Raw genomic sequence first — 57,671 nt, 5'->3', positions numbered from 1 at the left:
TAATGCGGGGCTTTTTCATAACACCAGATAAGACACAGAACCAATAATGTGTATATTAATTGCATAAATAAAACATTCGAAAATGACGACATGCGACAGAAGTGAGACTAAGACAATGAAACATTATTTAGAACGTGATTTCGCAGGTTATGGCCGACACGGGCAGCCAAACGTTAAATGGCCAAACAACGCTCGTGTCGCGCTGCAGTTTGTCTTAAATTTTGAAGAAGGCGGTGAAAACTGTGTTGCTCATGGCGACGAACACGCCGAGACGTTTCTGTCAGAAATATTTGGTGCGCAGCCATTCAAAGACCGACATATGAGCATGGAATCGCTTTACGAGTACGGTTCTCGGTCTGGCGTTTGGCGCATACTCAACGAGTTTGAACGCCGAGGTTTACCGCTAACGGTTTTCGCCATTGCGACCGCATTGGAGCGCAATCCAGACGTGGCCAAAGCCTTTGTAGCAGGCAAACACGAAATTGTCTGCCACGGGCTAAAATGGATTCATTACCAAGACATGCCCATCGAGCAAGAACGAGAACACATGACCAAAGCCCTCGCTCTTATCGAAAAAGTGACTGGCGTAAAACCAACCGGTTGGTACACAGGACGTGATTCGCCAAACACACGCGCCTTGGTCGCAGAACACACGCAGCTAAAATACGATTCAGACAACTATGGCGATGACTTACCTTATTGGGTAAAAGTCCCGCATCACAAGGATACAAGTCAAACCAAACCGCACCTCATCGTGCCGTACACCCTTGACTGCAATGACATGAAGTTTTCCTCGCCTTATGGCTTTAATCATGGCGAAGAATTCTTCCAGTATTTGAAAGACAACTTTGATTGTTTGTACGAAGAAGGCGCCACCGCACCGAAAATGATGTCCATCGGCATGCATTGTCGAACCCTTGGCAAACCAAGCCGCTTTATGGCACTGAAGAAGTTTTTGGATTACGTTCAATCTCACGAGAAAGTCTGGATCGCCCGCCGCGAAGAGATTGCCGATCATTGGATAGAGAATCATCCGCCTGCTTAACCATAAAAAAATGGCGATTGACCTTTCAGGACAATCGCCATTTTCTTACGAAGAGTTCGTTAAAAAACCACGTCATCCGATACGGTCACAAAGATGGAATGCCTAACTTCATTAAATAAGGCTTTGCTGCAGTGCCCTTCGCCTTCTGTGTCTTCTAACAAGACAACGTCGCCAGCGCCGAATTGGCGAGTTTCACCGGACGACACTTTGAACTCGCAGCGACCTTTGATGATGAACAATAACTGACGCTGTGGCGCTGGGTGCCATTTGAAATCGTAGTCGCTTGGGGTTTCACGGAAGATCATCTCGCCTGCTGGAAAACGCTCTGACAAAAAGCCAATTGGACCACCATCGCGGACATCGATATTCAAATCACCGAAATGGCTCTTGCCCTGATCATCGTTAAAAATGCGCGTAAATTGCATATCTTAATCCTTTTTGAAATTGGTCTTATCAGCGTTGCTCAGCATAACGCCAGAGCGATTCTTCGAGCTTGCTCGGGGAGCGAGGCGTTATGCTGAGTGAAGCACAACAAGAGCTAGGCGTTATGCTGAGTAACCACAAAAAAATGTTAGCTCAAATTCTGTAATGTGTGACTCAACACAGCGAGACTAACCGCCACATCAGGCGTATCAATCGCTTCCGCTGGGTGATGACTAATGCCTTTGTCACAACGTATAAATAACATGGCCACAGGGCAAATATCCGCCATCGCCATGGCGTCATGTCCCGCACCAGAAAATAAGGTATGCACCGGAATATTTTGTGTTTCGATGGCCTTGCGTAGCACGCTTTGTAGCTTGGCGTCACAATGCACGGCGTTGGCAGCGTGGGTGGCTTTGCGCTCTATGCGCACATTACGCCGTGCGGCAATAGCATCTAATTCAAGCAATATTTCGTCGAGCGCGACGTCGCGTTTTTCGTCAAATTCGCTGCGAATATCGAGGGAAAATCCCGTATTACCAGAAATTACATTCACGCCATTCGGGCGATTTTGAATGCGCCCAACCGTGGCGACAATGCCATGATTTTGTGCGACTTTTTCTATCGCCAGAATCATCTCGCTGCTGGCGCAAAGGGCATCTTGACGGAGATTCATTGGCACTGTGCCAGCGTGTCCGGCCATGCCGATGACATTAAATTCAAAGCGTTTTGCACCCGCAATGGCGCTAACGACACCAACTGGCAAATCTAAGTCTTCTAAAACTGGCCCTTGTTCAATATGCAGCTCAAGGTAACCGAGCAAATTGTCTGTTGAAATAGCGGCATTCGGAATACTCGCAAAGTCCGAACCAAAGCCTTTTAGCGCTTGCGCCAAACTAATGCCATCGCTGTCTTTTACATCCGCCCAGTTTGCTGGCCATTGGCCTGTCAGAGCGCGACTGCCAAGCAATGTGGAGCTAAAACGCGTGCCCTCTTCGTCACCAAAACCGACTACATCGAGATGAAACGGGAGACGAATACCGGCCGCTTTCATTGCGGCAATCAAGGTTACGGGCGTGATAACCCCCAACATGCCGTCGTATTGACCGCCGTTTGGCACCGTATCCAAATGACTGCCCATGATAAAGCGCGGCGCGTCTGGATCTGCCGCTTGCCAGCGCCCCCAAAGATTGCCCGCTTCGTCTTGCCACGTTTGCATGCCTGCGTCTTGCATCCAACCGCTAACTAACTCATTGGCTTGTTTGTGTTCTTTGGTGAGATAACGACGATCTAAGCAATCATCGCTTTGACTGATTTTTCCAAGTTCGTCACAGCGATCCATGACCAACTGAGCGAGTTTATCGCAATCAGTCATTATGATTCTCCACTGTAAACGGCCATCGCCGCATCGACTGCCGCACCCGCTGGTAACGCAAATCCAGCACGTCTAAGCACGGTTTCCAGCGATTGTAAGGTGTGCAATACGGCGTCTTGGCGAGCGTTGTAACCCATGGTGCCGATGCGCCAAACCTTGCCTTTTAATGGACCAAAGCTAGTGCCTATTTCGATGTTAAAAATGTTCAATAAATCATGGCGAATTTTTTCGCCGTCTACGTTGGCAGGAATATGAATGCCAACGACGTTGCTCATCTTATGTTTTAAGTTACCAAATGGCGTCAAGCCCATAGCAAGAACGCCTTGTAGCATGGCATCACCAGCTACCTGATGACGTTTCATCACGGCGCCTTGGCCTTCGTTAAGTAACGCAATCGCACACTCACGGGAACCAAACAACATGGTCGCGGCTTCCGTGTGATGGTTCAAACGCTCGTCGCCCCAATAATCCATAATCATGGGCAAATCAAAATAGTTCGAGCGAATGCGCATACCAGATGAACCTTGATGATGCGCATCACGAATCCCCGCTTCCACATGAGCGCGTTTGCGTACACAAGACACAAAGCGATCGCTTAGCGTCATCGGTGCGCTGCCTGATGGGCCGCCGAGACACTTTTGCAAACCAACCGACACAGCGTCGATTTTCCACGCATCAACTTCCAACGGGTTACCGCCAATAGACGCCGTCGCATCGGTGTAAAACAACACATCGTGAGCGCGGCAAATATCACCTAACGCTTCCAAAGGCTGAAACATAGTCGTCGAGGTATCGCCCTGTACAATCGCCAATAATTTTGGCTGTACTTTTTTGATCGCGTCTTCAATTTGCTGTGGATCAAAGACTTCACCCCAAGGCACTTCGATAGTGTGAACCTCTGCATCGGCGCGTTCGGCAATCTCAGCGAGTAAATGACCGAAGCGACCAAAGATAGGAATCAGCACTTTATCGCCAGGCTCTAAACAAGACACCAAAGCCGCTTCAATTCCTGCGCGCGACGTGCCATCGATCAAAAAGGTTTGCTGGTTTTTGGTATTAAAAACGCGACGATACAACGCCATCACTTCGTTCATGTAGCTGGTCATGGTTGGATCATATTGCCCCACCAGCTGAGTCGACATGGCCGACAACACGCGTGGGTAGCAGTTAATCGGGCCGGGGCCCATGAGTAATCTTGGTGGCAATGAAAGTGGCTGCATAATAATTTCCTAAGCTAGAACCTGATAAAGCATCTTGATGCCAGTGAAAATCAACACCACAGCGAAGACTTTCTTCAACTTAGAAGCGTCCAAACGATGCGCCAATCCTGCACCAACAGGCGCAAATAAAACCGTCAATGGAATGATGCACGCCACGCCAATCAGATTAACCAAACCTATTGTGCCGTATGGCGCATCAACTGGGCTTTGGCCAAAAACCAGCATGGTTAATGCCGCAGGCAATGAAATGATCAAACCAACCGCAGCCGCTGTGCCTACCGCACGATGCGCTGGGTAATTACAGAAAGTCAGAATAGGGACCGTCAAGGTGCCGCCGCCGATACCCACCATTGAACTAAAGAAACCAACACAGGTAGCAATCACACCTTGGCCAGTACTACCCGGTAAGGATTTAAACATGCTGTCTTTTTTACCCAGCAACATATTCAAGGCAGATAAGGTCGCAATGATGCCGAACATCAAAGATAACCACTCACCATCCACACGAGTCACGACAAAACTGCCAACCATCACGCCTAAAAAAATATAAAATCCCCAGCGTTTCAGCAAGTCGAAATCCACATTGCCTTTGGCCTTATGAGCTCGAATCGAACTAATGGACGTCGGGATAATGGTCGCCAACGACGTCGCGGTTGCCACCAACATAGCCGTATCCGCACTGACACCCAATCCTTGATACAAGAAAAACAGTACCGGCACGATGACAATTCCACCACCAACACCCAGCAAACCGGCTAAAATCCCGCCCACCACACCAGTGGCCATCATGGCGAGAATCATGGAATAGTTTTCCATTATGAATGACATTTTTCTGTTCGCTCCTAAGTTGGATAATTACTAACTAAAAGTATTACTAATAAAATACGTCTTAAAAAAGTGTTACTAAATAAAAACACTAACGATGGCTGAGCCATCGCTTCGTGGATCCGTCGCCGCGTCGGCATGGCCGTCTTGATGAAGCACCACCGCGCCAGCGTGACCCATTAATTCATTGCACGAATCGACGATCACCAAATCATGTCCGCGTTTCACCAGCTCATCAGCGGCGATCTCGGCAAAGTCTCCCTCGACTTTCAAATTATGACTCACATCACCCCATGTACGTCCCAGCAACCAACGACCTTCGCTGATTGCCTGATCCAACGGCATACCATGATAAACATAACGACTAAACAGCGCCGCTTGAGTCTGCGGTTGACCTTCACCGCCCATGGTGCCGTAACTCATGCGACGACCATCGTTTAATTCGGAAAAAGCAGGATTCAGTGTATGAAATGGCTTCAAGTTCGGCGAAAGCGCTTGTAATGAGTCTTTATCTAACGAAAACGACGAACCGCGATTATTCCACACAATACCAGTGGAAGGACTCACCACACCGCTGCCGAATTCCCAATACAAGCTTTGAATGTAGCTGACCATTCGACCTTCACTGTCACACGCGCCCATCCAAATCGTGTCGCCATGTTTGGCTTGATGCGGCCAAGGTTGCGCTCGTTCTAAGGCGATGTCGTGACACATTTTCTCCAACCGTTCGTCTTCCAGCAAAGACGACAAATCCATTGCTAAACGTGATTCATCAGTAACGAATTGGTTACGGGCGATAAAGGCTTGTTTGGTGCATTCAATCAATAAATGCGCCATATCTGTGGCGGTTTTGCCTTGCTTATAGAGCTTGTCATATAAGGCCAAAATCAATAAAGACGCGATCCCTTGTGTCGGTGCTGGCAAGTTATAAAGAGAACCAACACTGGTTTTAACCTGTAAAGGCGCAACGCGCTTTGCTTGATAGGAATTAAAATCTGCCAAGCGAATCGGCGACTCTGCTGTCGCCAAATCTTTCGACAAACGTGCGGCGATGTCACCATGATAAAAATCGTCTAAGCCTTTTTCAGCAAGCTGTTCAAGCGTTTTCGCCAACACGGGCAAGGTCAGATTATCACCTTCTTTATAAAGGCCTCCCGCCGTCAAAAACGCCTCGTTAAAACCTTGAACATGAACCAAATCAGCAAAGGTTTTCTTACTGGCGTCGACGTAGGTTTTTGTCACCGCGCTGCCGTTTTTCGCTAATTGAATCGCGTCATCAAGCAAGGTCGATAAAGGCAAGTTTTGTGCGTTGGAGGCGGCTTGCCATTCTTGGCTCACAGCTAACGCTTCTTGCCAGCCTGCGACGGCGCCGGCCATGGTCAAGGCGGCTTTGCCTCCTCGTGTCGGAATGCTGTCATGGCCGCAATAAAAACCCAGTGTCGCCAGTTCTGCAGCCTTGCCAGAAGCATCAATACCGACGGGTGTTTTGCCCGGTTCGCTGACCAACCAAAAACCGTCGCCACCCAGGCCATTCATGTGCGGATACACCACCGCAATCGTGGCCGCCGCCGCAACCATGGCTTCTATCGCGGTGCCGCCTTGTTCTAGAATTTTCCGTCCTGTTTCTGTGGCTTTAAAATGCGGTGCCGTAAAAGCTATCTCGTTCTTTTTCATGACGCCGACTCCATTAAGGTTTTTGCGAATTCAATCAACGCCATATCCGTGCCTTTTGATCCCAACAAAGATAAGCCACATGACGCGCCATCTAAGGTACAAACCGGTAAATGTAACTGAGGAAGACCGGCCAACCCTGCAATGGCCGTCATGTCCATCAACTGATTGCGATACGCAGCTAGCTCGTCATCGGAGGCATCAAATAAAGGCGCTAAACCGGGCGTGGTCGGAATGATAAGAACCGACCCTTCGATTTCGCTTTCGAGCCAATCCGTAAACCGTTGTCGTTGTTGTTTCGCCGCAGCAACGTCTGCATCTGAAATGGTTTTACACCACTCAAAGCGCAATTGAATGTCTGGTGCAAAGACTGACGAGGCCTCAACATCATCAAGGCTCTTAAGGCTCTCGATCCACTTGCCATGTTCATGCCAGATTTCTGCGCCTTGCAAGGTGCGAAACGTCTCGCTGGTTTTCCATGTTTGCGTATCGATCTCCAAAGAGGATTCTTTCGGAAAACAGCCTTGCTCGCGCCATGTTTGCAGCTGCGCTTTTAGCGCTTTTTCGTGGGCGACTTGATCGATCAAATTGTTGGCAATCACGACGTTATTGATTCTTTTCGGGGTCTTTATTTTCAATGCACTTTTTTTCAATGCACTTTTTTTCAATGCACTTTTTTTCAAAAGAATGGCAGCGGTTTTTTCCAGCGTGGCTAAATCTTTGGTGAGCCAGCCAACCGTATCGAAAGACGGGGCAAGCGCCACCATGTTGTCGGATGGAATCACGCCATGGGTCGGACGCAATCCAAACAAGCCATTGTAGCTGGCTGGCACACGAATCGAGCCACCGGTGTCTGTGCCCAAGCCAATGTCGGCAAGGTCAGACGAAACAGCCACCGCCGAACCCGATGACGACCCGCCTGGGAGACGATCTGGTGTCACCGGATTTGAGGGTGTTCCGTAGTGAATATTTTGACCGTTGAGACTGTAAGCCAACTCATCAGTGATGGTTTTACCGCAAAAAATTGCCCCAGCATCAAGCAAAGCAGCGACGCTAGAAGCCGTTTTCGTCGGAATCGGATGAGTAGCAAGCCAAGTTGGATTGCCTGCAGAAGTTGGCAGCCCTGCCATATGAAACAAGTCTTTCACCGCCAAACGTAAACCGGTTAACGGTAAGGAATTATCGGCTGGTGTTGTGTCACTCCAAACCGTTTTGGAGAGTGTCAGAAAGGGATTGTCTACCATGAAATGTTTCATATGTCCTCCGCTTGATTAGCACATATGAAACAATCGTTTCACCACCCTGTCAACTGAAACAAAAAAAGAATTCTAATTTTTCTTCAAAAGTGTCGCAAACAGTGTGGATTTAAAATTAAAGCTCTACTCGTCTAAGTTTAAACTTGCAGAGCTCCACTACTTGGTTTCACTATCCTTTACATATTCATCAGTTAGATGTGTCTCTGCTGAACGCAGTTCTTCAAGTCTCTTCAAAACTTCTTTTGTCAGCTCTTCCTCTTGTAATTCTGGAAAGCTCTCAAAAACACCAGATAAGCCACCTAGGTTATCTGCCGACCACTCTGATATGTTCCACCCAGTTTGTTTGAGCAACCAACTTTTGACTTCTTGATAATTTTGATTCATAGCATTATCTAATAAGCTAATCACTTCCATTTCTACAACGTCACTTTCGATCTTCGGCATATCAATAAATGATCCAAAGTACTTTATCACTCTATTTCTTTGTTCTAAATCTGTATTATTTTTAAAGAAATTCGCTGTCAATGTTGCTCTGATTCCATGCTTTTTATACCCACTAATCAACCTTACAAACAAACTAACAAGCTCAACATCATAGGTATGTTGCTGAATCGGAATATCTTTAAGTGCTTGATGAAGAGAGTCCTGATAATTCAAAAGCTGACTTCCACTAGAAAAATAATTTGCAAATTTTTCAATGGTTGGATGGTGTTCTTTCATTCGTTGTAGCCACTGCTCTTTTGTGATATCAGGACTATCAAAACATTCTATGAGCTGCCCTAACAAGAACTCAGGTTTATATTCAAGAATGTCGTTTACTAATTCATCGCTCCATTTAAGCCAAGTTTGGGGAGCTTTAGTATACTTACGCCACCGCCCCATCCAATCTAGTATCTCTTTTGAATTAAGTTTCTCTGCGTTATCTCTTATGAACGCATAGTCACCAAGCAAAAGAGGTTCTATGTTCATTGAGTCGATTCTGCTCGTGGTAATCAGCTCCTCTAAACTGGAAACAAAGTATTTCCCAACTTTATTATCTTTACTCCACGTTAAAATTTTAGCGAACTTGCATGTACTTAAATAATCAACTATGAAACTTTGTGACTTTGGATGCGCCTCAAGTTGCGACGCAAGCCAATCAACAGATGACAGAGAATTACGCTGTCCATTTGTCTGCCTTAAAGTTATATTATCGGCAGGAATAAGTTCATTAACAAATGCTGCCGCACACAAAGCAATAAATGCAGTAACCGTATTCTCATCTGATTCATCAGATTTCGACATTTCTGCTATGCTATCAACTAGCATTTGGGAATAGTTTTTATTCTGCTCTTCATACCATTTACTTTCAAAAGGTAATAGATTAATTAAAGAAACCTTATCTTTAATATCAATAGAATTCAATAAATCTTCACTTTCTAAATCTTGCAACTGACCAACATGTATTTTTTTCAAAATCAAAGGAAAAATATTAATTTTATCATTAAGTAGCATCTGCCGTTTACAGGCAGAAACAGTAAGAGACTTAGCACTTAATTCATTTATTATTTCACGAACATTCCATTCTTTAATATCATCTATAATAGGAAAAAGTGCATTTACAACAAAGTCTGACTTTGGATTTTTTATAAAATCAGGCAAATTAGCTGTAACGCAATAATATTCGTAACACTCTTCGACTTTTTTCTCTAATGATTTTACCTGAGAATTAATTGAATCAATAACTTCTTTCGAATTCTCATTACTTTTAATTAATTTCAATTTTCTGAAAATTTTATTGATATCATTAGTAGCCTGATTTTGTAAGTAATTAGGAATCTTTAAGTCTATATTAATTCCATTTTCTTTTAACTTTTTATAGTCATCAACTAAGTCTTCATCAAAATCCGTATTTTCATATAAAGAGTCTTTAAGCTCATGATTTATATCAACAAGGTAGTCATGAATAATTTCAATACCTCTATCATCTTCAGATAAAAGTGCAGATATCCTCACTAAATCAGCAACATTTGTACTAGCCAATTGCTTCTTAAAAAACACTTCAAAACCAAATAAAGAACTAATTTTTATTAAATTATCAATATCAAAACTATTAAATGCGGTTCTAATAGGATCTATAATCAATTCGCTCTGAGCAATATCAAATGATGTTTGAAAATGAAGGGCTGCAATTTGCTTCGACCAATTATCTTTGTCTCCATCGTACTTACGCAGTATTCTATGTGTATTAATGACTTTACGTTCAATATCGACTAATTCACTATCATCAGAATTTGTGCTTTTGGGCTCAGCAAGGAAACTGTTAATGGTTACCTGACCATCTTTGACAGCCATTAAATAAGCAGCACATGATGCCCCACTCAGATCATCATTAGACTCTGGGCAACTATCAATTTTTGCACCAATCCGATTTACTATATTTTTCAGATATCTAGGTGTGATTTTTCCAGCCCAAATTTCAATCAAGTCTTTGACACCTTCTTTTCCTGAAATATCAGGAAGCGTATAAGACCAGTATGTATCAAACTGATCACGCCATCCGGTAGTAACAATTGGTGGTGCTGAAAAAGAAACCGGAAGGCGTTTACTAATGAATTCCTTACCAGACTGAGTCTCGTCTATAGAGCTTTTTTCTAAAGCTTTAGCCAAATGTTCTTCTGAATATGGGAGGAGTATTCGAAACCTTTCATTGCTTAAAGATATTAAAATTTCAATATCACTCCAAATTTCTCTAGCAATACTAGGTGAGACTCGATCAATATTATCAATAACAAGTAGAAGTGTATTTTCTTTGGGGATAAGAGCTGAGAATATTTCAAATGCCTCTTTTAACTCAACAGCACCAACCTCTCGATTAACATCAATAACTTCACTTATTTTGTCAAGGGTATTTCTTTTTAACAAATCTCCCAATCTGGTTTCCACCCCAAAAAACTTCATTATAAAGAAAGCTAGAATGGGAGAAATAAGAAGTATCAAAGATAAAAAACCACTTGAAAAGTTGATATCTTGAAGTTCTTTCACAAGATCAAAAAGAAAACTCAAAGATGGTTTTAATTGCAAAACAGCTACAGCAAAAAAGAAAACAAATATTATTGTGGAGAACGATATATGACTATTAGTATCTTTCGTATATTCAAGGCGCTTTCCAAGTGCAGTCTCTACTGCTTTTTTCAGTCTAGAAAGGCCAACTTTATCTTTTTTATCTAAAAGACCTCTTATTTTTGACTCAATTATTTTTATTAAAGCAGTTTTTAATGTTTTCTGATACTGGTCAGTATCAAATGTAACAACATGAAAACCTGATTCTATAATTTTTTTCTCCAAAATCTTAATAACCGAACTTTTACCTGCACCTAAATCACCTTCAACACCTATAATATATTGACTGCTATCAAAAATTAAAATATTAGATATCGCTTCAGCCACCTTCATATGCCCTTGCCCACTAAATTGATCAGAGTCAGCAGGCTTCTCACTTTGATAATTTCTTATATCCATAGAATTATATTCCTTATTATGCAATCAATATTTTCTACTCTAAATGTAGGTGAATTTTCTTTCGATTACTAAGATTATTTTCTGTAAAACTAAGGCTCTAATTCATCTAAATCTTCATACAATGACGAAATCGCCTGCGTCTGGCGACTGGCCGCATCGCCCAGAAAACCGAATACTCGATTACACAACATAGAAATTAGGCTCATCGGTGCGGCATAGCTGTCGAATGGGCTTTCATTTCCGAGGTGGCAAAGCAGCACATGGGACACTTGTTGGTTATACACCTGACCCGTTGGGTCTGTGATCAAGACTGTAGTTCGACCTTGCAAAGCTTCAACGATTTGCTTGAACTGACGTGTTCGACGCCTAAAGCCCAGCAAGACAATCACTTCATCGTCGAGAATGTCGTGTAGGTCTTCCCCCAAGGTTTGACCCGGTTGCGGTAACAAGCGAACGGAATGACGCACTTGTTGCAACTGCTGACGAAAATGCAACGCCAACGGATAAGCATTACGAAAACCTATCAAGGTCACTCGGCTTGCTTTGGCTAGGCGCTCACTGATCTCGTTAAGGGTCTCTGGTCGCAAGCCTTCAAAGGTAAGCGATAGGTTTTTTAGCTCCTGCGCAGTTTGATCCAAAGACGAACCTTGGGTGAAAATAGGAACGCCGCTTTCGCGCAATGCTAATTGAGCTTGTTTGGCACCTTGTTGCGAATCATAACCAAGCTGGCGAAAAAAACGACTCACGGTGGCTTTTGACGTATTGGTGTTGTCCGCAATTTCGGCCGACGTTTGACTCACAATCGCCAAGGGGTTTTGTTGTAAATAATTCGCTATTGATCGCGCCGAAGGAGAGAGCGTTGGATAAGTCTTCTCGATCAGGGATAGCACATCCTGCTTTGTCGCCACGTATAAACCTCAATTCGGGGATATTTTGCTCTACGGTAATTGATTATCGTTGAGCTGCCAACTTAGATTATGGCTTTTGCCGAGACAGTGCTAGGTATTTACTAGTTAAGAAATTGGTAACCATAGTGTATGGCGTAACCGAACAAAAGCAGCCAGATGAGGATAAATACAGCGGCAGTGTAGTAGTTCACTGGTTTTTCGGCGGCGCTCTCTGCTTTCAACTTTGCGGCGCGGATCACATGTTGTGGTGTGAGTCGTATAACCAGTGCCAACCCAATCGGAACAATGATTAAATCATCCAAGTAACCGATAACGGGAATAAAGTCAGGAATCAAGTCAATCGGGCTAAGTGCATAAGCCACTACCAGCATGGCCAGCAGTTTTGCGAACCACGGCATGTCAGGATTTTGGATGGAAAAATACACCGTCAATGTATGGCGCTTCATCTCTTTGGCTTGTTTTTTGAGCTTATTGAACATCATTTTCATCACTCAACCTCATGACACACAACACAAACCTTATTGCCGTCGACATCTCTGAAATACGTCCCGTAATAACTTTGGTGATATTCATTGCGCAGCCCCGGTTGGCCTTCGCAGGTCGCGCCGTTTGCTATGGCTAAATCATAAGCGGCGTTGACGGTGGCTCGATTTTTTGCGGTGAAAGCGATCATTTGGCCGTTGCCCGCGTGATGCAGTTGGCCATTGAATGGTTTGCTGATAACGAATAAAGGGCGACCATCGGCGCTATCGCTGTTCCAACCCGCCCACGGTTTGTCTCGGTCATAAAATCGCTCTTGGATGTCTAAGCAAGCCATTAGCTTGCTATAAAAATTATAAGCGAGTTCAAAGTTACTAACGCCGTAATAGATGTGTGAAAACATAGTTCTTCCTGTCATGTATCCTAATAAAAAGATGCTTCGATTAGCATAACCCAGTTCATAGGGAATGTGATGACAGTGCGTATCAATGAGGCAATAAGAAAAAAATGAATAGCGGAAAACCAGCTGATGACTCGTGCTGATGAAGCGCTCTACCGTTCAAAGGAAAATGGCCGTAATTGCATCACCACGGTGACATAAACGACGGCTCACAATCCACATTTTTTTGATCCAGCCCAAATACCGACGACCAAGACCATTCGCCAGGGTTGAGTACAAAACCGTAGCTCAGCGTTAAACCAGATTCGATTTTAATATCACCCAATCTGGCGTCGCTTTGATCGGTAATATCGTAGTCTTCACTCACGATTTCTTCCCCTGCGATGAGTTTGTTCGCTACTTTGTCGGAGTAAATCAATAACCGAATGCTGTTGATTGACTGAATGCCAATGGCCGAGCCGCCAAAGTCACCCGCAGCAAACCGAATCGGTGCAGAAATACAATGTGTATTGCCTTGCTGCTGGACGATTGCTCGTCTAACAGACTCCTCTCTAAAAACAAGCACGCCTTTTCCAGCGATGCCACGCAGTTGCAATAGTGTTCCGACTTTTGGTGACGCGATATACACCACGGCTTTGATTTCAGAAGGAGCGCTTATGTCTAAAGCCATTGTTTCAGCAGAAAAGAGCGACAAAAATAGCCAAAATGAGCATAACTTGGTGGATAAGTGGGGGTAGTTATTAACAGCCTTTATCTTATTGATGATTTTCATGATGTTCCGCCAACTTGTGGATAATCGAATGTTTGATCTCCACTGTCGCTCGGTAATGCCAATATAATAAGCAGAATCACCATACCGATTGCAGGAACCAAGACTACCCACAACCACCAAGCAGAGCGGTTGGTATCGTGCAATCTGCGAACAGTTAAAGACAGCATCGGCAAAAAAACCAGCAGACTATAAAGCGCATCCATTTTCCATGTCGCTTGAAAAAACACCTCCAACACGACAAACAGCATTGAGATCAAAACATTCACCAAGGAAAACACCCAAAACGCTTCCCGTGAGGCGGTTCCTGAAAATTGCGCATATCGCTTCCACCCGTCAAAATACCAGTTCATACTTTTCTCCTAATAAGAGATATTTGAAGACTTAAAAGTACGTTTCCACCAAGAAACTTGCGTCCTCAATCAGGTTCGAGGACGTCCTTGATGGCTTTCTAGGACATAATGTCGACTAGGATGATCTGTAGAAACAAACATTAATAATCTAAGCTGAGCCAAAATGATCGCCATTCCATTGCCTTTTGTGGTTGCCCTACTGTTGTCTATATTGGCGGCTTTGTTGTTTATTCGTCGTGAAGAAAACACTCAGTCAGCGTTTGCTTTTGTCGCTTTGTGTGCACTAACAACAACGGTAGTAGGACTACGCTGGACGTTTGATTACTCGTTATTTCGTTTACTGCAACCTATCTTGGCAGCCTGTATTCCTGCGACGGCTTGGTACTGTTTTTCAAGTGCTCACAAACGCCATGCGTTTCGTTTTTGGCATTTATTGCCACCTATTTTTGTCATTTTATGCTCTTTTACTTATCCCTTCTGGCGACCACCTCTAGACCCTGTCTTGACGCTGCTATATGTGGGTTACGGTAGCGCGCTGATTCATGCGTCGTTCAAAGCCTCACGCATCCCCGAGCAAGTCCGCTTATCAGATATAGACAAAGCACTCAAAGCGGAACGGCTCGCGGGTGCCATGCTATTAATGTCTGCGATGATTGATGGTGCATTAGCGGTCGATTTTTCACTTTTTTCTGGCGAACACGTGCTGATTATCCTAGCCATTGGTCATGCCGTGCTGTTACCCGTGCTCGCCATCGCGGTGATTATGATCAGCTCGAGCATTGCGCCAAGTATTAATGAAACGTCCTATCAAGATGGCAATGAATCTTTTGTCACCGCACCAAAAGACAAGCCTAACCACCAGCTTACGGACGATGAAGTGAAAGACATCGTCCATAAAATAGACGTATTGCTGACGACGAAAGAAGTTTTTCTTGATCCAGATTTGACCTTAGACAGACTCGCTCGAAAAGCCTGCATTCCGGCTCGTCAGATATCCGCCGCCATTAACCAAGTCTATGGGAGAAATGTCTCGCAAGTGGTGAATGAATACCGCATTGAACGAGCGAAAACACTGCTGACCAGCAGCGATAAGAACATCACGCAAATCTACCTAGATTCAGGGTTTCAGACTAAGTCCAACTTCAACCGTGAATTCAACCGAGTCACACAACAAACCCCGAGCGCATTTCGACGCTCTAATGCATAAAGCACGCTATGCCAACGATGACGTTAAGGCGTTTGGATAAATCGTGTGATGTCTTGGTACATGGCCTGATGCAGCGCTTCCCGCGAACGACCGTCGCCGTCTTGGCAAACAACGCCATCGCCAGGCTCTTCCTCTTCGATCATCGCGATCGCACCCGGTTTACAAAGTTGCATAAAGCTGAAATGCGCAGCGTCTGAATAAATTATGTAATCTCGTTTTTCCTGAGGAATGTATTGAGCAAGAAAACCGGATTCTTCGGCTTGAGGTAAATCACCAATGTCCACTCCCGCTGCGAGGATTAACGTTGGCGTGGTCAGGTTTTGCAAACTCTGTCGAGAAAAGCTACGCGCCAAACCCAAGTCCAATGATACAACGCGTTTGATTCGCTCATCTTTTACACTGCTTGTTGGCTCGCCTTTCTGTTCTTGATCCAAACCCAACTCTGGCATCAAACCACACACACGAGGATTGTTTTTGAGAATGCATTCTTGCTTTAACTGGTCTCGGTCAAACTCTGCACCCGCCAATGCCATTACAGTCCAACCGCCCAATGAATGACCAACACCAGTAATGTTCGTTTCATTAATCAGTGGCGCCATGTTCGACTCTTTTAACAACCAATCGATGAGGCGAGTTATATCCATTGGTCGTTGCCACCATTGAGCGGCAATGGCAGGAGTATGATCAAAGCTCGTCGTACCGGGGTGATCCAGCGACGCGACAATATAGCCATCTTGAGCCAATCGAGTGGCCAACCAGTTTTGATTGCGCCAGTTACCTCGATAACCATGAGAAATAACCACCAGTGGAAACGTTCCCGCTAACGGTGTACCGATTCGCACCACATCGGTTCCTAAAAAAGCAGGATTATCCGCCACTCGCTCTGTTGGAAACGAGGTTTGAGACGGGTACCAAATGCTGGTTTTTAACGGTCGGTCGCTGTCGGTGTATAAGATAGTTTGGTCAAAACCCACAGAATAAGCCGAAGCATTCGAAGCCCAGCAAGCGAATAATAAGATGAAATAAGTAAATTGTTTCATGACGTCGTTTCTCTCTAAAGGTGAATCAAAAGAAACGACTATGAGTAGATAAGGTCCATAAAGCGTCCTACAACAGGATTGAGGACGCTATTTTGAGTAGATAACAGGAGCCAACGCTTGCCAAAACGCTTCCGGTATATCTTCTTCGTACCAAGCTACATTTTGTGCGACACGAACGTCATTTGTCATGCCTATTAGAATGGACTTAACGCAATCATAACGCAGTGCATATTGGATGGCGGCGGCTTGAAGTGATACGTCAAATTCTTCACAAACACTTTCTATAGCAATCACTTTTTCCACAATATCTTGTGGCGCTTCACCATAAAAATAATGCCCTAACCCTTTAGAGCCTTTTGCTAGAATACCGGAGTTAAAAGGGGCTGCCGCAATGAGAGATACCTGATTCTTACGGCACTTATCGGTGAACGTCTGCGTAATATCGTTGTTTAATAGGGTGAAGCAATTCGCCACCATAAAGCAGTCAAACTGCGCGTGTTCCATCGCTTGGTCGCATATTTTCCACTCGTTCACACCTAAACCAATATTGCGTACTACACCTTGTTCACGTAGCTCTGTCATGGCTTTGAAACCACCTTCAACCGCTTGCTGAAAGTAAACTCGGTTCTTTTCTTTGTGGGTTAACTCGCCAATATCATGCATCAAAAGCATGTCTATTTGGCTCACACCTAAACGTTGTAACGAATCTTCAAATGAACGCATGATGCCGTCATAAGTGTAATCGTATTCACGGTCAAAAGGACTGGCTTGCACATAGCAGTCAGCGTCCTTTTTTACGCTGTTTTTGTCGGCGTGTAACACTCGCCCTACTTTCGTTGATAAAAATATATACGCGCGTGGTAGATCATGTAAGGCGACGCCTAACCGACGTTCAGCAAGGCCAGCACCATAGTGAGGAGCGGTATCGAAATACTGAATACCAAGAGAGTGAGCTTTATTGATGGCTTTAGTAATGTCTTCATAAGGTACAGGACGAAATAAATTGCCTGCTCCGGCACTACCAAAACCAAGTTCCGTTATTCTAGAACCACTGCTGTCTATTATTCTTGTTTTCATTGTCCACTCTCTGAGTCACAACTTCTTAAGTACAAACGTTCAAAAAAAGTTGGGTTAATCACACCTAAATTCAGATATAAATATGGCTCGTTATTGAATCAAGCCTTAACGACCTTTTGACATTGCACACCTAGCTTATCTATGCCGAGTTTCATTTCTTCGCCACCTTTTAAATAAATGGGTGGCTTAAAGCCTAATCCAACACCAGGAGGCGTACCGGTTGAAATAATGTCACCTGGTTGCAAGCTCATGTAGCGACTGCAATAAGCAATCAGGAAAGGAACGGTAAACACCATGGTAGACGTTGAACCATTTTGATAACGTTTCCCGTCGACTTCCAACCAAATACCCAAGTCATTAAAATCACCCACTTCGTCAGGTGTGACTAACCAAGGACCTGTTGGGCCAAACGTATCGCAGCCTTTGCCTTTATCCCATGTCCCTGTGCCTTCAAGTTGAAAAGCGCGTTCCGATACATCGTTAATGACACAAAACCCAGCCACGTGTTTCATCGCATCGGTTTCAGCAATGTCACTTCCGCCTTCACCAATAACCACACCTAATTCAACTTCCCAATCGGTTTTTTCTGAACCTTTTGGAATTTTCACATCATCATTAGGCCCAACAATCGCCGATGTCCATTTACTGAAAATAACGGGTTCTGCCGGTACAGGCATACCAGATTCTGCCGCGTGATCGGCATAGTTCAAACCAATGCAGATAAACTTACCAACTTTGGTAACACAGGCTCCCAGACGTAGCGTTTCTTGAGGAATGCCATCTACAATCGGCAAGCTACTCACATCCAATGAATGTAATTTCGCCATTGTTTTTGCGCTCAAGTGCTCATCTGAAAGGTCTGGAATAACCGATGATAAGTCTCGAACTTGGCCTTTTTCATCAATAACACCAGGCTTTTCTTTTCCTGCTGGTCCAAAACGTACTAATTTCATTATTCACTCCTACCGATAAAAAAATACCATGGCGATTGAATACCCCCATGGTATGAAAACGTTATTTATAAAGAACAGCGGCTATTTTTGGATCGTCTATATTTTTAGCTGTGTAATAGTAAAAGCCTGTATCGATTACTTTTGGTAATGATTGACCTTTAATCGCCATTACCGCTGCTTTAACCGTTTCATAACCAATCCCTACAGGATTCTGAGTAATGGCGCCTGCCATCAAACCGTTACGAATCGCATCAATTTGCGCTTGACCAGAATCAAAACCAATCACCACTAGATCTTTCACTTTGGATTCACGTACCGCATTAACCACACCAATTGCTGAACCTTCATTGGTACCAAACATACCCACTAATTTTGGGTGCGACGTTAAGATGGCACGAGCCACTTCGGTAGATTTCAGTTGATCACCATCACCGTATTGAACGGTCACAACCTCTATATTCGGATAGGCTTGTTTCATGCGATTAAGAAAACCATCGCGTCGATCAATACCAGTGGTACCCGTTTGGCTATGAGCTACTACAGCAACTTGGCCTTTCTTACCAATAAGTTCAGCCATTTTATCTGCGGCTAAAGCAGAGGCGGCGACGTTATCCGTAGTGGCTGTTGTGAGTGGAATATCACTAGCAACACCACTGTCAAAAGCGACAATAGGGATGCCTGCTTTGTGTGCTTTACGCAATAAAGGAATAGCGGCTTGGCTGTCTAGCGCCGCAAAGCCAATGGCATCCGGTTTATTGGCTAATGCAGCCGCTAACATGTCGATCTGACGATCCACCTGCGCTTCTGTATCTGGCCCTTCGAATGTGACTCGAACATCAAACTCTTTTGCAGCTTGGTCAGCACCTTGCTTAACAGCCTGCCAAAATTGATGCTGGAAACCCTTTGAAACTAATGGGATATATAACTGATCATCCGCTTTTACCATTGATGATGTCGCTATAATGGATACAGCACTGACAAGGCCTATTAATGTACGACGTGAAAACATATTAGTTACTCCGTTTATTTTTATTTTCAAAGTTTACTTTTGTTGTGGTGACTTAACGTCACCGATTAACACTCAATTTTTCACATTCATTCTTTTATTACTTTTATTACTTTGATTACTTTTATTACTTTGATTACTTTGATTTTTGACGGCGCATCATATCGGCATATACCGCAAGAATAATGATGACCCCAGTAATAACCGTTTGCCATTCTTGTGCAACCGATAAGACCCGCAATCCATTCGTTAACACGGCCACAATTAAAGCACCGATTAACGTACCAATAATGGAGCCTCTACCACCGGATAATGAGGTTCCACCAATGACAACCGCGGCAATGGCTTCTAGTTCATAACCTAGTCCCAATGCAGGTTGCGCAGAATTCAATCGAGAAGAAATCAAAATACCCGCTATGCCACAAATACCACCAGCCACCGCATAAATGGCAATTTTCCAGCGGTCTGTATTCACACCAGACAAACGCACCGCTTCTTCATTAGAACCAATCCCGAAGCAATAACGGCCTAAAACGGTTTTACTCAGAACATAACTGGCAACACCCGCAACAACAAACAGAATTAAGACGCCGTTTGGAATCGGTAAAAAAGGCAATACCTCGCCAATTAAAGAGCCACGAGAGATAGCGTCATAGCCTTCTGTGTTATTGAAATAAATAGGGCGTGCGCCACTTAACACGAGAGACAAGCCTTTTAAAATCAACATCATGCCAAGGGTGGCAATGAAAGGAGGGATTTTCATTTTGGCAACAAAGGAGCCCGAGCAAAATCCACAAAATGCACCTGCTAAGATAGCCCCAAGCACGCCAACAGGCAGCGGTAAGTTCATATTTGTTAATAATATGCCTGCGACGACGGCCGTAAACGTCATCAAGGTACCGACAGATAGATCGATACCCCCAGAGATAATCACTAAGGTAGCAGCAACCGCTAATACGCCATTAACAGATGTGGCTTGCAAAATAGCCAGCATATTAGACATTTGCATAAAGTTAGGGGAAGTAACGGAAAAGAACACCAATAATATGACTAAACTCGCAAAGGCGAGTACTCGCTGATGTGCGCTCATTTTTATCAGTTTACTAATCAGACTTGGTGATGCTGTTTGGCTTTCGGTTGTCATTATTTTTGTTCTCCTGCGAGCCGTTTACTGTGTGGCTAATGCCATGATTTGTTCTTGCGTTGTTGCTTTTCCACCGGGTAATATTCCGGTCAATTTACCCTGACACATTACTGCTATCCGATGACTTAAGCGCATCACTTCAGGTAATTCTGAAGAAATAACAATGATGGCTTTACCTTGCTTTGCCAACGCCTCAAGCAACTTATAAATTTCTGCTTTCGCTCCAACATCGATACCGCGAGTAGGCTCATCAAAAATGAGAATATCGCAATCTCTTAGCAACCATTTTGCAATGACGACTTTTTGCTGATTACCACCGGAAAGAAAACCCACTTCTTGAGTATCTGACGGCGTACGAATCGCTAATTTTTCAATATAATCATTCGCGACCTTTTCCATATCCGCTTCTTGTAACACACCACAGGTGTTGATAAATCGACCCAGTGTTGCCATGGATATATTTGCCCTTACATCCATACCTAGTGCCAAACCGAAATGTTTACGATCTTCTGATAAATAACCAATACCCGCTGCAACAGCATCACTTGGCGTGGAAATGTTGCAATGTTTTCCATTCACCCAAATTTCACCAGAATCAAACGCGTCAGCACCAAAAATGGCTCTAGCCACTTCTGTTCGCCCTGCTCCCATCAAGCCAGCAAACCCTAATATTTCGCCTTTTTTAAGAGAGAAGCTCACATCTTGAATCTCTTTCCCCCGACTCAAGCTTTTAACGCTAAGCACCTCTGGGGAATCCGATAAATCAGGTATATCAACGTTTTCGTCTTTCACTTCTCGACCCACCATCATGGAGATGATTTTCGATAAAGGCGTGTCTTTAGCTTCCACTGTGTCTATGTATTCACCATCACGCATCACAGTGACACGATCTGCAATTTGCTTGATCTCATCCATCTTATGACTGATGTAAATAATCCCTACACCTTCTGCTTTCAAAGATTGAATAATGGTAAAGAGTTCTGCAATTTCAGCGTCATTGAGTGCTGCCGTTGGCTCATCCATTATTAGGATGCGAGATTTATACGACAAGGCTTTGGCAATCTCGATCATTTGCTGTTTCGCCACCGTTAACTGGCTTACTTCAGTAATCGGATCAAGATCAAAATTCATTTTTTGAAAAATTGTTTGCGCCTGTTGATTCAATTTCTTTTCATTAATAATGCCAAATAAAGAACGTGGCTCACGACCAATAAAGACATTCTGAGCAACTGTTAAGTCGTTCATCAGACTCAGTTCTTGGTGAATAATGCCAACACCGGCATCTTGTGCCTCTTTAGGCCCATCAAATTCCACCAATGAACCATTCACTTTGACCGTACCGCCATCGCGCTGATACACGCCAGACAGTATTTTCATTAATGTCGATTTGCCTGCTCCGTTTTCTCCCATAAGAGCATGCACTTCACCCGAGCGCAGTTCAAAACCTACGCCTTTAAGGCAATAAACACCGGGGAATCGCTTTTCAATTCCATGCATTTCAACCAATAGAGACATCATCTTCACTCCATAGTGGTGAGTTGATTCAAACATTCAGCGTCAAACATCGCTAAATTGTCACTCCGCCATCAACAGATAAAGACTGCCCAGTAATACACAGGCTCTCATCAGATAATAAAAATACAACCATCGGAGTAATGTCATCCACTTCAGCAAGACGCCCCATTGGCTGGCGGGCGATAAAATCTTTTTCTGCTTGTACTGGATCTGGTGCAGAAGAAATTCGACCTTGCAGAGAAGGGGTATTAACGGTTCCAGGATTAACCGAATTACAGCGAATGCCTTTTTTCACAAAATCCGCTGCAATACCTTTGGTCAACCCAATCACCGCGGCCTTACTCGCACCGTAGGCAGTACGCATAGGAAAGCCTTTAATAGACGATGCCATAGAAGCCATATTGACAATCGAAGACGAGCCTGTGATTTTTGCTTGTTCCAACATGCCCGGTAAAAAAGTACGACACATACGCATCATTGAAGTGACATTGAGATTCATACTGAAATCCCAATCTTCATCAGAGATATCCAATACGGTGCCATTGTGAACAAAACCCGCACAATTGAACAAGCCATCTAGATTAGGCAGCGTCTTAGCAAAGGCTTTTATCGCATTGCTATCCGTTACATCTAATAAATGCGTCTGAATCTGTGGGCAGTCAGACTGCAGTTTTTGCAAAGCCTCTTTATTAATGTCTGTGGCGATAACGTTCGCCCCTTCTCTTAAACAGGCTTCAGCACTTGCTCTACCAATTCCTTGACCAGCGGCTGTTATTAATATTGTTTTGCCTTTAAGTCTCACAATCGTTTCTCCGTTTCTCATTTGAGTAATAACCTCAGCGACATAATTTCCATTACATAGCCCCAGTTACATAATTTCAGTTGCATAATCTCAGTTACATCACAGCGCCAATTTGCCAAGGCACAAACTCTGCCCCACCAAAGCCAAGCGCTTCACTTTTTGTTTCTTCACCAGAGGCTATTCGAATAATTAACTCAAACAACTCAGCACCTTTTTCTTCTATAGAAACACCGCCGGTGACTATGTCACCACAGTTCAGGTCCATGTCTTCCTGAAGACGACTGTACATTTCAGTATTGGTCGCCAATTTAATACAGGGAGTCGGTTTATAGCCTGAAACAGAGCCTCGTCCTGTGGTAAAAATGATCATATTGGCGCCAGATGCCACTTGCCCAGTCACCGAACAAGGATCAAAACCTGGACTGTCCATAAACACGAAACCTTTTTTATCAATGGTTTCTCCGAACAAATAAACATCGGTAAGTGGCGCACTGCCACCTTTTGCCACAGCACCCAATGATTTTTCAAGAATCGTAGTCAAGCCGCCACTTTTATTACCGGGACTTGGGTTGTTATCCATCTCTCCACCATTGCGAGCGCAATAGTCTTCCCACCAATGAATTCGGTCGATGAGTTTTTGAGCAACGTCTTTAGTGACAGCACGGCGGGTCAATAAATGTTCGGCGCCATACACTTCAGAGGTTTCAGAGAGAATGGTTGTGCCACCATGTCGAACCAGTAAATCAGAGGCATATCCTAGCGCTGGGTTAGCAGTAATACCGGAATAGCCATCTGAGCCGCCACATTGCATCCCCACCATAATTTCTGAAACAGACGCTGGTGTTCGCATTGCTTTATTGGCTTCTTTGGCGAGTATATGCAGTTCTTGCAACCCTTTTTCTATGGTTTTACGCGTCCCCCCTTCTGACTGAATCGTCATGTAGCGAAACGCAGCACCTGGTTCTTGGTTGCCCACTAAACTGGACACTTGTAGCACTTCACAACCAAGACCGACCAAGAGTATGCCGCCAAAGTTAGGGTTTTTAGCATAACCGGTGAGCGTACGATGCAGTGTTTGATAACCTTCACCTTGACCAGACATACCGCAGCCCGTGCTATGAACAATGGGAACAATGCCATCAATGTTTGGGTAGTTTTTTAAGAAATCGACTTTATTGGCGGCTTCCTCAATAAAACGCGCCACAGAACCCGCGCAATTTACAGACGTTAGAATACCAAGATAATTACGTGTACCTACCTTGCCATTATCGCGGTGATAACCGTTAAAGGTACGAGGGGTTAAAATCGGAAGAAGTGGGTCGCTATTTTGAGAAAAAGCGTAGTCTTGAAGGTGTTCACCCATGCCCATGTTTTGTACGTGAACATGTTCACCTAGAGCGATAGATTGAGTGGCTTGGCCAATAATTTGGCCGTAACGAATCACATTGTCACCTTTTGCTATTTCCTTAACGGCGACCTTATGGCCCCTAGGAACATAGCTAAGCAGTGTGACGTCAAATTCATTTAGTTTACTGCCTTGAGAAAGATCACTTAAAGCGATAATGACGTTATCATTAGCATGTAAACGAATGGCTTGTTTGGATCCAATGATCACGGGCAATCCCCTGTTCTAAATTCACATTTAATTATTGTTGTTGTATATTAAACTAGCACCAAGTATTTCAATCGTCAACTAACATGTTAGTACAAAGGAATAAAATTATGACGGAGTCATCGCTTAATAAAATTCAGAACTTGAGCGGTTCACTGTCTCAGCGGGTCTATCTATCTTTGCGAGAAGCCATACTTTCAATGCAATACCCACCCGGCACAGTGATTCGAAAAGGCGCAATATGTGAACAGTTAGGTGTTTCTCGATCACCGGTTGCAGAGGCCTTGGCTAGACTTTCAGCAGAAGGATTAGTCGATGTTATTCCGCAATCTGCAACGAAAGTGTCTTGTTTTTCAATGGATGAAATCCGCGAAGCAAGCTTTTTACGACAAGCACTCGAGATCGCCGCCGTAGAAAAAGTGACGCAAGAACGCACAGATGAGCAACTCGCGGCACTCACTCGAAACGTTCGCATGCAAGCGTTATTGGTGGAAGACAAAGACTTCGTTGGGTTTTACCAAGCGGATGAAGAATTTCATACATTGCTAATGAACTTCACTGGTTTCAATGGTGTTTCACAAGTTCTCGACAGCGTTTCCCTACACTTAATTAGGGCGCGCATGTTGGTTTTGCCAGAAGAAGGAAGACCCGCAGAAGCCGTAAAAGAGCATCAGGCCATTTTAACAGCGATCAAAAATCAAGATGTGGATGCTGCTCGACAAGCGATGAAATACCACATTGGTCAGTTGATACCCAGACTTTTACCGTTAGAAGAATCTCATCAAGAGTATTTTAAAACGTAATTAAAAAAACCGTGAAACACGCCAATACCAACAATAAAAATAAAGAGGTAAAACAATGCTTTACCATATCCCAAGCTTAATAACGCCTGAACTGCTTTATGCAATGAGAGCAATGGGCCACGGTGATGAATTGCTCATTACTGATGCAAATTTCCCGGCCACCAGCCATGGTCGAGAATGTATTAGACTAAGCGGAGTGGACAGTTCCGAGGCCTTATCTGCGATATTAACCCTCCTCCCAATCGATGCTTTTGTAGACAACCCCTTTACCACGATGGAAACGGTCGATCATCCCGATATCATCCCCCTAACAGTGGAGAATTTTACTCAAATTATTCGAAACAAAACCCAGTTCACCTCTTCTCCAAAAGGGCTTGAGCGTTTCGAATTTTACGAACGGGCAAAAAAATCCTTTGTCATCATTCAAACATCTGACATTCGCCCCTATGCCAATATCATCGTCAAAAAGGGGGTCATTAATCATGCGAATTGACTCTCATCAACATTTTTGGCGGTTACAACGCAATGATTACGGTTGGCTGACACCTGAATTAACCGCACTTTATAAAGATTTTGAACCAGATGATTTAGCGCCGTTACTACACGCACATCACATCGATGGAACCGTTCTAGTACAGGCGGCTCCAACTGACGCTGAAACAGATTTTTTATTGCAACTGAGCAATCAGCACGAAAGCATCAAAGGGGTTATTGGCTGGGTGGATTTTGATCGTGCAGATGCTTCTTCACGTATCACTGAGTTAGCAAAACATCCGAAACTCGTAGGGCTTCGTCCCATGATTCAAGACATCGACGATGTAAATTGGATGCTGAGCCCGTCTGTTGCCACCGCGTTAACTAGCCTAAGCCAACATCAACTTGTATTCGACGCCTTAATAAAACCCCAACACCTAAACAATTTAAAGACACTGGTTGATCGGCACCCCGACCTAAAAATTGTCATCAATCATGGGGCTAAGCCGAACATTAAAAATGATGAATTAAGCCAATGGCGCACAGACATTAATGCTTTTCGTAACACCCACAACATCAGCTGTAAACTTTCTGGTCTGGTGACAGAGGCAAAAGACAATTGGCAAACAGAAGATTTATCTCCCTATCTAGACACGCTCTTTGATGTATTTGGCGATAATAGAATACTGTGGGGAAGCGATTGGCCAGTGTGCCTACTCGCCAGCTCTTATGGCAAATGGCTAGACACTATTGATCTGTATTTATCACAAAGCCACCGATCTAAAGAAAAGGTATTTGGTGCGAATGCGATTCGTGTCTACGGCCTATAACAATAGGATTAAGAGCCTTAAATAAAGCAATATATGTCATGTTTTAAACTTGGGAACCGTGTTTACTGTGTATTCTCATGTCTTTTGGGTTAAGTGGCTTTACCCCTATATTCGGCCAATACAGCCTTTTCCATGTGTTGTCTGTCAGGATATTAATATGCATCGTGGCGACTATTTATTTTGCTCGAAAAGGAAACATAAAGCGCCATAAAATCTTTACTACAGGGGCTTTTTTCGGACTGATCGGAGCAGGTCTTGGTACATTAGCACCTGGGCGTTTAATCCATGAATGGCTGTTTGGTTTGTTTTAGACTATAAATATTAGCTAATGATTCTATTGTTACTTATCTGTCATATTAACTCTGTACTCTGCTTCCATACGCACTTTTAAAGCTACTGGAGATGATCAGCATGAAAATGAAAGGCCAATTAGACAGCGCTCAACCGATGAAAAAGCACAAGGCGAAGTCGAAGAAAAACGAGCTTAAAAAGAAAAAACAAGCCAAGTTAGAAGCGAAGAAAAGCGCCAAAGAAAAAAAGGACGTTCAGCCCACAGAACAGCCATCAGCGGAAGTAGTGACATCGCCAAAAACAGTTAAACGTACACCCAAAGCGCCGGTAGAAAGTAAACAGAAAGCGCCACTTGAGAGCTCCCCACAAAACACACCAATCAACACGACGATCGTCATTGAAGCCGAGCCGGCGGCATCGCTCACTCAAACTAATCGGCAACGGGCGTCAAAAAGCCTCGCGCCGATGACAAAAGAAGAACAGCTAGTGACGGTGAATCAGATCATCAAACGCCTGTTATTAAATAAAGTTTCGCAAGGCGCTGCGCTTCGTGAGTTGCGAGTGAAAGTCTTAGGACTAAGACAAGAAGCCTTTACCGAGTTAACGGGGGTTTCTCGTAAGACGCTGTCTGAGATTGAAAACAACAAAGGCAACTACACACCAGAAGTCATTAATAAGGTGTTTAAACCGTTCGACCTAAAAGTGGGTCTAGTGCCAACTTCCAGTCCGCTATTAATTGCGATACTCGCCAATTAGTCCGACTCAAATAACCAGAAGCCTACGCATCATTATGGACTAAACGCACGATGCAAAGGTTTCCATTTGCTTGGCAAGATCAAAGTCTTTATGGGAAATACCCGACACATCGTGGGTGGTCAGTTGGATTTTGACCGTACTGTACACATTAAACCATTCTGGATGATGACCTTGCTTTTCAGCATAGATGGCACACATGGTCATAAAACCAAAAGCGTGTTGGAAGTTTTTGAATTTAAAGCTTTTACTGAGCTTTTCGTCCTCTATCGTCCAGTCTTGTGACGTTTCTGTATTTAACTGGTTAAGTGCTTTCTCTATCTCATGCTGTTCGAGCTTTCGATGTGTCATGCTTTTCCACCTTTATTTAAATAAGAAAATGTATCGTACCAAGCACCAGTGTAGTCGCTTAAGATCACGATTAAAACGCAACAAAAAAATCCCTTCCGCAATCTAATGCAAAAGGGAGTTTTAGGGCTAACATAATACGTTTTATATTGGACTTACTTGATAGTGAAGTTCACGTCGATATTGCCACGAGTTGCGTTTGAGTATGGGCAAACCTGGTGAGCGGCTTCAACTAACTGCTCTACCACGCTGGCTTCAACACCAGGAATGTTGACTTCCAAATCCGCACTGATGGTAAATCCTTCGCCTTTGGTGTTTGGGCCAATACCGATTGTCGCCGTGACGTTTACGTCAGCAGGCATTTTGATTTTCTGCTGTGACGCCACTAATTTCAACGCGCCAATGAAACAAGCCGAGTAACCTGCGGCAAAAAGTTGCTCTGGATTTGTACCTTCACCGCCCGCGCCGCCTAATTCTTTTGGCGTACTGAGGGAAAGGTCCAATTTGTTATCAGATGAAACGGAACGACCATCGCGGCCGCCAGTAGAAGTTGCTGTTGCGCTATAAATTGCTTGCATGATTGATTCCTTAATTAAGTGATGGTTAGTACGAAATAATGATCGGAAATAGTCTTCCAAAACAGTTATCGCGATAACTATAAAGTCAAATAAAAGCTCAGTTGTCCTGAGCTGTTGAATTTATGTTATTGCAATAACTATTACTACGCAACCATTATTTTATTAATTTTGATCTCAATTTCACCAATTGCTCACGCAATGCCACCACTTCGTCCATATCAATCCCGCAGGCTTCAGCAACGCAGCGGTTTACTTCCAACCCTTGCATACGAAGCTGCTTTCCTTTTTCTGTTAACGCAATGCTTAAGCTTCTATCGTCTTCTACACCACGTAAACGCTGAACTAAGCCATCTGCTTCCATGCGTTTAATAACCGGCGTAAGAGCGCCCGACTTTTGTCCAAGGGCATCGCCGATGTGTTTCAAACTGACGCCGTCTTGCTCCCATAGAATCAGCATTACCGTGTATTGCGGATACGTCAGGCCAATCTGCGACAGCGGCTCTTTATAAAATTGCGTCATCGCCAGCGAAGTGGAATACAAAGCAAAACAAAGCTGACTGTCGAGTCGTAAAGGGTTATGTGATTTCATAGGTTCTCATAAATGGTTGCGCGAACAGTTATAGCGATAATAGTTAAGCATTTTACACATTACTGCGCGTCATTACAGAAAATCAACAGCCGACACGCCATTGGCGCAGATATCACAATCGCTATATTGGTAGTGATTTCCCGACTTAAGTCTCTATAATGCACCCTAACAAATGCAAAACACTTCATCGAAAGGTACTCCCATGGATCAAGACACTCTTACCGTTTTACAAAAGCTGACCCATAGCGACGACTTCCTAAAGGCGACTGCCCTTCCTATTGATGAAGAACATTTTATTCAGTCCGAACAAGCCAAAAAAGAGTGGGAGGAAAGCAATAAATCTCGTGGGCTAGGGAAATTTTTTCTGATTATTCTATTAGCTTGCACGGTCATCCGCTTACTTATGTTTAATCCAAAACCCCTGTTCGACATGGTTCCAATATCCATTTATCTTGCTGCGGTCGTTGCTATGATATTGGTGTATGTCGGTATTTTATTTGTCGGCTTGGTCTTCGGGTTTAAAGTACGAAAAGCCGCTCGGGTAAAAGCGTTAAAAAAACACTTCGAAGAGCAAGATCTTATTTTTCTCGACAACCTTGATCATTTTTCAGTGACCGTCATCAGAAAAACCAAAGACGACATTCAACAGGCAAAAGAAGGTAACGCTGAGTCTCTTTTCAGTTTGTCTGAGTCCTTATTGAATGGAAAAATATTGAAAACCAATTACAAAGTGGCCATTGCAATCGCTTCTGTCGCTGCGGAATTAGGCAATAGTCGTGCCGCCCTTACTGTCGCAAAAGCCTTCAATAAGGAACGCCATTCTGACTTTAATGACAAAGACGATATTGATAACTACCTTGATTTCAAAGAAGATCAAAACAACTATATATTATGGCTTCAGAAAGCCGCCAGTCTGGGCTCATACGAAGCAACAAGCAAATTGCAAACGCTCGGAAAAGAAGGGTCAAATTCGGTTGGAGAATGCTCCGCTGCCAGTGTGATCAAGAACGCATTAGGGCCGATTGTTTAACAGCCGCTTAAACTAACAACCGGCGCTTCACTGGGGTGGATTTCACAATCGCCGTATTGGTGTCCGCCAGTTCAGATATACTGTCTAAGATTGGGTCAAGTTCGCTGATGTCCTTTAGATAAAGGCGTGCAATATAGCAGTCGTCTCCCGTGACTTTGTCGCATTCCACTATTTCAGCAATCGAATTGATTTGCGCTTCCAGTTCTTTCATTTTACCCGGTAATTGGCGCATACGAACAATCGCCATCAAGCCGTAACCTAATGCAGCTGGGTTCACTTCGACACGATAATTCGCAATCACACCACTTTCTTCGAGTCTCCTTAGTCGTTCATTCACACTCGGTGCCGTCATTCCAACCGCACGAGCGAGTTCGGTAACAGGGGTTCTGGCGTTATCGTAAAGTAGCTCGATTAAGCGCGTATCTATGCCATCCAAATGGGCATCTTCTTTTTTAAGGTCATTTCTCATTTTTACCTCCAATAAATACAGTATCTAGCGTTATTTGTCTTTTTATTGGTCTGCCAAAAGGCCTTGTTTCGCTTTATTCTATAAACCATAGAATACTCACCTTACAAAGAAAACATCTTTGATTAATAAGGTAAGTTAGTAAACAACCTTACAAGGAGCGCATTTATGAAACAGTCGAATAGTACGATAGGCAGCATTGAGTTAACTTTCGCAATGATATTGTCTGGCACCATTGGTTACTTTGTTATCAGTTCTGAGCAATCTGTGTGGAATGTCATTTTCTTTCGCTGTGTTATTGGTGCTGTTTTTCTAGGTGGTTATGCTTATTATGCAGGATTAATCCGTCGTGAGTTTTTTCAACGAAACGCGATCTTGCTGATCCTCTTAGGTGGCATTACCTTAGTTGCAAACTGGATTTTTTTGTTTGCCTCGTTTGAATACATTCCGTTTTCTATCGCCACAGTGGCGTATCACATGCAGCCATTATTTTTGGTATTGGCTGGCGCGTTACTCACCAAGGACAAGCTGTCTGGAAGCTTACTGTTTTGGTTAGCGCTTGCGTTTACAGGACTTTTCTTGATCGTCGAATTAGACTTAAGCGAAATTCGGACGCTCTTCTCTAAGGATTCCAACCTTGTTTCCCAAGACAATGAACCTTCCGCACTTATTGGTTTATTACTCGCATTAGGCGCCGCCCTGCTTTATACGGTCACCACCTTAATCACAAAAAAAGTCAGCCAAATACCTTCTACTTTTGTGGCCTTGATTCAGGTCATTGTGGGTATTTTTATGCTGCTACCCTTTGTCGATTTTACAAGCTTACCGACACAAACCAGCCAATGGATAGATCTCTTAATTCTTGGTGCCGTGTTAACCAGTTTTATGTATATCATTATGTATGACAGCTTCCAAAAACTACCTACTAACCTTATTGCCTTATTGTCATTTATCTATCCTGTTACCGCCCTTTTTGTCGACTATTTCGCTTTTTCGAATACTATTAGCGGTTTACAAGGCATCGGGGTATTGTTGATATTGCTCGCTGTTTGCGCGGTGAAATTCAACTGGTCGCTGTCATCTAAAAAAGTAGTAATCGAAAAAGCGTGAGGGGGAAAATGTCTAAAGTCACCCTAAGTGGATACATAACCGTACCCGCGGAAGATCTAGAAGCCGTATTACGTGAGCTGCCAAATCACATCATCCTGACTCATCAAGAGCCAGGATGTTTGGTCTTCACAGTAACAAGAGATGCCAATAACCTGCATAGATTTGATGTGTTCGAGGAATTTACCGACAAAGCCGCCTTTGAGAAACATCAAGCGAGAGTTCAGGCATCTCGGTGGGGACAAATAACGCAAAATGTGGAGCGGTTTTATACGGTTACAGGTGGCTAAACTACGATTTAGTCCAATCAAAATCCATTTGGCGAGCCGCTTTTTCTGCGAGATCTAGGCTATGAAGCTTACTAACAATATGTAAGCTCATATCAATTCCTGCAGAAATACCAGCAGAAGTAATGATGTCACCTTCATCGACCCAGCGTACATTTTCTATTACCTCTAGTGTTGTAAACATTGCTTTCAGATCGGCGATATCCTCCCAGTGCGTCGTCACTTTTTGTGATTGTAGTACTTCCGCTTTTGCCAATAGAAAAGCGCCTGTGCAGACAGAAGCAACCAAGCTCGCTTTTTTAGCCTGCTGATGGATCCAATCAATCACATGCGCTTTATTTATCTCTTCAGTGTGATCACCACCTACAACGATCAACACATCAATATTCGGATGATTTTCGAAACTGTAGTTAGGAACCACTTTATAGCCAGCTCTAGCGATTACCGTTTCACCTGATTCACCAATCAAAAACACATTAAAAGGTTCATCGTTTTGGCAAACACGAGACGCCGTAGAAAACACCTCAAATGGACCAGAAAAGTCCAGCACCTCTGCTTTATGGTAAAGATAAATTCCAACATTCATGAGTTTCATTCTCTCGAAAAAAAGTAATTATCAGTAAAGCACATAAAGTATCAGATGCTCCTAAAATTTAGCAGCGAAAATATCTATACATTTTGTCCAGCTAGAGGAGCCGCCAGAGTCAGTTCATGGCGACAGTCGATATTGATTTTTTTCGGCGATGAACTGCCCTGCAATCATCGTTTTAATAGCTCTGTATACTTTTTCATTTTTCTATCCATCAGGAAACCTTGTGTGTGCCATCAATTAATTTGGCTTTTTTATCAGTGCGGATTGCGGGAAGATCATCAAGCACGTTTATTCCATAAGATCACAAGGAGCTGATGATGATTTTGCACGATTTTTTACCTTCCGGTAACGGTTATAAAATTCGTTTGTTATGTGCTTTTTTAGGCTTAAAGGTCACATTAAAAGAATACGACATCACGAAGGGCGAAACACACTCCGACGCTTTTTTGGCGATGAATCCAAACGGTAAAATTCCTGTTTTAGAACTGGATGATGGGCAATGTTTGAGCGAAAGCAACGCGGTGCTTTTGTACTTAGCAGAAGCGCATCAATCCCCGTTATTGCCAAGTGATCTAATCCAAAAAGCCAAGGTGCATCAATGGTTATTTTGGGAACAATACAGCCATGAACCAAATATTGCGTCGCCACGTTTTTGGCTGACACACAACGCCATGACAGATCTAAAAGCACAAATGCTGCCAGACCGAATTCAGCAAGGTAATGCCGCGCTGCAACTCATGGATGACACCTTGTCTACACAGGATTTTTTGACTGGTAACACCCTCACTCTGGCGGACATTTGTTTGTTTCCTTACACCCATGTAGCGGAAGAAGGCGGTGTTTATGATTTATTAAATTACCCTCATGTTCAACGCTGGATTAACACCATCAAAGCACTAAATTGGTACCTTCCTATAACGCACACTACGCTTTAGTTTTTTCATGTAAAAACAATCACATACTGTTTATTACTTCGTATATCGACTTTATCCCTATCGACTACTTTAAAAGGTGGATTTGAAGCCACCTCGTATTCTTTATTAAAACGATTTAACTGACTTAAACAATTAACCACTTGATCAATTAACCTTTATAGGCTTACTTGCGGATTAGTAAGTCTGGTGCCATTTTATATAAGGTCGCTATTGCCTTATCCATATTTTTCGGACGAAAGGCGGTTTTATAGCAAAGGAAGGCAAGTTATTTCAATATACAAGAACCGTTTAAATCAGGATTATATTATGGGTATATTTCATACAATAAGAGGACGCTACACCATCGCATTTGGTAGTTTAGCGTTTATTTTTTTGGTCGTTGTGATCGCTGCAGAAGCACTAGTGGGTTACCTCCAAAGCAGCATAGGTAAATACGCTCACGGCACAGCCTTGGTACAAAACGCAGACAGAGACCTTTATCAATCACGCTTGGCGTTGGCCTCGCTGGTCTTTGCAAAAGAAGTATTGTCAGACTCGTCGCTTGAAAAAAACGTGCTATCCAATGCTCAACAAGCCCATGACAGAATGCAGGAATTTCGTAAACTGACGTCTGACATTCCTGAAATCAAAGATTTTTTAGTCGATTTTGATGTCAACTTTGAAAGTTGGCATACGCGCAGCCTAGAAATAGTTGAAGAAGTTAGGCGAGGAAATCACAACGCCGCTATGGTTCGATTCATCGGCGCAAACCAAACGCATTTCATTAATTTACGCACCCTGTACGATCATTCAGAAGAGCTCATTGCTCTCCATGCTGCACATGAAAAAGAAAGAATTGATCTTTTTGCCAACGAATTTAAAATTATCGTCGCCATTTTGGCGGTCATTGTACTCATCGCCAGCATCTCTCTGGCGTGGTTTGCGCCTCGTAACATATCCAGAGCCATCAAACGTGTCACCTATGGCGTGCATGAGATCAGCGCGGGCGATGGTGACCTTACACGCCGAATCAATAGCACAAAAAGAGATGAAACCGGCGAACTAAGCCGAGAGCTAGATGGCTTTGTTGCCAAACTTGGGCGTTTAATAGGCGAAGTGAGAGTAGGTTGTGAGCACATCCGACAAGAAATGCATGGCTTAGGAGAATCTGCAACAACATCTGCTAAGTTAAGTGAGCGCCAACACCAATCTCTCGACTTTATTGTGACCGCCGTTGAAGAAATGGGAGGAGCAACTCGAGAAGTCGCACACAATGCAGCCAGCACGGTGGAAGAAGTCGAATCCCTTAACCGCTGCGCAGACGAGGGCGTCGAACAGCTTAACAATTCAATTCAACAACTGGACAGCCTTGCAAATCAGATCAACAATGCAGCCTCTGTCATCAGTCAGCTATCAGAGCGGTCTGATAAAATCGCCTCAGTATTGGATGTGATTCTTGGCATTTCTGAACAAACCAACTTGCTCGCGCTAAACGCAGCCATTGAGGCAGCAAGAGCGGGCGAACAAGGCCGAGGTTTTGCCGTTGTTGCTGACGAAGTTCGCGAATTAGCCAGTAAAACTCAGGCGTCTACCGAAGACATTCAAAAGATGATCAACGACCTTCAATCCGGTGTGAGTAATGCGGTGTCTGCCATCACAGATAGTGTCAATATGGCGGGTTCCAGTGTTTCTTTGTCGCAAAAAACCAAGGAATCCATTACTTTTGTTAAGCAATCGGCTGGTCGTATTTACGACTTCACCGCGCAAACAGCCAGTGCGACAGAAGAACAGAGTAAGGTTACCGATGAGATTAATGAGAATCTGTCTAGTTTGTCTTCGATGTCAAAAGAAGTGCTAGAGATTTCTAGACGTATCAGTCATTCAGTTCAAGAAACACTAACCAATTCGGATGAGCTGGCCGATCAAGTAAAACGCTTTACGGTGTAAACGGATTTCAAGACAGAACAAAGATAAAATAACAAAAGCCAATACCTAAGCGGCATTGGCTTTTTATTTTTCTAGGCACACTCTGTATCTGCTTAGCGCATCTCAAGATGAAAATTCCCCCGCTAACATACCTTGTTCATACCCACCCTGTTCCGTATAGTTTGCGGCGTATTTAAGTGCTTTTGTCATGCCATTCTAGTCAATAGAACAAAGAAGGATGGTACTTAATAATTAAAATGTTATATTATAACAATTATTAATCAACGGAATCTGTTTTACCTTGAAGAGCAAAGTACTCTCTCCATCAAATAGCCATCCACACGACGACGCTTGCTACTTTTCCAGTTGCCAGCCCGCCAGCATGCAACTGAATAACGTGGCGTGGTCGCCTTACCGTGACAAGCCTTTACTGGAACCTGTTAATGTCACCATTACGGCGGGAGAGTTTGTCGCAGTTGTCGGGCCAAATGGCTCAGGAAAAACCAGTTTACTGCGTTGCCTCTATCGAGTGAATAGGCCCTCATCAGGGCAAGTTTTACTTGATAGACAGGATATTTGGTCGCTTTCGGCGCGCCAGTGCGCACAGCGTATTGCCACTGTATTGCAAGACACTGGCGCAGAATTCGGCTTAAGCGTGTTTGAAATGGCTGAAATTGGCCTAACGCCAATGTCGACCAGCTGGAAACGCTCAGAAAATGATAGTCGAATCATAGAAAATGCCTTAGCGCTTTTAGACGTAGGTCATCTTGCTGACCGTGCTTTTGACTCGCTATCAGGTGGTGAACGCCAGCGCGTTATGATAGCGCGCGCTTTAGTGCAATGTCCGGACGTGTTGATTTTAGACGAGCCAACTAACCACCTCGATATTCGTCATCAACTCGAAGTCTTAGAACTGCTGGCCAGCTTGCCTTGTACCGTGATTGTTTCTCTGCATGATTTGTCCCTAGCTTCTGCATATGCCGATCGAGTGCTGGTAATGAAAGCAGGAAAAATGCAGGATTTCGCGCCGCCAAGCCATGTTTTTACCGAGCAACAAATCAAACAAGTTTTTGACGTAGAAACCGTTATTGACGAACACCCAATTACCCAACGCCCACGTTTTTCTTTTTACCTTCATAAGAAGCAGGATTGATTCATGCCGACTCTCGCTCATCAACAAATTCACCCACACCCACACAACAAAAGCGCCTTCGCAAAACACGTTATCTTGTTACTGAGCACCATGATGGCTGGCGTACTTCAAGCCAGCTCAGCGACGGATCAGCATTATCCGATTGACGTGCAAAGCTGTGATCGTATTGTCACCTTTGACCATGCGCCAAAAGCTACGGTCTCGAACGATGTAAACCTCACTGAAATGATGTTGGCGCTTAAGTTACAGGACAGCATGGTAGGGTTCACTGGTGTGTCTGGCTGGAAAACGTTAGACCCGACGCTGCGTAATGGCATTGGTGAACTGCCTGAGCTGTCGCCGAAATACCCAAGCAAAGAAGTCTTATTAGGCGCAGACGCGGATTTCTATTTTGCAGGCTGGAATTACGGCATGCGGGTTGGCGGTGGCGTTACACCTGACACACTTGATCCTTTGGGAATCAAAGTCTACGAGCTTACCGAAAGCTGTATTCACATTATGGATAAACCGAAAGTGTCGATGAACGACCTCTATAATGATCTGCTGAATCTCGGTCGTATTTTTAATGTTGAGTCTCGTGCAAACACCTTGGTGACGGGTTATAAAAAAGAACTGGCGGATTTCCAAGCGCATCTAACACCATTGCCATCACCGACCAAGGTATTTGTCTACGATTCGGGCGAAGAACAGCCGTTTACGTCAGGCCGTTACGGCATGCCAACAGCACTGATTGAAGCGGCTGGCGGCAAGAACATTACCGATGACGTGAAAAAGAGCTGGACTCAAATTGGCTGGGAATCGGTGATCGACCGCGCCCCTGACGTGATTATCATCGTTAATTACGGCGATGTAACCGCGCAACAAAAAATCAATTTTTTACGCAGTAATCCAGCGTTTAGCGACATTCCTGCGGTGAAGAACAATCAATTCACCGTATTGGAATACGTCGAAGCAACGCCTGGACCACGTAACATCGAGGCGATCAAACACCTAGCTAAGGCATTTAGAGCCGCGCTATGAAACCAGTCAAAAAAGTCTCTCTGATCGCCCATGTGCCTTTACGTATTTTATTACCGACTTTAGCGATCTTACTGATCCTGCTAATGGGCGTTGCGATTGGTGTTGGGTCTGTTTCTATTAGTCAGTCAACGGTCTGGGGCGTTATCGCGCATAAATTGTCATTGAGCAATGGATTGCCGAACTGGTCGATGGGCCGTGAAAATATTATCTGGGCCGTTCGCATGCCCAGAGTCATTCTTGCGGCGATTGTTGGCGCTGCACTGGCGATAGTCGGTGCCGCGTTGCAATCGGTGACTCGTAATCCGTTGGCCGATCCACATTTATTGGGCATCTCTTCGGGTGCCGCGCTGGGTGCCATCATCGCGTTATTGCATACCGGCATGGTGCTGGGTGTGGTTACCGTGCCTGTGTTTGCGTTTCTCGGTGCACTGTTGGCGATGTTTTTGGTATTGGCGGTGGCAAACTTCTCCATGGCACACAATGCCGGACGTTTAATATTGGCTGGTGTTGCGGTGGCGTTTATTCTGACAGCGTTAGGTAATTTATTTATTTTTATGGGCGATCATCGCGCATCGCACACCGTTATTTTCTGGATGCTCGGCGGATTGGGGCTCGCACAATGGGGACAGCTTTGGTTTCCTTTTTTCACCTTGTTATTTGGCGCAAGTTATCTAATCCACAAAGCCCGCTATTTGAACGCCATGACATTAGGCGATGAAACGGCCAGCACGTTAGGCGTGCCGGTACGGCGCTTTCGTCTCATCGTCATTGTGGTGTGTGCATTGCTCACGGGGGCAGCGGTGGCGTTTTCGGGGGTGATTGGTTTTGTCGGTTTAATGGTGCCGCACATTGTGCGTTTGTTGGTTGGCGGCGATTATCGTAAAGTTTTACCCTTATCCGCGTTACTCGGTGCGTTATTTTTAGTCACGGCTGATATTATCGCTCGAATTATCATGCCACCAGAAGACATGCCAATTGGTATTTTAACAGGACTGGCTGGCGGCATCGCTTTCGTCTTCCTAATGAGACAGCGCCGTAACGTATCGTTGTGATGGATCAATAATTCGATATTTTTAACTCAACTGCTTTATACATTTTCTATAAAAACGTATAAAGCATTACATATTAATTTTAAAAAATAAATCGCCGAAGCCCCATATAAAAGTACCTGTCATTAACAAAGATACTTCTAGCATCCCTAGCTGGAACCTTACATTAACAGTAAGCTCATCCATTTTATCTTCGAATTTTTCTTTTATCGAATCGATTTCTTTTTCTATATATTCTTTTGGAGCATTGAATTTTCTAAGTTTTATTTTTGCACGAGATAATTCAATTCTATGTTGAATATTCAACCTATCAATCAATACTCTTTCTTGTATGATGCCACTAATACTTGACCAAACACCGATTAAAACAATCAAACAACCGCTTCGAGTTAACCATTCAAGTTGTAAAAAACCCTCTTCGGTCAAATAATACCCTGCATAAATTAAAACAAAGGAAACTGACCAAGAAAATAAAATCTGTCTTATTCTGATTTTACTGATGTCTTTTTTGTATGGGGTTTGCTCTTCTTCCATAATAATATTCTTTATAACAACACATTAATAAATAATCACTTCAAATCATTAAAAACGAAGTAATAAACCTGATAGTAAAAAATACAGAACCAAAAGTATAAATAAAATGCTAAGTACCATAGGTTTTGCCACAAACAGAGAAAGGTCGGAAACAGCCTAATAACGGCCATTGAGGCGTGTTTTTTTCATCCCCTAAAAAATTCCCTTCATCATGAGACCTTGTGTAAAGAGAGAGTAACGTAAACAGTGTCAAAGTAAACTGGTTTGTTGTAAAGATATCTGGGAAGATAATCTTCAGGTTAATATTCAACAACAAACGTTCAAAGACGGCTTAAAAGCCAGATTATTAGGCAATAACATGACAACAGAAATTATTACTTGGTGTGCCATCGCGCTTTGCATTTCACAGTCTGCTATTTTTTCAGGACTGAATCTTGCGTTTTTTTCCATCAGTAGACTGCACCTGGATGTTGAAGCGAAGAAGGGAAATAAAGCAGCAAAAATAGTATTAAAACTAAGGAACGATTCTAATTTTTTATTGGCCACCATTTTATGGGGCAATGTGGGCATCAATGTATTATTAACCATGCTATCAGACTCAGTACTGACAGGATTAGGTGCTTTCTTATTTTCAACTATTGCGATTACGGTTATCGGTGAGATTACACCGCAAGCCTATTTTTCGCGTAATGCATTAAAGATGGGAAGTCTTTTATCTCCTGTTATTCGTTTTTATCAAATTCTATTTTATCCTGTTGCAAAACCAACCGCATTAATCCTTGACGCTTGGTTAGGAAAGGAAGGTATTACCTACCTTGAAGAAAGTGAACTTCGCAATATCATTCGCCAACATATTACGGCGGAAGAAGCAGACTTGAATCAAGTAGAAGGCATTGGGGCATTGAATTTTTTCGCGCTTGATGAAATTCATGTCATACAAGAAGGTGAAATAATCGACCCAGATTCCATTATTGCTTTACCGACGAAATTAGATTTACCTATTATTCCAGAGTTAACACAAGGCCCTGATGATCCTTTTCTTAGATTAATCAATAAAACCGATCATCGCTGGATTATATTAACGAACATTGAAGGTGATCCTTTACTGGCATTAGACGCAGATGGTTTTTCTAGGGCTGCTGTATACCAACAAGATAGCTTTGATCCGTACAATTTTTGCCATCGCCCTGTGGTTATTACCGATGAATCCACACCATTAAATGATGCGATGCTTAAAATGAAATTGAATGCGTCAACCGATAAAAATTTTGATGGCGACATTGAACACGATATTTTATTAATTTGGGGAAGTGAAAAACGTATCATTACCGGGGCCGATATCTTTGGCTTATTACTGAAAGGCATGTCATCTGTAGAGAAATGATAGGCCGCGAATCAGATTAGTTAATTCGACTATGGCACACAAAAACGAAAAATAGCGTATTAAACAGCAGAATAATGACTCTAAGCCAGTCCAAAAAAGTCTCTTCCGGCTTCGAGTCATTCTAAAAAGTAATTCATTTTTTATGGGGATATTTAAGATTCAAATCTTTGTATCACTATAACTCCCCCTTCGTTTACTCTTGTAAAAATGACGAAAGCTCATCGACGTGTGATTGTGTTTCGTTAATTAGTAAACCTATTTGTACCGCAGCTTCGTTTGAGGTTTTGGCTAGATTACGCACTTCATCCGCCACTACGGCGAAGCCTCTACCTGCTTCACCCGCTCTTGCTGCTTCAATTGCGGCATTTAGAGCCAGTAAGTTAGTTTGATCGGCCACTGCGTTAATAGTAGTCACCGTTGTTTGAATTTTGCCAAGTACCGTTGACATAGAACGATGTGTTTCACTAACCAACTTATTACGAGCAGAAACGTTACTACCAAAGACTATGTACTTAGCAATGTTGCCATTTAAGTCAGTGATTGAAGAAATAATGCAATCTAGTATCACTTCAGCATTGTTATGATTAAGTTTCATCATCACAGCTGTTGCTTCACCCTGCTCGATCTTATTCACCCGAGGTTGATCTAAATAATCTTTTAAGTTGCCCACTGCCATCTGTATTTGAGCGTCATTATGAATATTAAGCTGTTCTTTGGTGTAATCATTCGCTGAAATAAACTGACCATTTTGATTGAATTCTAATACCGCCGAATGGCTGCTGATGGCATCTCTTTGATTAATTTGTTCCAACACTTGGCGTTTAATATCACGCACGTCAGAGCTAACGCCAACAAATCCAGTATGTTCTCCATGTTTATTAAAAATGGGGTTTACTGACAAAACGATCCAGTAGGGAACCCCGCTTTTGTCAAAATTCAGTATTTCTTCATAAAAAGGCTGACGCGCTTTCAGATTTTTCGAAATGCGTTTAATCGTTTCTTTATCGGTTTGCTCACGTTGCAGTAAGAAACTTGGTTTCTTACCTTTGACTTCTTGTAATGAGTAACCTGAGAGTACTTCAAAACCTGGGTTGACGTATTCGACCAAACCATTTTTATCCGTTATCAATACGCTCGTACTAGTGTTACTGACTACTTGAGAGAGCATTTCGAACTGTTTAAGATTCGCGCTTTCAGATCGTTTAGATAATACGAAAGCGGTGAATTTTTCATTATTTGAATCAAGAAGGCGACAATTTACATGAAAATAAACATCGTCTTTCTCAGATAAACACAGCAGATTGTCTTTATTTTTAGAAGCACTTTGTAAAATGTCGAGTAAATTCAAATCGTTTTGATTTAAATACTGAGCACCTGAATTAACTGAATCCAATTTAGCCATCACCAGTGTGCCGTGACGGTTAAAAACAGCATACGAATCTTGACCTAAGTCGATTAATTGCTGCCAAGCTTGTTCAACTAACACGTGTACTAGGACTGGCTGAAATACATAAAGAGAACAAGAATCAAGCGGCTTAAGCTTCAATGAAATAATCTGCTGCTTTAGGTGTAGCTCACCATCAAAAATAATTTTTTGGCTATCCTTATCGTAACGCTTGAGCAAGGAAGTTAGGGTTTGATTGTGGTCTGACTGCTCCAACTTCAGACCTAATTTACTATAGGCATCGTTAGCAGCAATCACTTTCTGCTCTGCGTCTACTATGACGGCTGCAGATTGATGGGTGATAACTATCTGTTCTGCCTGCACTTTTGCATTTGATTTTGAACTAAACCACATAAAATCTCACTATTAATAAAGCCAAATATTCAAATCATACGATTGGCCTTAAGAAGTGGATCACAAAAAAATACATTTAACTTACACTTTGGTTACATTTTAGTTGAGCGAATACCAAGGCATACACTCATTCCGATGAGCAAGGGATTTTTTGACTGACTTCACAGCATTCTCTGTTAAATGTACTAACGGTAAACATTTCATGATGTGGAGAGGAAGACTTTGCTTTTTTACGTCTAAGGCACTAGCAACATTCACCCTTTTTAACCAATCAAAAAACGGCACAATAAAACCCAACATGCATGTTCAAACCGTTTCCAATGGTCTACATATCATTTTTTGACAAGATGGAGGCATAGAAAATTTTGCTATTTACGTAACCAAATAAAAAGTCATTTCTGCAAGAAGCTCACAGCAAAATTCATAATTGGGACAATCACCAGCGCCATAATAAACAAGCGAAGTGATGTATTTAAATGCCTAATATAAGGGCTTAATAACGTGAAAAACATATTCAGTAGTGGGTAAATAGTGACCTAAACCAATGACATCATTTTCCATTTTTTATGGTGGTACTTTGCTTAAACCCTGAAAGGGGCCTTTTTTTACAGTCATTTTCTGTCATGAATTTCTCACTTCTTATGTCGATATGCTCAGCCGTTGAGTCCAAGAATAGGTTATAAGGCTAGTAATTTCGACCTTAAGTAAAATCAACACAACGACTAAACCAGAACCATGACAGCCGAGATCTCACACAGATAAATACCCTAGCAGCATTGCCCAAAAAATAATCAAAAAAAACATTATGTAAATCAGACAAATCGGTTTATAACCACAACTTGTCTCTTGCCTATTTTTGGAACCTTTTCACATGCCTAGTGATGACTTTATCGATCTGCTTAAACTGCTCATTCGCGCCCCCAGTGTTGTTGGTGCGGAACATTCATTTTTCCGTGTATTACAGCGTGAACTGGAAGAACGAGGAGCAAAAGTCACTTGGTACGAAGGTTTGTTGGTTGCTCAGGGCAGCGATCCGTTTAGTACCATGTTTTCAGCGCACATTGATCGTCACGGTTTAGTGTGTACTGGCCCAAACGAATTCCAATACGCGGCGTTTGTTTCGGCAAATCGCACTGACTTACTCAATAACTCGGTATCAGAAGAGCTGATGTCTAAAGTGACAGGGCGCTTCAACCATGAAGAAGTGTACGCCTACGAACCTTGGTCTGGCATTTATCGTGGTAAAGGCGTGATCACAAAGTCTTACGTTTGCGAATATAGAAACAACCTGATTTTTGAAATCGACGGTTTAGAAGGGGTTGTCGCGGGGACGCCAATTGCGTTTAAAGATCAGCTTCATTTGGTCAACAATCGTTTGGAAGGCCAGCTCGATAACGTGATTTCAGCCGCCGCATTGGTTCATTTATTCGATCACGGCTTTAAGGGCACCGCTTTTTTCACCGCTCAAGAAGAAGCCGGTAAAAGCTGGCGTTATTTATTGGAATGGTTCCGTCGTTTTGGTGGTTCAACAAACCGTTTGTTTGTGGTCGACACCAGCCCATTTCCGAACATTGAAGCCGCCAACAAACAGCTTCTCGTGCTACGCGAAAAAGACGCCAACGCAACGTTCAATCCTGACAGTACCAAGCTGCTAGAAGCACTGTGTGAGAAAAACAATATCAGCTATTTGTACAAAAACCGTTATGTAGAAGAAGAAAACACCAAGCGAGCAGAGCAAGGTTTGCCGCCAAGTTCATTGGGCAGTACGGAATTGGGTCGTATTATTGCAGCGTCCAATGGATTAGTGGATGGCACCACCATACAGATGCCAACCATCGGCTATCACACCATGCACGAATCAGCGTCAGTAGAATCGGTCGACGCGTTTATCGATATGCTCAAAGTGGTGTCCAATATTTGATCTAAGTCTCTAAGCACCCAGCGCAAAAGGAATAACAGGGCAATTGAGTACAATATTGGTTCGTTCGATGGTGACCAAGCCCTGATCTTCTGCTACAAAAATGGCCTCTTCGGAAGTCAATTCTTGTGCTTGTATTGGATCCTTCCAAACCACTACATACATCAGCCAAAGTGGCGAATAATGCGAGTCTTTACTCAAATGCCCCAATGGATGAGGCACAGAAGCAAACACACTCCAAGCCTGCTCTTTATTCGGAAAAGCATACACCCTTTCTAGCACTGTCTTAACTTGCGGAGGCTTTGGGTAATTCGGTACGGCGTCACGCAAACGAGGCGCATAATTGGCTTGTTTCGCTCTCGCCACGGCTTGGTCAGACACATCCGTGGTGATGTACAAAACTTCTTGATCATCATGCCAACCGTGCAACAAAGGCAAACTCACTGTATCGCCTTTAACCTGCGGATTTTGTATAGAATAGCTACTGCAAGCAGACAAGAAAAAGGCGATTGCTAACCCTAATAAACATCGACGTAACATGCATTCCACTCCAGAGTGTTCAAATAAAAAAATCCGTGACATAGGTAATAATGGCACGGGGATTATTTATTGTTAACAACAACAGGCTAAATACAAAAATAAGTCAATCAACACCACGCTACTTTTCCATCTATCCAGGTTTTTTGAACCTGATAGTCTTCACTAAGCGCCACCAGACTCGCTCGATAGTCTGGCTTAATTCGACCGAACTGATCGTCTATGTCTAAAAATTCAGCCGGTCTTAAAGACGCCATTTGCAAGGCTTCTGCTGGAGTTCGGCCCGTCTGAAAAATAGTATTTCGAACCGCCGTTGCCATGTCCAAATCAGACCCCGCTAAGGTGCCATCTTCTGTGGTGACCTTGCCATCACTACGGCGTACTTTTTTTCCTAAAAACGCCATCTCGGTTTCAGCTGAGCCAACACTTTGAATCGCATCCGTCACCAGCATGATGTGCTCGCAACCTTTTGCTGCAATCGCCACTCTCATGGAGGCGGGATGAACATGATGACCATCGGCAATCAAGCCACACCATGTTGGTTTGCCTGTTTGTAAAGCGGCACCAACCACGCCGGGCTCACGGCTTGTCAGTGGTGTCATGGCATTAAATAAATGCGTAAAGCCTCGGGCACCACTGTTTACCGCCGCCATTGCTTGTTCATAGGTTGCCGCAGAATGTCCAATACAAACGATGGCTCTTTCAGACACTAACCATTCGATAAAACCTGCCCGTACCTGTTCTGGCGCCAAAGTTACCATCAGTTTTCCACGGCGACTGACATCCAATAACGTCGCTAGAATGTCTTCATTTGGCTGACGAAGTTGATATTCATTATGAACCCCTTTACGCACAGGGTTTAAATAAGGACCTTCATAATGCAAACCTAAGACGCCGCCCATCTTTTGTGAGAGAGCCTCATTCACCGCGTCATGCGCCTCAGACATGATCGTATAGTCATCAGAAATTAGCGTCGGCATCATAGCAACCGTGCCGAACTGCGCATGACTCTGAACGATTCTCTCCAAGGCCGATAACGTTGGCGTATGGTTAAACAAGGTGCCACCGCCGCCATTGACATGCACATCGATAAAGCCCGGAGCGAGAATTTCCACGACATCAGTGGCGGTATTACTTGGCGTTTGCGTGGCAACGATTGACGCAATTTGGCTGCCGCTAAACGTCACTTCTTGGTTGCTCAGCCACTGCTCGCCATTAAACAGGCGTCTTGCAAATATTGTCGTCATATTGCCATCCTTCCAATCTGTTCTTTGGCCATCAATATCGCCCCCGCCATTGCGTCACCTTTGGATTCGCATAAATAAGCAAGGTAGTGTTTCGGCAAGTAAGGCTGAATGACGTCTGATACGCCACCAGCGAGCACGATTTGCTTTGCGCCTTTTGCAATCAAACAATCTAAATATTGACTAATCCAAACCACTTGTTCATGGACGATTTTCAACGCGACAGGGTCTTTTTGCAGAGCAAATTCGAAAACTTGAATGGCAAAGGCTCCGTATTCTTTTGGTAACGGCTGACGATTTTGGAACAATACATATTCCTCTGGCGATAAAGAAAACTCGGCATTAATACTGTCTGTCATTGGCGATGTAGGCGTGATTCCATCCAGCGCTGCCAATGAATGCTCTAAAGCAGACAGCCCAATACGAGCACCACTGCCTTGATCCGATAACGGAAAGCCCCAGCCGCCGACAATATGAAACCGTTCATTCTGATAAAAAACACCACAACTGCCCGTACCTAAAATAAGTAAAGCGCCATCTTGTCCATCAAATGCACCAAGACAAGCAGAGTGCGCATCGGTCAATAAATAACGACGTCCAAACGGGGATGACTGAGCAATAACCAGTTCTTGCTCAAGTGGCTGATTTGCCCCAGCAAGCCCAAGTCCAAGCGTGATTTTAGAATAATCATTAGGGTCGATATTCCCTTGATGACACGCTTCTAAACAGGCATTGGTTATATTTTGCCACGCGGCTTCAATACCAATACGTGGATTACCAGAGCCCGCGACGGCTTCGCCTAACACCGTCCCCTCACCGTTAACGAGGCGTGCACGGCAAAAGGTTCCACCGCCATCGACGCCAATATACAGGCCTGTCATAACAAATTTCCTTCATGCAACTGCTGGCGCTTTTCTTCACACCATAAATAATATTCTTTTAACGACAGCAAACTGGCTGCCTCTTCGTCTAATATCACGATCGATTTTTTGTGCTGTTGCAAAACGGACGCTGGGCACATGGACGTCAGTGGCCCTTCTATCATATCTTTCACCGCTTGCGCTTTGCCTTTTCCTGTCGCCATCAGCAAAATAGCGCGGCTCTCCAGAATAGTACCAATACCCATGGTAATGGCTAAGTGGGGCTGAAACTCTCCTTCGGTAAAAAAACGCTTATTGGCTTCTACCGTCGATTTAGACAAGGTTTTAATCCGCGTTCTTGACGCAAAGCTGGACGTGGGCTCGTTAAAGCCAATATGTCCATTCACACCAATGCCCAGTATTTGTAGATCTATGCCGCCTGACCTCTCGATTTCTGACTCGTAAGCCTTCGCATTACGAGCAAGAACCTCTGGATCCAAACTGTCCGCCAAAGGAACATACGTATTGGCAGAATTAATATCGACAAGATTAAATAAGTGCCGATTCATAAAGGCGCGGTAGCTTTGCTCATGACACTCAGAAATACCAATGTATTCATCTAGATTGAAGGTTTTCGTATTTTTAAAAGAAAGCAAACCCGCTCGGCAGCGGCTGACTAATTCATCATAAAGCGCAATCGGTGTAGACCCCGTCGCTAGCCCAAGTATCGAGTTGGTATTTTCTGTAACCACATCCACTACACTGTTGGCAGCGTACTGAGCCACATCATTAGGCGTAGGAAGAATAATAACCTGCATAAACATTTACCTTTAAAGCATTTGCCATCAAAACAACAATACCAATATAGAACCTTTGATCTATAAAGGTCAAAATATTTTCTATTTTTTGGTATATTTATTTGCTTGCGTGCAATATTGGTGCTAATTTCTAAAAACAAACAATACCTAAAAAATACCAATTGAAGGTATTTAATAATAAAAAACCAAGAAAATCACCAACACAATCGGAGAACAACCATGCTGAATGCTCATTCAATCCTGTCCGTATCAAAGTATGCTCTCGCTACTGCTGTTGTTTTAAGCAGTGCAGGCATGGCAAATGCGGCAGGAACCTTAAACATTGAAAGCTGGCGTAGTGACGACGCCAACATTTGGTCAGACGTTATCATTCCCGCCTTCAATAAAAGCCACCCTGGCACAAAAGTCTATTTCTCGCCGACACCACCAACACAATACAACTCTGCTCTACAAGCAAAACTTCAAGCAGGTACGGCTGGCGACCTTATTACATGCCGCCCCTTTGATACCTCATTAACCCTTTATAAAGAGGGTTATTTGGACAAGCTAAACGACCTTAAAGGACTTGGTGAATTCTCTGACGTGGCGAAAAGTGCTTGGGTCACCGATGATGGACAAGATCAATTCTGTTTACCTATGGCGTCTGTTATTCATGGCTTCATTTATAACAAAGAAATTTTTAAAGAATTGAGTCTATCTGAACCAAAAACACGTGATGAATTCTTTAAAGTACTCGACACCATCAAATCTGAAAGTCGCTACACACCTCTTGCCATGGGCACAGCGGACCAGTGGGAAACTGCTACGATGGGCTTTCAAAATATAGGTCCAAACTATTGGAAAGGCGAAGCAGGTCGTAAAGCACTTCTAGATGGCAAAGCCAAACTGACGGACAAACCGTACGTGGATACGTGGAAAGAGTTAGCGAAATGGAAACCGTATCTTGGCAATGGCTTTGAAGCACAGAAATACTCTGATTCTCAAAACCTATTCACACTGAGCCGCAGCGCAATTTATCCAGCAGGATCTTGGGACATTCAAACATTCAACAATCAAGCCGATTTTGAATTTGGCGCTTTCCCACCACCAGTCGCAAAAGCAGGCGATACTTGCTACATAAGTGATCACACAGACATTGGTATTGGTATCAATGCTAATTCGAAAAACAAAGCCGCCGCACGTGAATTACTAAATTGGATGACAAGCCAAGAATTTGCGGAATTGTTTGCCAATGCGGTGCCAGGCTTCTTTCCATTGTCGAACCATAAAATTGCAATCAAAGACCCAGTAGCTCAGGAATTTATCAGCTGGCGTGACGATTGCGAGTCTACGATTCGTAACTCTTACCAGATCCTTTCTCGTGGTACACCAAACTTAGAAAACCAACTTTGGAACGTCAGTGCACAAGTTATCAACGGCACAATGACACCAGAAGCAGCCGCGCAAGAAACGCAAGAAGGGTTAGAGCAATGGTACGCTCCTCAACAATAAGCTAAGCAAACCATGGGAGGGCGAATGCCCTCCCTATTTTGATGATTCGAGACGTTACTATTATTTGAGACAGTACTATTATTCGAGACAGAGCTATGACTCAACCAAACCACCAAGACGAAAAAAAGCCCTTTCCATGGCACCTCGTCGTTTTCCTGACGCCCGCGTTGCTGGTTTACGTTACGTTCAGCGTTTACCCATTACTCGACACACTTTTTTTAAGTTTGTTCGACACCCAACGAGGTGAGAGTACTTTTGTCGGTCTGCAAAATTTCATTACCTTAGTGACAGACGATAATTGGTCCGATGCTTTTTGGAACGCACTGCTTAACAACTTTAAGTTCTTTGCCATTCATATGCTGCTGCAAAACCCGATAGGGTTGTTACTTGCCGTGCTCTTAAGCTCGCCAAAATTACGTTTGTCTGGCACGTATCGCACACTTATTTTTATGCCAACCATGCTGTCCGTGGTAATCATTGGCTTTGTTTGGCAACTGCTTCTCAGCCCAATCTGGGGAATTTCTGAAAACTTCCTGTATAGCATTGGCCTTGGTCACTATTTTGATGCTTGGCTAGGCAAAGAAGGAAGCGCCTTAATTACCCTCAGTTTTATTTCTGTTTGGCAGTTTGTTGGTATTCCCATGATGCTGATTTACGCCACCTTGCTGAACATTCCTGATGACATCGTTGATGCGAGTGTGGTCGATGGCGCAAACCCATTGCAGACCTTTTGGTACATCAAATTACCCTTGATATTACCGACCATTGCCATGGTTTCGATTTTGACCTTTGTCGCGAATTTCAATGCCTTTGAATTGATATACGCCGTGAAGGGCGCCTTAGCAGGGCCTAATTTCTCCACCGATTTGATGGGGACTTTCTTTTACCGAACCTTCTTTGGCTTCCAGCTTCAGCAAGGCAGTGCCAGCATGGGCGCCGCGGTTGCCACTCTAATGTTCTTAATCATTTTAGTGGGTGTCATGCTGTTCCTTTTCTTTGTTCAACGTCGCATTCAGCGATTCCAATTTTAGGAGGCTATGATGAAACTATTAAATGGGCTTTTGTCTTCCTCACCACGCAACGTATCAAAAAGTGTCACGGTTCACGCCATTTTGTTGGCTTATACCGTTATCGCTCTGTTCCCGATTGTCGTCGTTATCATTAATGCGTTTAAAACCCGTAAAGCGATTTTTAAGGACCCATTGGGATTGCCTGACAGCAGCTCTTTTACCTTAGCGGGTTTTGAAGAAGTGCTATTGCGGTCAAATTTCGGTTTGTATTCATGGAACAGTTTGGTGGTCACATTGATTGCCGTTGGCTTGGTTTTGTTGCTGGGTGCCATGGCAGCTTGGGCATTAACTGAATATAAGTTTCGCGGCAATTTTGTTATCACCTTCTTATTCGCCATGGGCATCATGATTCCAATTCGACTCGGCACAGTGAGTATTCTGAGTTTGATGGTCGAACTGAACCTTGCCAATACCCTCACCGCTCTGGTGCTGGTGTACATCGCACAAGGCTTGCCTCTCGCGGTGTATATATTGTCTGAGTTTGTACGCACCATTCCGAAGGAGCTTACGGAAGCGGCGCGATGTGATGCGGTCAGTGAATATAAGATTTTCTTCTGCATTATTTTGCCACTGCTTAAGCCTGCGATGGCGACCGTAGCGGTCTTTACCATGATCCCAATTTGGAACGATTTATGGTTCCCACTCATTCTGGCGCCTGGGGAAGAAACGCGCACCATTACCCTAGGCGTACAGCAATTTGTTGGCCAATACGTAACGAACTGGAACTCGGTACTGTCTGCCCTCACTTTGGCGATTGTTCCCGTGCTGATCCTATACACTATTTTTTCAAGACAACTGATCCGCGGCTTAACCAGCGGAGCGGTCAAATAAACACACTATCTTGACCGTTGGAGACTCATTTTATGGCAAGTGTAAAACTCAATAACATTAAAAAACGTTTTGGCGATGTGGACGTATTGCATGGCATCGACCTAGACATTAAAGACGGCGAATTTGTCGTGTTGATCGGCGAATCAGGGTGCGGGAAATCCACCTTACTTCGTTTATTGTCAGGACTTGAAGACATTACGGAAGGCGACCTGTATATCGATGGCGAGCGCGTCAATGGTCGTTCGCCAGCGAAGCGTGGCATCGCGATGGTGTTTCAATCTTACGCTTTGTACCCACATATGAATGTGTTTAAAAACATGGCGTTCGGACTAAAAATTGCCGGCAAAGACAAGGCATTTGTGAACAACAAAGTACTCGAAGCGGCAAAAAAATTGAAAATAGATCACCTGCTGAATCGTTTACCTCGTGAGCTTTCCGGCGGCCAACGCCAGCGTGTAGCGATTGGTCGCGCTATTGTTCGTGACCCTAAAGTCTTCTTGTTTGACGAACCATTGTCTAATCTTGATGCGTCGCTTCGTGTGCAAACTCGCGTTGAACTTGGCAAGTTGCATCAAGAACTAAAAGCCACCGTGGTTTATGTTACCCATGATCAAGTTGAAGCCATGACATTAGGCGACAAAATCGTCGTCATGAACAAAGGCCGAGTAGAGCAAGTTGGCTCGCCTTTGCATTTGTATCATCATCCACAGACACAGTTTGTCGCGGGATTTATTGGCTCGCCAAAAATGAATTTCCTCTCCGCCAGAATTACCGAAGTAGGCCCCGAAAACACGCAAATCATGTTAGAATCCGGCCGCGTTATTTCTGCCGCCATCGATAGCTCAAGTTTAGAAAAAGGCGTTCACGTGCAATTAGGCCTTCGTCCTGAGCACATGTCTGTAACCTGCGACGAGAATACGCTAGAAGGGAAAATTACGCTGGTAGAACACCTTGGAGAGCAATCTTACTTATACGTAGATATACAACAAGAAGGCGAGTTTGTGCTAAAGGTAGATGGCGATAACCAATACCAAGCGGGCGATAACGTTACGTTTGGTATAAAACCAAACAGCTTGTATCTGTTTAATCATCAAGGTCATGCTTTACCTCGAGTAAATTCCAACTTAGAAACAAAGCCGCTTCCCTAATTAGGGAAGCGTACGTTGACAATATGGGGCACTCCCCTTTGGAAAATAGAATGAGTCAAAATCGGGTTAATTCATTATTTGGTGCGCCTGAGACCTTGCGAGAAAAAGGCATACCGCTCTACATTCAAGTTAAGAAAGCCATTCAAGCCGCCATAACTGAAGAGCGAGTTTCCGGCGGGGATACCTTACCGCCTGAGCGCGATCTTGCTAAGTATCTGGACGTTTCTCGCGTGACCATTCGACGGGCCATTGATGAGCTTATCAAAGACGAAGTCTTAACTCAGCGCCAAGGCGCGGGTACCTTTGTGAGTGAACGGGTTGAACAGCCTTTAAACCATTTACGCAGCTTTACCGAAGTCATGGAAGCGCGTGGTAAAACCATCACTTCAAAGTGGTTGGACCGCTCTTTAGGCATGCCTCACGAAGACGAGTGCAAAGCGCTTAAACTGGCGCCAGACCAAGAAGTGGTGCGTTTTTATCGCTTACGTTACGCGGACGGCAAACCCATGGCACTAGAGTTAGCCACCATTCCTAGTCGCTATATTCTTAACCCATTTGCTATGGAAGGGTCGCTCTACAATTTATTAGAACAGCAAGGTTGCCGACCGGTCCGAGCGCTACAAAGACTGCGTGCCGTGAGTATTGATGAACAACGGGCGAGTTTGCTGGACATTCCTCAGCTCAGTGCAGCATTGTACATAGAACGAACCGGCATCAATCACGAAGGTACCCACGTCGAATTTACTCGTTCATGGTTCCCTGGTGATTCCTACGACTTCGTTGCGGAGATTCGAGACACGCTTTAAGACAAAGGCCTAATCTTAGTAAATAGATCACTTAACCAGCCAACGTCTTTTTCTTAGCGGAATGAATACGTTAACACTACACCGTATACGCCGTGATTTTTCGGCACTCATGGGGCGACCGTGATACCAGCCTTGATGAAGATGGATGCCGATGTGGTTGATTTTCTCGCTGTCGCCTTTGGTTTCAATGCCTTCTGCAATTATGTAACACAACGCTGCGTTAACAATCCCCTGTATATAGATCCGAAATAGAAGCAAAAAAGACACAACGTCGTTAAGATGGCTTTACACCTTTACAAAGTGGAACGGCCTCTCCTTATCGCTTGCTCTTGTGTTCTATATTGATAGCAAGTTACTAGAAAAAAAGTACATGATATTTGTAATTAAAAATACAGACGCCTCAGGTAATAATAAAAACCTTTTCTTAAAGTACTAAAACTTAAGGTATTCATAAAATTCAGTGCATTTTTTGAAAACCACTCACTTCCAACACACACTTTTTATGCCGTTTTTCCTGAGCGTCGTCATTTACCAGCAAAAGTGCGTGTGTTTCTAGACTTCATTACAGATAAGCTTAAAGGTGATCACCCTTATTGGGAGGTTGACTACATAAAATAAAATGATCGTCATTCTGATTCGTCTTTCAATTTCCCATACTTATACACCGTATTTCGGCTCACTCCCGCCGTTTTTGCGGTTTGTGAAACATTGCCTTTAAACTCATTTAACAGCCGAGGAATCAGCCGTTCTAATGGCTCATTTTGCCCTGTCGTTGGACTAGATTCAGCCATAGCGGATTGCCCTATCGCGTCTAAATCATCAAAGAAGTCATCAGGCAAATGCCAATCCTCCAGTACTTCTTCATCTGCCATCGCCATGCCGACTTTCAGCACATGAGCCAGTTGTCGCATATTACCGGGCCAAGGGTGTTTCACCAAAAGATTGACCATGGCTTGTGATAAAGCAGGGCCAGGCTCTTCTTTGCGTAAACGATTATGAAGATACTGAATCAATTCCGCTTTGTCGGATCGCTCGCGTAGCGCTGGCAACTCTATGTTTAAACCGGAAATTCGATAATATAAATCTTGGCGGAAACGCCCTTCTTTGACTTCTTCTTTGAGTGTGCGGTTGGTGGCAGAAATAAGCTTGATATCAACCGGATACACATCAGTAGAACCCAGCGGTGTGACCACTCTTTCTTGTAAAACGCGCAATAAACGAGATTGAACGGCCATCGGCATTTCACCGATTTCATCCAAAAATAAAGTGCCACGATGAGCACGACGAATCAGGCCAATTGAGCCTCTATTTTGAGCCCCTGTAAACGCGCCTTTTTCGTAACCAAAAAGTTCGGATTCAACCAATTCCGCGGGAATCGCAGCACAGTTTACCGCTACTAACATCTCTTTGGCGCGAGAGCTGTGATAATGCAAACTGCGAACAAATATTTCTTTGCCTGCGCCCGTCTCCCCATGAATCAAGATGGGAATGTCCTTTTCCATGATCTTGTGAGATTGACGTACCAAGCGCTCTACACGTTCGTCGCCATGTTGTAATTCCGCCAATGGAATAACGTTATCAGGTATATTTATCAACACCGTATTTTCCACTTTACTCATCTTCTCGATCGGCAAAGTTTCTTCATTTATAACCATGGGTTCAGCCTGTGAAGGGGCGACATAATCGGCACGTTGACGGAAGTCAGGAACACGCATAATTTGCTGTACTGGCGGAATCACTTTGACATAAAACTGGTAACGCCCCATGGCGATCAACTTCATTGGCAAACTAAAGGGATGATGCTTAATTTCACGCATTTCAATATCAAAAATTTGATTTATATTGAGCAAAGCCAGATCTCGCGCTAACACCACTTCGGCACGACGATTCGCCGACACAATAGTGCCGTTTTCATCGAGCACCAAAATACCCGACCAATGACTGTCTAAACTGACCACATTGGTATTAAAACTCAGGATAAAATGCTCTTGCTGAAACGCCGAAAAAATCAGACGATTTTCAACACTCAAAGACATGAGCTTCACCATACCAAAAGTATGATCTTGTGGCAGGTACGCATCGGAGGAAATGTCCAGCACACCAACTAAATCATTTTTAGCGTTGTAGATAGGCGACGCTGAGCCCACCATAAAACGATTGGCGCGTAAAAAGTGTTCGTCACGGCCAACTTGAATCGCTTCACCTGTAATCAGCGCCGTGCCAATGGCATTGGTTCCAACGCCCATTTCAGTCCATTGGTTCCCGCCAATTAAACCGTGCTCTTCCGCACTGCCAAAACGTGGTTGACCCCAGGTATTCAATACATGCCCTTGACGATCGGCTAAAACAATCATGCAGGCCGAATTGCTGAGAATATTTTCATAATACGGCAGCACTTCGTTTTCCGTGGTTTCCAGCAAGCTACGGTGCTGGTCCATCAAATCGCTCAAGGTGCCTTTCGGTAAAGTCGCAAAATCTGGACGACTGCTGTGATCGAGTCCAAATTGCTCACAACGATACCAAGACGCTTGAATCCGATCTTTGTGAGTCTGAGTAAGACTCGTGTCACATTCAGCGTCTATGCCTACAGGTGCACCAGCGGTTTTTTGTTGTTGTTCTTCTTCGTCTTGCATTTCCAACTCCAGCACCGCAAGGCAAACGCCACTACTGTGCACGAAATGTTCATTGTAATGGGGAACTGTAAACACTTTGAACACCTCTGAACAGTCCCTGTTCGAAAGTGAAAACCACATGAAATAACCATAAAATGAAATAAAAGTATTAAAAATCAATAGATTAAAATTTATTTAGGCAATGAAAATATTTTTGGCATGTCTTCTGCAACGTATTTATTCATAAAGTGTGTTCACTTTTGAGCCATAAAAAGCCAAAAACAGGACCACATATAAAAACAATAACAACAAAAAAGGTACTGACAATGTCTCTGACGCTGCAGAATGTATCGCGTGTTGTTGAAGGCGAGACTTGGATTGACGACGTTAACTTAACGCTCGAACCTGGCTCTTTCAACGTTTTACTTGGACGAACGCTGTCTGGTAAAACCACGCTCATGCGACTCATGGCTGGTCTTGACCGACCAACCAAAGGAAAGATCCTCATGAATGGGGTAGACGTGACCGGTGTAGCCGTTCGCGAACGCAACATTTCCATGGTGTATCAACAGTTTATCAACTACCCCAACCTCACCGTATACGAAAATATCGCATCACCGCTTCGTTTAGCCAAGATGGATGAAAAAGAAGTGGATCGTCGCGTACGAGAAACCGCTGAAATGCTTCGTATCGACCCTTTTCTTGATCGTTTGCCTCTGCAACTGTCTGGTGGACAGCAACAACGTACCGCGATGGCAAGAGCCTTAGTAAAAGACTCTCAAATTATTTTGTTCGATGAACCACTGGTTAACCTCGATTACAAATTACGCGAAGAGCTACGCCAAGAGTTACGCGCGCTCTTTAAAGTACGTAATTGCATCGCTATTTACGCGACCACAGAACCCAACGAAGCGTTGGCGCTGGGCGGCAACACCGCGGTCTTGAACGAAGGTCGTTTATTGCAAATGGGGCCAACGGCCGAGGTTTACCATCAACCAAAAGATATTATTACTGCTGAGATGTTCTCTGAACCACCTATCAACGTCGTACAAGGCCGAGTCAGTGAAGAAGAAGTTACCTTCGATGACACGGTGCATTTTCGCTTAAACAGCGATTTGCGTCGCCTTACTCCAGGTGAATATCAATTTGGCGTGCGCGCGTCACACATCGGTTTAGTCCCTCATTCAGACGATGACCTAGAACTGCCTGTGCGTGTCGATCTTGCAGAAATCAGCGGCTCGGAAACCTTCCTACATGTTCACAATCCACATTTTGATTTGGTGCTGCATTTGTCTGGGGTTCACGCTTATCAGGTGGATCAAGAAATTAAGGTCTACTTCCCGACGCACAAGCTTTATGCCTTTGACGCACAAGGCAAGATGGTGCATTCCCCAGCACGAATGAGGGATCAATAATCATGGCTTCTATTACGTTAAATGCGTTAGCACACAGCTATACAGAAAACCCAACCAAACCCGAAGATTACGCCATTCGTGAAATGACGCATGTGTGGGAACAAGGCGGCGCGTTTGCGCTACTTGGTCCATCAGGTTGCGGTAAATCCACACTGCTTAATATTATTTCTGGCCTGTTAAAACCGTCCAACGGCGAAGTGTTGTTTGATGGTAAACGCGTCAACGAATTGAAACCGGAAGAACGCAACATTGCACAGGTTTTCCAGTTTCCCGTGGTGTACGACACCATGACAGTATTTGATAATTTGGCATTCCCGCTACGAAACATCGGCGTGCCAGAATACAAGGTGAAGTCAAAAGTCTACGAAGTCGCGGAAATCCTCGAACTGTCTGACCAACTAAAACGCAAAGCC

Annotated in this window: 54 protein-coding genes and 1 pseudogene (1 of these 55 running past the window's edge); 23 read left to right on the top strand and 32 right to left on the bottom strand. The window is 43.8% G+C overall.

The genetic code is table 11. The features are described 5' to 3' along the window. The first annotated feature begins 115 nt into the window (after positions 1–115). Complete coding sequence (gene puuE, locus MP3633_RS01570) at positions 116–1,045, top strand: allantoinase PuuE (RefSeq protein ID WP_176334197.1); 930 nt, start codon at positions 116–118, stop codon at positions 1,043–1,045. A gap of 59 nt (positions 1,046–1,104) precedes the next feature. On the opposite strand, the gene MP3633_RS01565 is transcribed toward puuE, so the two are convergent. From MP3633_RS01565 to MP3633_RS01510, 12 genes are all read right to left on the bottom strand, one after another. Next, on the bottom strand, positions 1,105–1,470 hold the full coding sequence (locus MP3633_RS01565; RefSeq protein WP_176334196.1) for a cupin domain-containing protein: 366 nt from the start codon (positions 1,468–1,470) through the stop codon (positions 1,105–1,107). Positions 1,471–1,616: 146 nt separating this feature from the next. Beyond that, positions 1,617–2,843 (bottom strand): allantoate amidohydrolase, encoded by a 1,227-nt coding sequence (locus tag MP3633_RS01560; RefSeq protein WP_176334195.1) that lies wholly within the window; start codon positions 2,841–2,843, stop codon positions 1,617–1,619. Then, the gene (locus MP3633_RS01555) at positions 2,843–4,063 is read right to left on the bottom strand and encodes a pyridoxal-phosphate-dependent aminotransferase family protein (protein WP_176334194.1); all 1,221 of its coding nucleotides are present in this window, start codon (positions 4,061–4,063) and stop codon (positions 2,843–2,845) included. The genes MP3633_RS01560 and MP3633_RS01555 overlap by 1 nt, the downstream gene beginning before the upstream one ends. A 9-nt stretch (positions 4,064–4,072) precedes the next feature. Beyond that, positions 4,073–4,891 carry a sulfite exporter TauE/SafE family protein gene (locus MP3633_RS01550; RefSeq protein WP_176334193.1) on the bottom strand — a complete coding sequence of 273 codons (819 nt, stop codon included), beginning with the start codon at positions 4,889–4,891 and terminating at the stop codon, positions 4,073–4,075. 75 nt (positions 4,892–4,966) lie between these two features. After that, positions 4,967–6,562, bottom strand: coding sequence for a gamma-glutamyltransferase family protein (locus MP3633_RS01545; RefSeq protein WP_176334192.1), 1,596 nt, complete (start codon positions 6,560–6,562; stop codon positions 4,967–4,969). Further along, positions 6,559–7,815, bottom strand: coding sequence for an amidase (locus tag MP3633_RS01540; RefSeq protein WP_176334191.1), 1,257 nt, complete (start codon positions 7,813–7,815; stop codon positions 6,559–6,561). Before MP3633_RS01540 ends, MP3633_RS01545 begins: the two co-directional genes overlap by 4 nt. Positions 7,816–7,971: 156 nt before the next feature. Then, a complete protein-coding gene (locus MP3633_RS01535; RefSeq protein WP_176334190.1) occupies positions 7,972–11,316 on the bottom strand; it encodes a P-loop NTPase fold protein in 3,345 nt (1,114 codons plus the stop codon). 89 nt (positions 11,317–11,405) lie between these two features. Beyond that, positions 11,406–12,224, bottom strand: a complete 819-nt coding sequence (locus MP3633_RS01530; protein WP_176334189.1) for a MurR/RpiR family transcriptional regulator — start codon at positions 12,222–12,224, stop codon at positions 11,406–11,408. Between the two features lie 101 nt (positions 12,225–12,325). Beyond that, positions 12,326–12,712 carry a YkvA family protein gene (locus tag MP3633_RS01525; RefSeq protein WP_176334188.1) on the bottom strand — a complete coding sequence of 129 codons (387 nt, stop codon included), beginning with the start codon at positions 12,710–12,712 and terminating at the stop codon, positions 12,326–12,328. Beyond that, positions 12,712–13,107: a VOC family protein gene (locus tag MP3633_RS01520; protein WP_176334187.1), complete on the bottom strand. Its 396-nt coding sequence runs from the start codon at positions 13,105–13,107 to the stop codon at positions 12,712–12,714. The genes MP3633_RS01525 and MP3633_RS01520 overlap by 1 nt, the downstream gene beginning before the upstream one ends. 181 nt (positions 13,108–13,288) lie before the next feature. Beyond that, positions 13,289–13,876 (bottom strand): hypothetical protein, encoded by a 588-nt coding sequence (locus MP3633_RS01515; RefSeq protein WP_244959774.1) that lies wholly within the window; start codon positions 13,874–13,876, stop codon positions 13,289–13,291. Then, positions 13,873–14,226: a DUF805 domain-containing protein gene (locus MP3633_RS01510; protein WP_176334186.1), complete on the bottom strand. Its 354-nt coding sequence runs from the start codon at positions 14,224–14,226 to the stop codon at positions 13,873–13,875. The genes MP3633_RS01515 and MP3633_RS01510 overlap by 4 nt, the downstream gene beginning before the upstream one ends. 163 nt (positions 14,227–14,389) lie before the next feature. On the opposite strand from MP3633_RS01510, the gene MP3633_RS01505 reads away from it, so the two are divergent. Next, positions 14,390–15,433 (top strand): helix-turn-helix domain-containing protein, encoded by a 1,044-nt coding sequence (locus MP3633_RS01505; protein WP_176334185.1) that lies wholly within the window; start codon positions 14,390–14,392, stop codon positions 15,431–15,433. A gap of 23 nt (positions 15,434–15,456) precedes the next feature. Here MP3633_RS01505 and MP3633_RS01500 read toward each other — a convergent pair whose 3' ends face one another. From MP3633_RS01500 to MP3633_RS01465, 8 genes are all read right to left on the bottom strand, one after another. Further along, positions 15,457–16,473, bottom strand: coding sequence for an alpha/beta hydrolase family protein (locus MP3633_RS01500; protein WP_176334184.1), 1,017 nt, complete (start codon positions 16,471–16,473; stop codon positions 15,457–15,459). An 87-nt stretch (positions 16,474–16,560) separates the two neighbouring features. Further along, a complete protein-coding gene (locus tag MP3633_RS01495) occupies positions 16,561–17,550 on the bottom strand; it encodes an aldo/keto reductase (RefSeq protein WP_244959773.1) in 990 nt (329 codons plus the stop codon). A 98-nt stretch (positions 17,551–17,648) separates the two neighbouring features. Beyond that, complete coding sequence (locus MP3633_RS01490) at positions 17,649–18,503, bottom strand: fumarylacetoacetate hydrolase family protein (protein ID WP_176334183.1); 855 nt, start codon at positions 18,501–18,503, stop codon at positions 17,649–17,651. A gap of 61 nt (positions 18,504–18,564) precedes the next feature. Further along, positions 18,565–19,512 (bottom strand): ABC transporter substrate-binding protein, encoded by a 948-nt coding sequence (locus MP3633_RS01485; protein WP_176334182.1) that lies wholly within the window; start codon positions 19,510–19,512, stop codon positions 18,565–18,567. A 133-nt stretch (positions 19,513–19,645) separates the two neighbouring features. Continuing rightward, on the bottom strand, positions 19,646–20,653 hold the full coding sequence (locus MP3633_RS01480) for an ABC transporter permease (protein WP_176334181.1): 1,008 nt from the start codon (positions 20,651–20,653) through the stop codon (positions 19,646–19,648). Between the two features lie 24 nt (positions 20,654–20,677). Beyond that, positions 20,678–22,171: a sugar ABC transporter ATP-binding protein gene (locus MP3633_RS01475; RefSeq protein WP_244959771.1), complete on the bottom strand. Its 1,494-nt coding sequence runs from the start codon at positions 22,169–22,171 to the stop codon at positions 20,678–20,680. Positions 22,172–22,220: 49 nt separating this feature from the next. Continuing rightward, positions 22,221–22,991 carry an SDR family oxidoreductase gene (locus MP3633_RS01470; protein ID WP_244959769.1) on the bottom strand — a complete coding sequence of 257 codons (771 nt, stop codon included), beginning with the start codon at positions 22,989–22,991 and terminating at the stop codon, positions 22,221–22,223. 73 nt (positions 22,992–23,064) lie between these two features. Then, on the bottom strand, positions 23,065–24,585 hold the full coding sequence (locus MP3633_RS01465) for a UxaA family hydrolase (protein WP_342356110.1): 1,521 nt from the start codon (positions 24,583–24,585) through the stop codon (positions 23,065–23,067). A 107-nt stretch (positions 24,586–24,692) separates the two neighbouring features. Between MP3633_RS01465 and MP3633_RS01460 the strand changes: the two genes are divergently transcribed. From MP3633_RS01460 to MP3633_RS01445, 4 genes are all read left to right on the top strand, one after another. Continuing rightward, a complete protein-coding gene (locus MP3633_RS01460) occupies positions 24,693–25,385 on the top strand; it encodes a GntR family transcriptional regulator (protein ID WP_176334180.1) in 693 nt (230 codons plus the stop codon). A gap of 55 nt (positions 25,386–25,440) precedes the next feature. After that, entirely contained in the window at positions 25,441–25,878 is a 438-nt protein-coding gene (locus tag MP3633_RS01455; RefSeq protein ID WP_176334179.1) for an RbsD/FucU family protein, read from the top strand. Then, positions 25,868–26,689 (top strand): amidohydrolase family protein, encoded by an 822-nt coding sequence (locus tag MP3633_RS01450; RefSeq protein ID WP_176334178.1) that lies wholly within the window; start codon positions 25,868–25,870, stop codon positions 26,687–26,689. The genes MP3633_RS01455 and MP3633_RS01450 overlap by 11 nt, the downstream gene beginning before the upstream one ends. Positions 26,690–27,100: 411 nt before the next feature. Beyond that, positions 27,101–27,736 (top strand): helix-turn-helix transcriptional regulator, encoded by a 636-nt coding sequence (locus MP3633_RS01445; RefSeq protein WP_176334177.1) that lies wholly within the window; start codon positions 27,101–27,103, stop codon positions 27,734–27,736. A 39-nt stretch (positions 27,737–27,775) separates the two neighbouring features. On the opposite strand, the gene MP3633_RS01440 is transcribed toward MP3633_RS01445, so the two are convergent. The 3 genes from MP3633_RS01440 to MP3633_RS01430 form a co-directional block, all read right to left on the bottom strand. Then, positions 27,776–28,084 carry a 4a-hydroxytetrahydrobiopterin dehydratase gene (locus MP3633_RS01440; RefSeq protein ID WP_176334176.1) on the bottom strand — a complete coding sequence of 103 codons (309 nt, stop codon included), beginning with the start codon at positions 28,082–28,084 and terminating at the stop codon, positions 27,776–27,778. Between the two features lie 152 nt (positions 28,085–28,236). Beyond that, positions 28,237–28,659, bottom strand: a complete 423-nt coding sequence (locus tag MP3633_RS01435) for an organic hydroperoxide resistance protein (RefSeq protein WP_176334175.1) — start codon at positions 28,657–28,659, stop codon at positions 28,237–28,239. A 154-nt stretch (positions 28,660–28,813) separates the two neighbouring features. Beyond that, complete coding sequence (locus tag MP3633_RS01430) at positions 28,814–29,248, bottom strand: MarR family winged helix-turn-helix transcriptional regulator (RefSeq protein ID WP_176334174.1); 435 nt, start codon at positions 29,246–29,248, stop codon at positions 28,814–28,816. A gap of 202 nt (positions 29,249–29,450) precedes the next feature. Here MP3633_RS01430 and MP3633_RS01425 point away from each other — a divergent pair, with 202 nt between their 5' ends. Further along, positions 29,451–30,278 carry a hypothetical protein gene (locus MP3633_RS01425; protein ID WP_176334173.1) on the top strand — a complete coding sequence of 276 codons (828 nt, stop codon included), beginning with the start codon at positions 29,451–29,453 and terminating at the stop codon, positions 30,276–30,278. A 7-nt stretch (positions 30,279–30,285) separates the two neighbouring features. Here the strand turns inward: MP3633_RS01425 and MP3633_RS01420 are convergent, their stop codons facing one another. Continuing rightward, complete coding sequence (locus MP3633_RS01420; RefSeq protein WP_176334172.1) at positions 30,286–30,747, bottom strand: Lrp/AsnC family transcriptional regulator; 462 nt, start codon at positions 30,745–30,747, stop codon at positions 30,286–30,288. A gap of 165 nt (positions 30,748–30,912) precedes the next feature. Between MP3633_RS01420 and MP3633_RS01415 the strand changes: the two genes are divergently transcribed. Both MP3633_RS01415 and MP3633_RS01410 read left to right on the top strand, forming a co-directional pair. Continuing rightward, entirely contained in the window at positions 30,913–31,854 is a 942-nt protein-coding gene (locus MP3633_RS01415) for a DMT family transporter (protein WP_176334171.1), read from the top strand. A gap of 8 nt (positions 31,855–31,862) precedes the next feature. Next, entirely contained in the window at positions 31,863–32,141 is a 279-nt protein-coding gene (locus MP3633_RS01410) for a putative quinol monooxygenase (RefSeq protein ID WP_176334170.1), read from the top strand. Between the two features lies 1 nt (position 32,142). Here MP3633_RS01410 and MP3633_RS01405 read toward each other — a convergent pair whose 3' ends face one another. Next, the gene (locus tag MP3633_RS01405; protein ID WP_176334169.1) at positions 32,143–32,724 is read right to left on the bottom strand and encodes a DJ-1/PfpI family protein; all 582 of its coding nucleotides are present in this window, start codon (positions 32,722–32,724) and stop codon (positions 32,143–32,145) included. A gap of 320 nt (positions 32,725–33,044) precedes the next feature. On the opposite strand from MP3633_RS01405, the gene MP3633_RS01400 reads away from it, so the two are divergent. From MP3633_RS01400 to MP3633_RS01380, 5 genes are all read left to right on the top strand, one after another. Continuing rightward, positions 33,045–33,665: a glutathione S-transferase family protein gene (locus MP3633_RS01400; protein ID WP_244959767.1), complete on the top strand. Its 621-nt coding sequence runs from the start codon at positions 33,045–33,047 to the stop codon at positions 33,663–33,665. Positions 33,666–33,971: 306 nt separating this feature from the next. Then, a complete protein-coding gene (locus tag MP3633_RS01395; RefSeq protein ID WP_176334168.1) occupies positions 33,972–35,591 on the top strand; it encodes a methyl-accepting chemotaxis protein in 1,620 nt (539 codons plus the stop codon). 280 nt (positions 35,592–35,871) lie between these two features. Next, positions 35,872–36,723 carry an ABC transporter ATP-binding protein gene (locus tag MP3633_RS01390; RefSeq protein ID WP_244959765.1) on the top strand — a complete coding sequence of 284 codons (852 nt, stop codon included), beginning with the start codon at positions 35,872–35,874 and terminating at the stop codon, positions 36,721–36,723. Between the two features lie 3 nt (positions 36,724–36,726). Next, positions 36,727–37,743 (top strand): ABC transporter substrate-binding protein, encoded by a 1,017-nt coding sequence (locus tag MP3633_RS01385; protein WP_244959763.1) that lies wholly within the window; start codon positions 36,727–36,729, stop codon positions 37,741–37,743. Further along, positions 37,740–38,795, top strand: a complete 1,056-nt coding sequence (locus tag MP3633_RS01380; protein ID WP_176334167.1) for a FecCD family ABC transporter permease — start codon at positions 37,740–37,742, stop codon at positions 38,793–38,795. Before MP3633_RS01385 ends, MP3633_RS01380 begins: the two co-directional genes overlap by 4 nt. 66 nt (positions 38,796–38,861) lie before the next feature. On the opposite strand, the gene MP3633_RS01375 is transcribed toward MP3633_RS01380, so the two are convergent. Continuing rightward, positions 38,862–39,326, bottom strand: a complete 465-nt coding sequence (locus tag MP3633_RS01375; protein WP_176334166.1) for a hypothetical protein — start codon at positions 39,324–39,326, stop codon at positions 38,862–38,864. Positions 39,327–39,684: 358 nt separating this feature from the next. Here MP3633_RS01375 and MP3633_RS01370 point away from each other — a divergent pair, with 358 nt between their 5' ends. Next, entirely contained in the window at positions 39,685–40,710 is a 1,026-nt protein-coding gene (locus MP3633_RS01370) for a DUF21 domain-containing protein (protein WP_176334165.1), read from the top strand. Between the two features lie 265 nt (positions 40,711–40,975). Here MP3633_RS01370 and MP3633_RS19030 read toward each other — a convergent pair. Further along, positions 40,976–42,508, bottom strand: a pseudogene (locus MP3633_RS19030) (PAS domain-containing protein); the annotation flags it as partial. Positions 42,509–43,379: 871 nt separating this feature from the next. Here MP3633_RS19030 and MP3633_RS01360 point away from each other — a divergent pair. After that, a complete protein-coding gene (locus MP3633_RS01360; RefSeq protein WP_176334163.1) occupies positions 43,380–44,429 on the top strand; it encodes a peptidase M42 in 1,050 nt (349 codons plus the stop codon). Between the two features lie 9 nt (positions 44,430–44,438). Here the strand turns inward: MP3633_RS01360 and MP3633_RS01355 are convergent, their stop codons facing one another. The 4 genes from MP3633_RS01355 to nagB all read right to left on the bottom strand — a co-directional run bounded on the left by MP3633_RS01355 (position 44,439) and on the right by nagB (position 47,885). Next, positions 44,439–44,966: a DUF7482 domain-containing protein gene (locus MP3633_RS01355; RefSeq protein WP_176334162.1), complete on the bottom strand. Its 528-nt coding sequence runs from the start codon at positions 44,964–44,966 to the stop codon at positions 44,439–44,441. 107 nt (positions 44,967–45,073) lie between these two features. Further along, on the bottom strand, positions 45,074–46,210 hold the full coding sequence (gene nagA, locus MP3633_RS01350) for an N-acetylglucosamine-6-phosphate deacetylase (RefSeq protein ID WP_176334161.1): 1,137 nt from the start codon (positions 46,208–46,210) through the stop codon (positions 45,074–45,076). Beyond that, positions 46,207–47,088 carry a glucosamine kinase nucleotide-binding domain-containing protein gene (locus MP3633_RS01345; protein WP_176334160.1) on the bottom strand — a complete coding sequence of 294 codons (882 nt, stop codon included), beginning with the start codon at positions 47,086–47,088 and terminating at the stop codon, positions 46,207–46,209. Before MP3633_RS01345 ends, nagA begins: the two co-directional genes overlap by 4 nt. Then, positions 47,085–47,885, bottom strand: a complete 801-nt coding sequence (gene nagB, locus MP3633_RS01340; protein WP_176334159.1) for a glucosamine-6-phosphate deaminase — start codon at positions 47,883–47,885, stop codon at positions 47,085–47,087. The genes MP3633_RS01345 and nagB overlap by 4 nt, the downstream gene beginning before the upstream one ends. Before the next feature lie 219 nt (positions 47,886–48,104). Between nagB and MP3633_RS01335 the strand changes: the two genes are divergently transcribed. The 5 genes from MP3633_RS01335 (at position 48,105) to MP3633_RS01315 (ending at position 53,231) form a co-directional block, all read left to right on the top strand. Further along, a complete protein-coding gene (locus tag MP3633_RS01335; RefSeq protein WP_244959762.1) occupies positions 48,105–49,376 on the top strand; it encodes an ABC transporter substrate-binding protein in 1,272 nt (423 codons plus the stop codon). Between the two features lie 95 nt (positions 49,377–49,471). Continuing rightward, positions 49,472–50,407 (top strand): carbohydrate ABC transporter permease, encoded by a 936-nt coding sequence (locus tag MP3633_RS01330; RefSeq protein ID WP_112135539.1) that lies wholly within the window; start codon positions 49,472–49,474, stop codon positions 50,405–50,407. Between the two features lie 6 nt (positions 50,408–50,413). Continuing rightward, on the top strand, positions 50,414–51,277 hold the full coding sequence (locus MP3633_RS01325; protein WP_425324751.1) for a carbohydrate ABC transporter permease: 864 nt from the start codon (positions 50,414–50,416) through the stop codon (positions 51,275–51,277). 32 nt (positions 51,278–51,309) lie between these two features. Continuing rightward, positions 51,310–52,425 carry an ABC transporter ATP-binding protein gene (locus MP3633_RS01320; protein ID WP_176334158.1) on the top strand — a complete coding sequence of 372 codons (1,116 nt, stop codon included), beginning with the start codon at positions 51,310–51,312 and terminating at the stop codon, positions 52,423–52,425. Between the two features lie 50 nt (positions 52,426–52,475). Then, positions 52,476–53,231, top strand: a complete 756-nt coding sequence (locus MP3633_RS01315; protein WP_176334157.1) for a GntR family transcriptional regulator — start codon at positions 52,476–52,478, stop codon at positions 53,229–53,231. 626 nt (positions 53,232–53,857) lie between these two features. On the opposite strand, the gene MP3633_RS01310 is transcribed toward MP3633_RS01315, so the two are convergent. Beyond that, the gene (locus MP3633_RS01310; protein WP_176336685.1) at positions 53,858–55,864 is read right to left on the bottom strand and encodes a sigma-54-dependent Fis family transcriptional regulator; all 2,007 of its coding nucleotides are present in this window, start codon (positions 55,862–55,864) and stop codon (positions 53,858–53,860) included. A gap of 305 nt (positions 55,865–56,169) precedes the next feature. On the opposite strand from MP3633_RS01310, the gene MP3633_RS01305 reads away from it, so the two are divergent. Both MP3633_RS01305 and MP3633_RS01300 read left to right on the top strand, forming a co-directional pair. After that, positions 56,170–57,258: an ABC transporter ATP-binding protein gene (locus tag MP3633_RS01305; RefSeq protein WP_176334156.1), complete on the top strand. Its 1,089-nt coding sequence runs from the start codon at positions 56,170–56,172 to the stop codon at positions 57,256–57,258. A 2-nt stretch (positions 57,259–57,260) separates the two neighbouring features. Next, positions 57,261–57,671: the 5' portion of an ABC transporter ATP-binding protein gene (locus MP3633_RS01300; protein ID WP_176334155.1), read on the top strand. The gene runs 735 nt beyond the window's last position; the window shows 411 of its 1,146 coding nt (coding positions 1–411); its start codon is at positions 57,261–57,263; the stop codon falls past the right edge of the window.

The organism is Marinomonas primoryensis (assembly GCF_013372285.1).
Classification (GTDB): domain Bacteria; phylum Pseudomonadota; class Gammaproteobacteria; order Pseudomonadales; family Marinomonadaceae; genus Marinomonas; species Marinomonas primoryensis.
This window is presented reverse-complemented; position numbering and strand designations above follow the sequence as displayed.

What these genes read in the sequence shown, in the direction of transcription:
- MP3633_RS01445 (WP_176334177.1), top strand. Translation starts at nt 27,101, where the DNA reads ATGAAAATGAAAGGCCAATTAGACAGCGCTCAACCGATGAAAAAGCAC.
- MP3633_RS01335 (WP_244959762.1), top strand. Translation starts at nt 48,105, where the DNA reads ATGCTGAATGCTCATTCAATCCTGTCCGTATCAAAGTATGCTCTCGCT.
- MP3633_RS01550 (WP_176334193.1), bottom strand. Translation starts at nt 4,891, where the DNA reads ATGTCATTCATAATGGAAAACTATTCCATGATTCTCGCCATGATGGCC.
- MP3633_RS01385 (WP_244959763.1), top strand. Translation starts at nt 36,727, where the DNA reads ATGCCGACTCTCGCTCATCAACAAATTCACCCACACCCACACAACAAA.
- MP3633_RS01490 (WP_176334183.1), bottom strand. Translation starts at nt 18,503, where the DNA reads ATGAAATTAGTACGTTTTGGACCAGCAGGAAAAGAAAAGCCTGGTGTT.
- MP3633_RS01355 (WP_176334162.1), bottom strand. Translation starts at nt 44,966, where the DNA reads ATGTTACGTCGATGTTTATTAGGGTTAGCAATCGCCTTTTTCTTGTCT.
- MP3633_RS01450 (WP_176334178.1), top strand. Translation starts at nt 25,868, where the DNA reads ATGCGAATTGACTCTCATCAACATTTTTGGCGGTTACAACGCAATGAT.
- MP3633_RS01495 (WP_244959773.1), bottom strand. Translation starts at nt 17,550, where the DNA reads ATGAAAACAAGAATAATAGACAGCAGTGGTTCTAGAATAACGGAACTT.
- MP3633_RS01310 (WP_176336685.1), bottom strand. Translation starts at nt 55,864, where the DNA reads ATGCAAGACGAAGAAGAACAACAACAAAAAACCGCTGGTGCACCTGTA.
- MP3633_RS01320 (WP_176334158.1), top strand. Translation starts at nt 51,310, where the DNA reads ATGGCAAGTGTAAAACTCAATAACATTAAAAAACGTTTTGGCGATGTG.
- MP3633_RS01460 (WP_176334180.1), top strand. Translation starts at nt 24,693, where the DNA reads ATGACGGAGTCATCGCTTAATAAAATTCAGAACTTGAGCGGTTCACTG.
- MP3633_RS01480 (WP_176334181.1), bottom strand. Translation starts at nt 20,653, where the DNA reads ATGACAACCGAAAGCCAAACAGCATCACCAAGTCTGATTAGTAAACTG.
- MP3633_RS01440 (WP_176334176.1), bottom strand. Translation starts at nt 28,084, where the DNA reads ATGACACATCGAAAGCTCGAACAGCATGAGATAGAGAAAGCACTTAAC.
- MP3633_RS01535 (WP_176334190.1), bottom strand. Translation starts at nt 11,316, where the DNA reads ATGGATATAAGAAATTATCAAAGTGAGAAGCCTGCTGACTCTGATCAA.
- MP3633_RS01485 (WP_176334182.1), bottom strand. Translation starts at nt 19,512, where the DNA reads ATGTTTTCACGTCGTACATTAATAGGCCTTGTCAGTGCTGTATCCATT.
- MP3633_RS01410 (WP_176334170.1), top strand. Translation starts at nt 31,863, where the DNA reads ATGTCTAAAGTCACCCTAAGTGGATACATAACCGTACCCGCGGAAGAT.
- MP3633_RS01525 (WP_176334188.1), bottom strand. Translation starts at nt 12,712, where the DNA reads ATGAAAATGATGTTCAATAAGCTCAAAAAACAAGCCAAAGAGATGAAG.
- MP3633_RS01455 (WP_176334179.1), top strand. Translation starts at nt 25,441, where the DNA reads ATGCTTTACCATATCCCAAGCTTAATAACGCCTGAACTGCTTTATGCA.
- MP3633_RS01325 (WP_425324751.1), top strand. Translation starts at nt 50,414, where the DNA reads ATGATGAAACTATTAAATGGGCTTTTGTCTTCCTCACCACGCAACGTA.
- MP3633_RS01425 (WP_176334173.1), top strand. Translation starts at nt 29,451, where the DNA reads ATGGATCAAGACACTCTTACCGTTTTACAAAAGCTGACCCATAGCGAC.
- MP3633_RS01330 (WP_112135539.1), top strand. Translation starts at nt 49,472, where the DNA reads ATGACTCAACCAAACCACCAAGACGAAAAAAAGCCCTTTCCATGGCAC.
- MP3633_RS01400 (WP_244959767.1), top strand. Translation starts at nt 33,045, where the DNA reads ATGATGATTTTGCACGATTTTTTACCTTCCGGTAACGGTTATAAAATT.
- MP3633_RS01520 (WP_176334187.1), bottom strand. Translation starts at nt 13,107, where the DNA reads ATGTTTTCACACATCTATTACGGCGTTAGTAACTTTGAACTCGCTTAT.
- MP3633_RS01545 (WP_176334192.1), bottom strand. Translation starts at nt 6,562, where the DNA reads ATGAAAAAGAACGAGATAGCTTTTACGGCACCGCATTTTAAAGCCACA.
- MP3633_RS01420 (WP_176334172.1), bottom strand. Translation starts at nt 30,747, where the DNA reads ATGAGAAATGACCTTAAAAAAGAAGATGCCCATTTGGATGGCATAGAT.
- MP3633_RS01560 (WP_176334195.1), bottom strand. Translation starts at nt 2,843, where the DNA reads ATGACTGATTGCGATAAACTCGCTCAGTTGGTCATGGATCGCTGTGAC.
- MP3633_RS01555 (WP_176334194.1), bottom strand. Translation starts at nt 4,063, where the DNA reads ATGCAGCCACTTTCATTGCCACCAAGATTACTCATGGGCCCCGGCCCG.
- MP3633_RS01360 (WP_176334163.1), top strand. Translation starts at nt 43,380, where the DNA reads ATGCCTAGTGATGACTTTATCGATCTGCTTAAACTGCTCATTCGCGCC.
- MP3633_RS01405 (WP_176334169.1), bottom strand. Translation starts at nt 32,724, where the DNA reads ATGAATGTTGGAATTTATCTTTACCATAAAGCAGAGGTGCTGGACTTT.
- MP3633_RS01515 (WP_244959774.1), bottom strand. Translation starts at nt 13,876, where the DNA reads ATGAAAATCATCAATAAGATAAAGGCTGTTAATAACTACCCCCACTTA.
- MP3633_RS01415 (WP_176334171.1), top strand. Translation starts at nt 30,913, where the DNA reads ATGAAACAGTCGAATAGTACGATAGGCAGCATTGAGTTAACTTTCGCA.
- puuE (WP_176334197.1), top strand. Translation starts at nt 116, where the DNA reads ATGAAACATTATTTAGAACGTGATTTCGCAGGTTATGGCCGACACGGG.
- MP3633_RS01395 (WP_176334168.1), top strand. Translation starts at nt 33,972, where the DNA reads ATGGGTATATTTCATACAATAAGAGGACGCTACACCATCGCATTTGGT.
- MP3633_RS01430 (WP_176334174.1), bottom strand. Translation starts at nt 29,248, where the DNA reads ATGAAATCACATAACCCTTTACGACTCGACAGTCAGCTTTGTTTTGCT.
- MP3633_RS01540 (WP_176334191.1), bottom strand. Translation starts at nt 7,815, where the DNA reads ATGAAACATTTCATGGTAGACAATCCCTTTCTGACACTCTCCAAAACG.
- nagB (WP_176334159.1), bottom strand. Translation starts at nt 47,885, where the DNA reads ATGCAGGTTATTATTCTTCCTACGCCTAATGATGTGGCTCAGTACGCT.
- MP3633_RS01380 (WP_176334167.1), top strand. Translation starts at nt 37,740, where the DNA reads ATGAAACCAGTCAAAAAAGTCTCTCTGATCGCCCATGTGCCTTTACGT.
- MP3633_RS01510 (WP_176334186.1), bottom strand. Translation starts at nt 14,226, where the DNA reads ATGAACTGGTATTTTGACGGGTGGAAGCGATATGCGCAATTTTCAGGA.
- MP3633_RS01345 (WP_176334160.1), bottom strand. Translation starts at nt 47,088, where the DNA reads ATGACAGGCCTGTATATTGGCGTCGATGGCGGTGGAACCTTTTGCCGT.
- MP3633_RS01370 (WP_176334165.1), top strand. Translation starts at nt 39,685, where the DNA reads ATGACAACAGAAATTATTACTTGGTGTGCCATCGCGCTTTGCATTTCA.
- MP3633_RS01565 (WP_176334196.1), bottom strand. Translation starts at nt 1,470, where the DNA reads ATGCAATTTACGCGCATTTTTAACGATGATCAGGGCAAGAGCCATTTC.
- MP3633_RS01375 (WP_176334166.1), bottom strand. Translation starts at nt 39,326, where the DNA reads ATGGAAGAAGAGCAAACCCCATACAAAAAAGACATCAGTAAAATCAGA.
- nagA (WP_176334161.1), bottom strand. Translation starts at nt 46,210, where the DNA reads ATGACGACAATATTTGCAAGACGCCTGTTTAATGGCGAGCAGTGGCTG.
- MP3633_RS01315 (WP_176334157.1), top strand. Translation starts at nt 52,476, where the DNA reads ATGAGTCAAAATCGGGTTAATTCATTATTTGGTGCGCCTGAGACCTTG.
- MP3633_RS01435 (WP_176334175.1), bottom strand. Translation starts at nt 28,659, where the DNA reads ATGCAAGCAATTTATAGCGCAACAGCAACTTCTACTGGCGGCCGCGAT.
- MP3633_RS01470 (WP_244959769.1), bottom strand. Translation starts at nt 22,991, where the DNA reads ATGAGAAACGGAGAAACGATTGTGAGACTTAAAGGCAAAACAATATTA.
- MP3633_RS01505 (WP_176334185.1), top strand. Translation starts at nt 14,390, where the DNA reads ATGATCGCCATTCCATTGCCTTTTGTGGTTGCCCTACTGTTGTCTATA.
- MP3633_RS01305 (WP_176334156.1), top strand. Translation starts at nt 56,170, where the DNA reads ATGTCTCTGACGCTGCAGAATGTATCGCGTGTTGTTGAAGGCGAGACT.
- MP3633_RS01500 (WP_176334184.1), bottom strand. Translation starts at nt 16,473, where the DNA reads ATGAAACAATTTACTTATTTCATCTTATTATTCGCTTGCTGGGCTTCG.
- MP3633_RS01475 (WP_244959771.1), bottom strand. Translation starts at nt 22,171, where the DNA reads ATGATGTCTCTATTGGTTGAAATGCATGGAATTGAAAAGCGATTCCCC.